Consider the following 55,859-nt stretch of genomic DNA (forward strand, 5'->3'; position numbering starts at 1 on the left):
ACCCGGTGAGCACCACCCGCCCTGGACCTGCCATTCTCGGCATGAATCCGCGGATTCTGTGTTCTTCACCCCGCCTCCCGGTCACCCGGTCGGCGTCTTGAGCACGAGATGGAACTCTACACACGAACCCCACCGAACACAAAATCAAGGGTGACACCCGGCGGCCACGCATGAAAAAGGGCCCCGTTCTCCGCAGAATCCTGCGGAGAACGGGGCCCTGTGCTCCTCCCGTGGGCGGTTTCTCCGCCGTCGTCGCCCGTCGTGTCCTCGGTCACTTCTGGCGAGCCGGTGGACACCGGTGGTCTGCGGCCGTGGTCAGGCCTCCCCCAGGTCCGCGCCCGCCATGTTCTTCTTGCCCCGGCGCACCAGCAGGTGCCGGCCGGCGAAGGCGTCGTCTCGGGTGAACACCTGGTCGGCATCCGTCACCCGCACGTTGTTCACCGACGCGCCGCCGTCGCGCACCGTCCGACGCGCCTCGGAGCGCGAGGCGACCAGCCCGGTGGAGACCAGCAGCTCGACCGCGGTCACGGTGCCCGGCTCCCCCTCCCACTGGGTCCGGTCGGCCTGCGGCAGCTCGGCCAGCACGGCGGTCAGCGTGTCCGGGTCCACCGTGGTGAGGTCGCCGCCTCCGAACACCGCCTGGGAGGCCTCGATGACCTTCGTCGTCGTCTCCTCTCCGTGGGCCAGCGCCGTGACCTCCCACGCCAGGCGCCTCTGGGCTTCCCGGCGGAACGGCTCGTCGGCCACCTTCTGCGCGTACTCCTCGATCTCCGCGCGGGTCAGGAACGTGAAGACCTTGAGTCGGTCGACGACGTCCGCGTCCGCCGTGTTGAGCCAGAACTGGTAGAAGGCGTACGGGGAGCACATCTCCGCGTCGAGCCAGACGGCGTTGCCCTCGGACTTGCCGAACTTGGTGCCGTCCGCGTTCGTGATCAGCGGCGTGCCCAGCGCATGGGCGTGGGTCCCCTCCACCTTGCGGATCAGCTCGGTGCCGGCGGTGAGGTTGCCCCACTGGTCGGAGCCGCCGGTCTGGAGGGTCACGCCGTGCCGGCGGTGCAGCTCGAGGAAGTCGTTGCCCTGCAGCACCTGGTAGGAGAACTCCGTGTAGGAGATGCCCTCATCAGAGTTCAGGCGCTTGGCCACGATCTCCTTCTTCACCATCGTGCCGACGCGGAAGTTCTTGCCGACGTCCCGCAGGAAGTCCAGCGCGCTCATGCCCGCGGTCCAGTCCAGGTTGTTGACCATGGTCGCCGCGTTCTCCCCCTCGAAGGAGAGGTACGGCTCGATCTGCGCGCGCAGCGACTCCACCCACGCCGCCACGGTCTCCTGCGAGTTCAGGACGCGCTCCGAGGTCTGCCGCGGGTCGCCGATGAGGCCGGTGGCGCCGCCCACGAGGGCATACGGGCGGTGGCCGGCGAGCTGCAGGCGGCGCAGTGTGAGCAGCTGGACCAGGTGTCCCAGGTGGAGAGACGGAGCGGTCGGGTCGAAGCCGCAGTAATACGAGACGGGCTCCCCGGCCAGCGCCTGTTCCAGCGCGGCCTCGTCCGTCGAGACGTGCACGAGCCCGCGCCAGCGCAGCTCCTGCCAGACGTTCTCGAAGCTCGGGTCGTTCGCCTGTGCGCGCAGTCGGGCCGCGCGCTCCTCGTTCTGGGGTGCCATAGCCCCCAGCCTAGCGACGCGCCCGCGCGCCTCCGCGACGCCGTGCACGTGCGACGTCGCCCGCGGGGCTCACTCCGGGACGTCCGCCAGCCCGGCCGGCAGCGCGGCCGCGTCCGTCCCGGCGACGACGGACAGCGACTGGGTGGCGCGGGTCATCGCCACGTACAGATCGCCCACCACGCCGCGCGCGTCGGCCACGATCCGCTCGGGCGAGACGAGCACGACGGTGTCGAACTCCAGCCCCTTGGTCTCCCACGGGGTGGCGACGACGATCTCGACGCCGGGCAGCGGCGCGGTGTCCACGGCCGCCTCCCCCCACCGCTCCCGGAGGGCCGTGAGCAGCTCCCCCGTCCGCTCGGCGGGGGCGATCACGGCGGTCAGGGCCTCGGGCACGCGGTCCCGCTCGACCTCGACCGCGTCGGGGGCCAGGGCCGCGACGTCCCCGCCCGGCTCCGTCACCAGGCGCGGGCGGTGGTCGCCCTCGCGCACGGCGCGCGGATGGGAGACCTCGAGCCCGGCCGCCCGTGCGACCTGCGCGGCCCAGCGCATCACGCGCGCGGGCGAGCGGTAGTTCACGGTCAGCTCTTCCAGGCGCCAGCGGTCCCCGAACTCCGGGGCGAGGACGGACGCCCACGAGCCGGCCGCGTCACGACGGGAGGACTGCGCGATGTCGCCCACGATGGTGAACGACTTCATCGGGCAGCGGCGCGCCAGCAGGCGCCACTGCATCGGAGAGAGCTCCTGGGCCTCGTCCACCACCACGTGCCCGTACGTCCAGGTGCGGTCGTGGGCCGCGGTCTCGGCGGTGGTCCGTCGCACCCCGCGTGCCTCATTGGCCGCGGCCAGCTGCTCGGCGTCCACGACGCCGTCGACGCCCAGGTCCGCGAGCGTCTGGTGCATGTTCTCCAGGGACGCCCTGGCGTTCTCGAGGTTGCGCTCGTGCTGGGCCGCGAACTCGCCGCCCCGGCCCGGGGTGTCGAGGCGTCCGAGCAGCTCGGCCGCCTCGTCCAGCAGGGGCACGTCGGCCTCGGTCCAGGGGGCGTCGGCCGGCCGCAGGAGCGTGCCGACCTCGGCGTCGGAGAGCCACGGGGCCGCCGCCCGGAGCAGGTCCTCCCGGGTGAGGAGGTCGCCGATGAGCTTCTCCGGCGTCAGCGGCATCCAGCAGAGGTTGAGCGCGATGCGCACGTCGCGCGAGGTGCGCACGTCCTCCAGCAGGAGGTCACGCTGCACCGGGGCGCCCGAGGACTTCTCCAGCTTCTTGCGCAGCTTCTCCGCGAGCTCGCGGACGAGGATCTTCACGAACGTCACCCGGGCCTCGTTGTGGGGCTTGCGGGTGGCCCGTGCCTTGTCCCGGGCGCGCCGGACCATGGCCGGCTTGAGCTTGACGGCCGTGCCGTCGATCATCAGGCGCCGCGGCTCGACGAGCAGGCGCTGGCGCTGCGCGACCGCGTGGGCGACGGCGTCCACCATGTCCAGCCGGCCCTTCACCGCCGCCGCGTCGAGGTCCCGCTCCGGGACGGCCCGCACGCCCGGCATCAGCGTCCCCAGCGAGGACATCACGACACCCGTCTCGCCCAGCGAGGGCAGCACCCGCTCGATGTACCGCATGAACGCGGTCGAGGGGCCGACGATCAGCACGCCCGAGCGGGCGAGGCGCTCCCGGTGGGTGTACAGCAGGTAGGCGGCGCGGTGCAGGGCGACGGCGGTCTTCCCCGTGCCGGGCCCGCCCTGCACCACGACCGCCCCGGGCAGGGGCGCGCGGATCACCTCGTCCTGCTCCGCCTGGATCGTGGCGACGATGTCCCCCATCCGTCCCGTGCGTCGGGCGGTGACGGCGGCCAGCAGCGCACCCTGGGCATCGGCGCGCACGCCGTCCTCGCCCAGCAGCGTCGGGTCCAGGATGTCGTCCTCGAGGTCGCGCACCTCGCGCCCCCGCAGCATCAGGTGACGACGACGGCGCACGCGGCCCCGGTGGGCCGCCGTCGCCTGGTAGAAGGCGCCGGCCTCGGCCGCGCGCCAGTCGACGAGGAGGCGCTCGTGGTCCTCGGTGGTGAGGCCGATGCGCCCGATGTACCGCTGCTCGTCGGCCCCACCCTCCCGCTCGGCGTCGAGGTCGAGCCGGCCGAAGACGAGGCGGTCGTCCACGGCGTAGAGCTGGGCGAGTCGGTCCTCGTAGAGGCTGGCGAAGGCGTCGCGCTCGGAGTGGTTCTGCAGCGACCCCTGCGGGCCGGTCCGGCGCACGGCCGCGAGCTGGCGCTCCTTCTCCTCACGCAGGGCGTCGAGGCGGGCGTACCGCTCGGCGACCCGACCCCGCTCGAGGTCGAGCTCGGACTGGCGGACGGACACGGTATCGGTCATCGGGGGCCCTCGCGGTGCGGTGAGAGGCGGACCACGCTGCGGCCCGCCCGGCGGAAAAGTGACCACCCATGCTACGCCGACCGCGGTGAACGGCGGGTGACGCGGCGGTGCCCTGCCGGGCACCGCCGCGTCCGGCCCGGCCGACGCCGACTCGACCGGGCGACCGCGTCAGCGGGCGTCGACGACGGAGCCCGGCGTGTCGGCCCAGCGGCGCAGCGGTTCCAGGGCGTCCTCGAGCGCCCCGATCTGCGCCGCGACGGCCGTCGGCGCGGTCCCGCCCTGGGCGTCGCGAGAGGCGAGCGAGCCCTCCGTGCTGAGCACCTCGCGGACCTGCGGGGTCAGCGCCGGCGAGATGGCCGCGTACTCATCGTCCGTGAGGTCCCACAGCTCCACGCCCCGGGCCTCGGCCGCCTTCACGGCCTCGCCGGACAGCTCGTGGGCCTCGCGGAACGGGACCCCCTGGCGGACGAGCCACTCGGCGACGTCGGTGGCCAGCGCGAAGCCCTGCGGGGCCAGCTCCGCCATGCGCTCCGTCTGGAACTCGAGGGTGGCGATCATCCCGGAGACGGCGGGCAGCAGCAGCTCGAGGGTGTCCGCGGCGTCGAAGACGGGCTCCTTGTCCTCCTGCAGGTCGCGGTTGTAGGCCAGCGGCATGCCCTTGAGCGTGGCCAGCAGCCCCGTGAGGTCGCCGATGAGGCGGCCGGACTTGCCGCGGGCCAGCTCGGCGACGTCCGGGTTCTTCTTCTGCGGCATGATCGAGGACCCTGTGGAGTACGCGTCGTGCAGCGTCACGAAGCCCGCCTCCTTGGTGGCCCAGAAGATGACCTCCTCCGAGATGCGGGACAGGTCGACGCCGACCATCGCGGCGACCCACGCGAACTCCGCGTACACGTCGCGGGCGGCGGTGCCGTCGATCGAGTTCCACACGGCCGACTCGAAGCCGAGCTCGGTGGCCACGGCGTTCGGGTCCAGACCCAGGGAGGAGCCTGCCAGGGCCCCGGAGCCGTACGGCGAGACGGCCGCGCGCGCGTCCCAGTCCACGAGCCGCTGCAGGTCCCGCGCGAACGCCCAGGCGTGCGCGAGCAGGTGGTGCGAGAGCAGGACGGGCTGCGCGTGCTGCAGGTGGGTGCGGCCCGGCATCGGCGCGTGCGGGTGCGCCCGCGCCTGATCGAGCAGCGCGTCCACCGTGGCGATCACGCCCCGCGCGATGATGCGGGCGTGGTCGCGCAGGAACATCCGGCCGAGGGTGGCGACCTGGTCGTTGCGGGATCGGCCGGCCCGCAGGCGGCCGCCGAGCTCGGGACCGGCCCGCTCGATGAGGCCGCGCTCGAGCGAGCCGTGCACGTCCTCATCGGACGCCGCCGGGGTGTAGGCACCGGAACGCACGTCCGCCTCGAGACGGTCGAGGGCCGCGATCATCCCGTCCAGGTCGTCCGCACTGAGCAGACCGGCGGTGTGCAGCACCCGGGCGTGGGCACGGGAACCCGCGATGTCATAGGGCGCCAGGCGCCAGTCGAAGTGCGTTGACTTGCTGAGCGCGGCGAGCGCCTCGGAAGGGCCGCCGGCGAAGCGGCCGCCCCACAGGGCGCCCTCGTTGGTCCCGTGGCGGGCATCGGTGTTCTCGGTCATCGAAGGTCTCCTCGAGGTCGGTGACAGGCCGACGGCGGCCGGCCCGGTCGCGGGCGGGCCGCCGTCGTGCACGGGGCGTGCGGGGTCAGTCGTTGGACAGGCGGGCGACGTCCTGGAGGTCGTCGCTGCCGCGCAGGCGCTGCTCGCGCTCGGAGGCCGTCTTCGCGGACAGGCCGAAGATGTCGATGAACCCGCGGGCCGAGGACTGGTCGAACGAGTCGCCCTCGTCGTACGTGGCGAGGTTGAAGTCGTACAGGCCGGTCTCGGACCGGCGACCCTGCACCGTGGCGCGGCCGCCGTGGAGCTCCAGGCGGATCTCACCGTTGACGTGCTCCTGGGTCGCGTCGATGAACGTGTCCAGGTTCCGCTTCAGCGGGGAGTACCACTGGCCGTCGTAGACCAGCTCGGTCCACCGCTGGTCCACATGCTTCTTGAAGCGCGCCTGTTCACGCTCCAGGGTGACGTTCTCGAGCTCACGGTGGGCCGCGATCAGCGCCATGGCCCCCGGTGCCTCGTAGATCTCGCGGGACTTGATGCCCACGAGGCGGTCCTCGACGATGTCGATCCGGCCCACGCCCTGGGCACCGGCCCGGCGGTTGAGCTCCTCGATGATCTCCAGCGGGCTCAGCGCGCGGCCGTCGAGGGCCGTGGGGACGCCGCGCTCGAAGGCGATCGTGACCACGTCCGGCGCCGGCGGGAAGGCGGGGTCGTCCGTGTAGTCGTAGACGTCCTTCGTGGGGCCGTTCCAGATGTCCTCGAGGAAGCCGGTCTCGACGGCGCGGCCCCACACGTTCTGGTCGATCGAGAACGGGTTCTTCTTGGTGGTGACGATCGGCAGGTCGTTGCGCTGGGCGTACTCGATGGCCTTCTCACGGGTCAGGGCGAGGTCGCGCACCGGGGCGATGCACTTCAGGTCGGGCCCGAGGGTCTGAATGGAGACCTCGAAGCGGACCTGGTCGTTGCCCTTGCCGGTGCAGCCGTGCGCCACCGTCGAGGCGCCGAACTGGCGGGCCGCCGCGACCAGGTGGCGGGAGATCACCGGGCGCGAGATCGCGGAGACCAGCGGGTAGGCGTCCATGTAGAGGGCGTTGGCCTTGAGCGTGGGCATGCAGTACTGCTCGGCGAACTCGTCACGCGCGTCGGCGACGTAGGCCTCGACGGCGCCGCAGTCCAGGGCGCGCTGGCGGATCGTCTCGAGGGACTCGCCCCCCTGGCCCACGTCGACCGCGACGGCGACGACCTCGGCGCCCGTGGCCTCGGCGATCCAGCCGATGGCCACCGAGGTGTCCAGGCCGCCCGAGTAGGCAAGGATGATGCGTTCCTTCACGTTTTCTCCTCTTTATATAGGGGGGGTCTCCCAGCGCGGCACGTGGCCGTCGGAGGCGTGCTCGGTGGCGATCCTACCCGGATCTTGAATAAATATGCAACTGACGGAATATCAGCTCCCGATGGCCCCTGTGCAGCCCCTCTGCGCCGACAGCGACGGCCACGGGCGACCATCGCTCCGCCCTCGAATCCCGGGTCGAACGCGACTCAGGTCACGGCCTCGGCCGTCGATCGTGACCTTCGCCCATGCCCCTGTGACGGAGGTTGTCCACACCGGCGGATCAGACACCATGACAGCAAATCCGACCAGTAGCGTGCATTTCATCCACGCGCCCACGACTCTAGGGATCGATTCGTCACCCGTTCTCAAATTTCAGACAGACGGGCAAGAATCCGTCGACCCATGATTTGACGCGAGGGGGGCTCCCGTCGTTGACTCTTCCGTAGCCGATTCGTGATCGAACCGTGATCTGACCGAGAGGTCGGGGACGGGGAGGCCACGACATCGAACCCCCTCCGACGGTCGCCCGCTGCTGGGTCGTCTCGAACCGACGGAGGGCATGACCCGACCAAGGAGAAGGACGACCCCGGTGCGCCTCGGCCGCCGATCAGCGAGGACTCGCCATGGACACCATGACTCTCTTCACCACTTCCGCCACCCGCTCCCGCCGTGCCACCGCCTCGATCGTCGCGGGCATGACCCTCGCCGGCGCCGCCGCCGTGGGCTTCTCCGCCCCGGCCCAGGCCGCCACCGTGGACACCTGGGACCGCCTCGCCGAGTGCGAGTCCAGCGGCACCTGGGACATCAACACCGGCAACGGCTTCTACGGCGGCGTGCAGTTCACCCTGTCCTCCTGGCAGGCCGTCGGCGGCGAGGGCTACCCGCATCAGGCCTCGAAGGCCGAGCAGATCAAGCGCGCCGAGATCCTCCAGGACCTGCAGGGCTGGGGCGCCTGGCCGCTGTGCTCGCAGAAGCTGGGCCTGACCCAGGCTGACGCGGACGCCGGCGACGTGGACGCCGCCCCGGTCGCCGTGGAGCGCACCGCCACCGTGCAGCGCCAGTCCGCCGCGGACGAGACTGCTGCCGACCAGGCTGCGGCTGAGCAGGCTGCTGCCGACCAGGCCGCGGCTGAGCAGGCTGCTGCCGACCAGGCCGCGGCCGAGCGCTGGGCCGCCAAGCAGGCTGCTGCCGACCAGGCCGCCGCCGAGCGCTGGGCCGCCAAGCAGGCTGCTGCCGAGCAGGCCGCCGCCGACAAGGCTGCCGCCCAGCGTGCCGCCGCCGCGGAGAAGGCTGCCGCTCAGAAGGCCGCTGCCGCTGAGAAGGCCGCCGCTCAGAAGGCTGCCGCCGCGGAGAAGGCCGCCGCTCAGAAGGCTGCCGCCGCGGAGCAGGCCGCTGCCGCGGAGCAGGCCGTCGTCGCCGAGGCCGAGACCATCGTCGTCAAGTCCGGTGACTCCCTCTGGAAGCTCGCCAACGAGTACGAGGTGGAGGGTGGCTGGACCGCCCTCTACGAGGCCAACAAGGGCGCCGTCTCCGACGCCGCCGTGATCTACGTCGGCCAGGAGCTCGTCCTGCCGCAGGCCTGAGACGCCTGACCGGTCCCCCGGACCGGTACCACACGAGGAAGGCCCCCGCCGTCGGCGGGGGCCTTCCTCGTGCCTGGTGCCCGTCACCCGCGCGGGCGGGGCCGGACGGGTCGGTTAGCCCGCCAGACCCAGCAGGTGGGCCGCGACGGCCGGGGCGGACGTGGTCCCCGTGGTGATGAGGAGGATGGTGTCGTCGCCGGCGATCGTGCCCATCACGTGCTCCACGCGCGCCTGGTCGATCACGCTGGCCAGGAACTGCGCCGCACCCGGGGGCGTGCGCAGGACCACGAGGTTCGCCGTGGGCTCGGCGGAGACGAGCAGCTCGCGGGCCATGCTCGCCAGCCGGTTCAGCTGCGCGTCCGAACCGCGGCCCGGCACGGCGCCGTCGTCGCCCTCCGCCGGCAGGGCGTAGACCATGCCGGCCGGCCCGCGCGTCCGCACCGCGCCGAGGTCCACCAGGTCCCGCGAGAGCGTGCCCTGGGTGACGGACAGCCCGCGATCGCCCAGGGCGTCCGAGAGTTCGGCCTGGGAGCGGATGCCCCGGGTGGCCAGGATTTCCCGGATCGCGGCCTGACGGGCGATCTTCGTCGTGGGGGCGGCCATCAGCGCGGCTCCTCGGCCAGGCCGGAGCGGTACAGCAGCCAGGCGATGAGCGCCTTCTGCGCGTGCAGGCGGTTCTCGGCCTCGTCGAACACCACGGACCGCGGCCCGTCGATCACCTCGGCCGTGACTTCGTAGCCCCGGTACGCGGGCAGGCAGTGCAGGAAGATCGCATCGTCGGCCGCCCGCGCCATCGCGGCGGCGTCCACCTGGTAGTCGCGGAACAGCGCCAGGCGGGCCTCCTTCTCCTCCTCCTGGCCCATGGACACCCACGTGTCGGTCACGACGACGTCCGCGCCCGCCAGGGCCTCCACCGCGTCCGTCGTGACGAGGACGGAACCGCCCGTCTCCGCCGCCCGCTGTCGGGCAGCGGCCACGACGTCCTCGGCAGGCAGGTGCCCCTCGGGTCCGGCGACCCGCACGTGCATGCCGGCCGTCGCGCAGCCGAGCAGGTACGAGTGGGCCATGTTGTTCGCCGCGTCCCCCAGATACGCCAGAGTGCGGCCCGCCGTGCCGTCGAGGTGCTCGCGCACCGTCAGCAGGTCGGCGAGGATCTGACAGGGGTGGTAGTCGTCGCTGAGCGCATTGACCACGGGCACCGAGGAATGGGCGGCCATCTCCTCGAGGCCGGCCTGGGCGAACGTGCGCCAGACGATGACGCCGACCATCCGCTCCAGCACGCGGGCCGTGTCGGCCACGGACTCCTTGTGGCCCAGCTGCGACTCCCCCGGGTTCACGATCAGCGGCGTCCCGCCGAGCTCGGCGATGCCGGCCGCGAACGAGACGCGGGTGCGCGTGGAGGTCTTGTCGAAGAACACGATGCCGGTCCGGGGCCCGGCCAGCGGGCGGTGCCGGAACCGGTCGGCCTTCATCTGCGCGGCGAGGTCGAGCACCTCGGCCTGCTCGGCCGGGGTGAGGTCCGTGTCCACCAGGAAGTGGCGGACGGCGGCAGCGGGGGTCATGGGCGGTCTCCTTCGGCGGGGGTCAGGGCGGCGGCCACGAGCCCGGGCAGGGCCGCGGCGAAGCGCTCGAGCTCGGCCACGGGCACGGTCAGCGGCGGGGCCAGGCGCAGGGTGGAGGGGCCGGTGGCGTTGAGGATCCAGCCCGCCTCGAGGCCGGCGGCGACGACGGCGGGGGCCAGCCCGCCGGCCGGGGCCGGTCCCGCGGGGTCGGCCAGGTCGACGCCGATCCACAGGCCGTGACCGCGGACCGCGGCCACCTCGGGCAGGTCCTCCAGCAGGGCGGCCACGGCCTCGCCCGCGGCGCGGACGTGGCCGAGCAGGCCCTCGTCCTCGACGGTCTGGAGCACGGCCAGGCCCGCGGCGGTGGCCAGGGGGTTGCCGCCGAACGTGGTGCCGTGCTGGCCGGCGGTGAGCAGCCCGGAGACGGCGGGGCCGACGCACACGAGCGCCCCGATCGGCACGCCGCCGCCCAGTCCCTTCGCCAGGGTGAAGGCGTCGGGCACCACCGGCTCGGCCGCCCCGGTGACGGCCGGGTTCTGGAAGCCGAACCACGTGCCGGTGCGTCCCACGCCGGACTGCACCTCGTCGAGGATCATCAGGGCGCCGGCCTCGCGGGTCGCGGCCCGCACCTCGGCCAGGTAGCCGGCCGGCCAGCCGTGCACGCCGGCCTCGCCCTGGACCGGCTCGAGGATGACGGCGGCGACGGTGGCGCCGTCGTCGTCCGGGGCCAGGGCCGCCCGCAGGGCCGCGGCGTCCCCGCCCGGCACGTGCTCCACGCCGCCGGGCAGCGGCTCGAAGGGCGCCCGGTAGGCCTCCTTGTGCGTGAGCGCGAGGGCGCCCATCGTGCGGCCGTGGAAGGCCCGCTCGAGCGCGATCACCCGCGTCCGGCGGCCGGACGGGTCGTCCGCACCGTGGCGGCGGGCGAGCTTGAACGCGGCCTCGTTGGCCTCCGTGCCGGAGTTCGCGAAGAACACGGTGGAGCCCGCGGGCGCGCCGGCCAGCTCCAGCAGGCGCTCGGCCAGGCGGATCTGCGGCTCGGAGGTGAAGAGGTTGGACACGTGGCCGAGCGTGGCGACCTGCTCGGACACCGCCCGCACCAGCGCCGGGTGGCCGTGGCCGAGCGCGTTCACGGCGATGCCGGCCAGCAGGTCCGTGTAGCGCCGGCCGTCGGCGTCCCACACGTGGACCCCCTCGCCGCGCACGAGCACGCGGGTGGGGCGGCCGAAGACTCCGGTCAGGGCGGCGTGGTAGCGCTCCAGCAGCGCGGACTGGTCGGTGCTCATGCGTCCTCCTCGGGGGTGGTCGGGGCGGTGGGCTCGGCGTCGGGCACCACCTGGGTGCCGACGCCCGCAGAGGTGAAGACCTCGAGCAGCATCGAGTGGGGGCGGCGGCCGTCCACGACGTGGGCGCGCTGCACGCCGGCGTCCACGGCCGCCAGGCACGCGGCCATCTTCGGGATCATCCCGGAGGCCAGGGAGGGCAGCAGCGCGCGCAGCTGGGCGGCGGTGAGCGAGCTGATGAGGGAGTCGCGGTCCGGCCAGTCGGCGTAGAGGCCTTCGACGTCGGTGAGCAGCACGAGCTTCGCGGCGCCGAGGGCGGCGGCCAGGGCCGCGGCGGCGGTGTCCGCATTGACGTTGAGGACCTGCCCGGTGGGCTCGCCGTCGTCGTTGATCTCGGGGGCGACCGACGAGACCACGGGGATCCGCCCGGACTCGATCACGTCGAGGATCGCGGTCGGGTCGACTCCGGTGACCTCTCCCACGAGGCCGAGGTCCACCTCCTGGCCGTCGACGACGGCGCCCGTGCGGCGGGCGCGCAGCAGCCCCGCGTCCTCGCCGGAGAAGCCGACGGCGTACGGGCCGTGGGAGTTCACGAGGCCGACCAGCTCGCGGCCCACCTGTCCCGTGAGCACCATGCGGACCACGTCCATGGCCTCCTCGGTGGTCACGCGCAGGCCGCCGCGGAACTCCGAGGCGATGCCGAGGCGGTCGAGCATCGCGTTGATCTGCGGGCCGCCGCCGTGCACCACCACGGGGTGGACCCCCACGTGGTGCAGGAACACGATGTCCTCGGCGAACGCCCGGCGCAGCTCCTCCGACACCATGGCGTTGCCGCCGTACTTGACGACCATGACGGTGCCGGCGAACCGCCGGATCCAGGGCAGGGCCTCGACGAGGACCTCCGCCTTGGACTCGGCGCGGTCGAGCCGGTCCGCGGTGGACAGGACGGGCGCGGCCGCCGTGGCCGGATCGGTGTGCGGGCTCATGCTGGGGGTCCTCACGTGGAGTAGGCGGAGTTCTCGTGGACGTAGTCGTGCGTCAGGTCGTTGGTCCAGACCGTGGCCTCGGCGTCGCCGGCGTGCAGGTCGACCTCGACGAGCACCTCGCGGGCCGAGAGGTCCACGCGGGAGCGGTCCTCTCCCACGCCGGAGGCGCGGCACACCTGGACGCCGTTGAAGCGCACGTCGAGGGCGTACGGGTCGAAGGCGGCGACCGACTCCGGGACCGTGCCGACGGCGGCGATCACGCGTCCCCAGTTCGGGTCCTGGCCGAAGATCGCGGTCTTGAACAGGTTGGAGCGGCCGACGGCGCGCGCGACGGCCTCGGCCGCCTCCTCGGTCTCGGCGTGGACCACGCGCACGGCGATGTCGTGCCGGGCGCCCTCGGCGTCGGCGACGAGCTGGCGGGACAGGTCCGCGCAGACCTCGTGGAGGGCCGCGGCGAACGCCTCGGGCTCGGGCGCGGTCCCGGACGCGCCCGAGGCCAGCAGGATCACGGTGTCGTTGGTGGACATGCACCCGTCCGAGTCGACCCGGTTGAAGGTGGCGCGCACGGCCTCGCGCAGGGCCGCGTCGAGGGCGGGTGCGGGGACGTCGGCGTCCGTGGTGATGACGCTGAGCATCGTGGCCATGCCGGGTGCCAGCATGCCCGCCCCTTTGGCCATGCCGCCCACGGTGAAGCCCGCGCCGCGGGCCACGGCGGTCTTGGCCACGGTGTCCGTGGTCTTGATCGCGACGGCGGCGTCCTCGCCGCCGTCCGGACTCAGGGCGGCGACCGCCTCGGCCACGCCCGCGGTGAGCGTGTCCATCGGCAGGCGCTCGCCGATGAGGCCGGTCGAGCAGACGAGCACGTCGTCGGCGGAGGTCCCGAGGGCCGCGGCCGCGTGCTCGGCGGTGCGACGGGCGTCCTCGAGGCCCTCGGCGCCGGTGGCCGCGTTGGCCCCGCCGGAGTTCAGGACGACCGCGGTCGCGCGACCGTCCCGCACGGCGCGGCGGGTCCAGACCACGGGGGCGGCCGCCACCCGGTTCTCGGTGAGGACGGCGGCGGCCGCGTCGCGCGGGCCCTCGTTGACGACGACGGCGACGTCGGGCGTGCCCGAGGCCTTCAGCCCCGCGGTGACGCCGGCCGCCCGGAACCCCTGTGCTGCGGTGACGCTCACGGCGCGACCCCCTGCTGCTCGAGCCCCGCCTGCTCCGGCAGGCCCAGGGCGATGTTCATGGACTGCACGGCGCCGCCGGCCGTGCCCTTGGTGAGGTTGTCGAGCGCCGCGCAGACGATCACGCGGCCGGCCCGCTCGTCCACGGCGAGCTGCAGCTGCACGTGGTTGGAGCCGAGGACCGCCTTCGTGGTGGGCCACTGTCCCTCGGGGAGCAGGTGCACGAAGCGTTCGCCGCCGTAGGCCGCGGCCCACGCCGCGCGTACGTCCGCGGCGGCGACGCCGGGACGCAGGCGCGCCGTGGCTGTCGCGAGGATGCCGCGCGACATCGGCGCGAGCGTGGGCGTGAAGGAGACGCGGACCGGCTCGCCGGCCGCCTGGGCCAGGCCCTGCTCGATCTCCGGGGTGTGCCGGTGCCCGCCGCCGACGCCGTACGGGCTCATCCCGCCCATGACCTCGGCGCCGAGCAGGTGCGGCTTCAGCGCCTTGCCCGCCCCGGAGGTGCCCGAGGCGGCGACGATCACCACGTCCTGCGGCTCGAGCAGCCCCGCGGCGAAGCCGGGCGCGAGGGCGAGGATCGAGGTGGTCGGGTAGCACCCGGGGACGGCGATGCGGCGGGTGCCGGCGAGTCGCTCGCGCTGACCGGGCAGCTCGGGCAGGCCGTAGGGCCAGGTCCCGGCGTGCGCGGTGCCGTAGAAGGCCTCCCAGTCCGCGGCGGACTCGAGGCGGTGGTCGGCGCCCGCGTCGATCACCAGGGTGTCCGGGGAGCGCTCGGCGATCTCGGCCGCGAGCGCCCCGGAGGCCCCGTGGGGCAGCGCGAGGATCACGACGTCGTGACCGGCGAGGACGTCCGCGGTGGTCTCGGCGAGGACGCGGTCCGCCAGGGCGTGCAGGTGCGGCTGGAGGGCGCCGAGGCGCTCCCCCGCGTTCGAGTGGGCCGTGATGGCTCCGACGGTGACGGACGGGTGGCCGGCGAGCAGGCGCAGGGCCTCTCCCCCGGCGTAGCCGCTGGCTCCGGAGACGGCGACGGTGTGGGTCATGGCCCCATCCTAGCGTAGATATGCGTTGCACGGAATATCTATGCGGTGCCTCGGGTCCCCCGGGACGGGCCGGATGTCCGGGCCCGCTCCTAGAGTGGGGCCATGACCACTGCGAACACCCCCGCCGTCCCCCGCACCCACCACGCCGTCGTCGTGTCCGCCACGGGCGGCCCCGAGGTCCTGCAGTGGACCGAGACGGAGGTGCCCTCTCCCGCACCGGGGCACGTGCTGGTGCGGACCGCCGCGGCGGGCCTGAACTTCATCGAGACGTACCAGCGCTCCGGGACCTACGCGATGGACCTGCCCTTCACCCCCGGCACGGAGGGCTCCGGCGAGGTCGTCGCGCTCGGCGAGGGCGTGGACGCCGCGCTCCTGGGGGCCCGTGTCGCCACCGCGACGGCCACCGGTGCGTACGCCGAGCACTTCACCGCCCCCGCGGATCGTCTCCTCGCCGTCCCGGAGGGCATCGACCTGGCCGAGGCCGCCGCCCTTCCGCTGCAGGGCATGACGGCCCACTACCTCTGCCGGTCCACCTTCCCGGTGGAGGAGGGCCACACGGTGGTCGTGACGGCCGGTGCCGGCGGCGTGGGGCTCCTGCTCACCCAGCTCGCGACGGCCCGCGGCGCCCGCGTGGTCACCACGGCGTCCACGGAGGAGAAGCGGGAGCTGTCCCGGGGCGCGGGCGCCGTCGCCGCGGTGGACTATCCGGACCTCGCCGCCACGGTGGCGGAGCTGACGGACGGCGAGGGCGCGCACGTCGTGTACGACGGCGTGGGGAAGGACACCTTCGACACCTCGCTCGAGGTGCTGCGCGTGCGCGGCACACTCGTGCTCTTCGGCGGGGCCTCCGGGCAGGTGCCCCCCTTCGACCTGCAGCGGCTCAACGCGGCCGGCTCGCTGTACGTCACCCGGCCCTCGCTGGTGCACTACACGCGCACGGGCGAGGAGACCCGCTGGCGTGGTGGAGAGGTGTTCGGGGCGTGGGCCTCCGGCGAGCTCGACGTACGGATCGGCGAGCGCTTCCCGCTGGCGGACGCGGCCGCCGCGCACGCCGCCCTCGAGTCCCGGTCGACGACGGGCAAGGTGCTGCTCACCCTGTCCTGAGCCGGACCCGCCCGGTGCCTTCCAGGCGCCCCGCGCGGCCGCGGGCGGGGCATAGAATGTCCCGCTGCGGCCTGGTCCGCGTCCGACCCTCGGTTTGCCGCTCACACCCCCGGAGGCCCCTGTGTCCCTTTCGTCCGCCGCGCCCACCCCGCCCTCCGTCCCCCTCGACCCCGCGGGCGCGCCGCATCGGCCGCAGCTGCCCGGCTCCGAGCGCACCCCGCCCGCCCGGACGCTCGTGGAGCTCTTCGACGCCACGGCGCGCGAGCACCCGGACGCGACCGCCCTGGACGACGGCGTCGAGCCGCTGACGTACGCGGAGCTGCGGGAGCGCGTCGACGAGACCGCCCGCCACCTGTGGGCCGCCGGCGTGCGGGCGGGAGACCGGGTCGGCGTGCGGATCGCCTCGGGCACGGCCGCGCTGTACGTCTCGATCCTCGGCGTGCTCGCCGCCGGCGCGGCCTACGTCCCCGTGGACGCGGACGATCCGGAGGAGCGCGCCCGCCTCGTGTTCGGCGAGGCGAAGGTGGCCGGCGTCCTCACCGACGAGCGGGTCTACGCCCCGCACCCCGAGCACACCGCGGACCCGGCCGCGGAGGCCCGCGCCCCCGGGCTCGAGGACGACGCGTGGATCATCTTCACCTCTGGCTCGACGGGCACCCCCAAGGGCGTGGCGGTGAGCCACCGCTCGGCCGCGGCCTTCGTGGACGCCGAGGCGCGGATCTTCCTGGCGGACGATCCGCTCGCCCCGGGCGACCGCGTGCTGGCGGGACTGTCCGTCGCGTTCGACGCCTCGTGCGAGGAGATGTGGCTCGCCTGGCGTCACGGTGCGTGCCTGGTCCCGGCCCCCCGCTCGCTCGTGCGCTCCGGCATGGACCTCGGCCCGTGGCTCGCCGAGCGGCGCATCACCGCCGTGTCCACCGTGCCGACCCTCGCCGCGATGTGGCCCACCGAGGCCATGGACAACGTCCGGCTGCTGATCTTCGGCGGCGAGGCCTGCCCGCCCGAGCTCGCCGCGCGCCTGGCGGAGGACGGCCGCGAGGTCTGGAACACCTACGGCCCCACGGAGGCCACCGTCGTCGCGTGCGCGGCCCCGCTCACGGGTCTCGGCCCGGTCCGCATCGGCCTGCCCCTGGACGGCTGGGACCTGGCCGTCGTCGACCCGCAGACCACGCTGCCCGTGGCCGAGGGCGAGACGGGCGAGCTGATCATCGGCGGCGTCGGCCTGGCCCGCTACCTCGACCCGGCCAAGGACGCCGAGAAGTACGCCCCCATGCCCTCCCTCGGCTGGGAGCGTGCCTACCGCTCCGGTGACCTCGTGGTCTTCGAGCCGGAGGGCCTGCTGTTCGTCGGCCGCGCCGACGACCAGGTGAAGCTCGGCGGCCGCCGCATCGAGCTCGGCGAGGTGGACGCGGCGCTCCAGGCCCTGCCCGGCGTCCACGGCGGCGCCGCGGCCGTGCAGACCACCCCGGCGGGCCACCAGATCCTCGTCGGCTACCTCGTCCCCGCGGACCCCGAGGCCGAGCTCGACCTGCACATGGCCCGCGAGCACCTCGCGGCGGAGCTGCCGGCCGCACTCGTGCCCCGGCTGGCCGTCGTGGACTCCCTGCCCACGAAGACCTCCGGCAAGGTGGACCGCCACGCGCTGCCGTGGCCCCTGCCCGGCGCCGAGGTGGACGAGGACGCGCCCCAGCCGAACGAGGACACCGCCGACGGCTGGGTGCTGCGCCAGTGGGCGGACGTGCTCGGCGCGCCCCCCAAGGACGCCGACACCGACTTCTTCGAGGCCGGCGGCGGCTCGCTCGCCGCTGCCCAGCTCGTGGCCCGCCTGCGCCTGCGCCACCCGGCCGTGACCGTCCAGGACGTCTACCGCAACCCCACCGCCGGGGCCCTCGTGGCCGCCGTCGTGGGCGACGACGGCCCCCGCGGCATCGAGGTGCACGACCGGCACGTCGACCGCACCCGCCACCGCACCCAGTGGGTCCAGACCCTCGTGGGACTGCCCGTGTTCGTCCTGCCCGCCCTGCGCCTGGGCGTGTGGACCGGCCTGGCCCTGAACCTGCTGACGCTCTCCGGGCTCGCGCCCGGGCTGCCCACCGTGCCGTGGTGGGTGCTGATCGTGGCCGGTCTGCTGGTGGTGACCGTGCCCGGCCGCATGCTGCTCACCGCCGCGACGGCCCGGCTGCTGCTGCGCGGCGTGAGCCCCGGGTCCTACCCGCGCGGTGGCCGCGTCCACCTGCGCCTGTGGCTCGCCCAGCAGATCAGCGACCTCGTGGACCCCTACTCGCTGGCCGGCGCCACGTGGGTGCCCGCCTACGCGCGACTGCTGGGCAACCGGATCGGCAAGGACGTGGACATGCACACCGTGCCACCGGTCACCGGCATGCTCACGGTCGAGGAGGGCGCCGCGATCGAGCCTGAGGTGGACCTGTCCGGCTACTGGGTCGACGGCGACGTCGTCCGGCTCGGCGAGGTGCGCATCGGCGCGGACGCCGTCGTGGGCGCCCGCTCCACGCTCCTGCCGGGCGCCCAGGTCGGCGCCGGGGCGCACGTCGAGGCCGGGTCCACCGTCGCCGGGCGGGTGCGCGGCGGCCAGCGCCACGCCGGCTCCCCCGCCGTCAAGGTGGGCAAGGTGAAGTCCCGCGGCCCCGCCGAGGCGCCGCGGGAGACCCCGGGCTGGCGCCTGATGGCGACCGTCCTCTCGACCCTCATCTCCCTCCTTCCGCTCGTCTCCGCCGCCGCGGCGGCCGCGGTGGCCGCGTGGTCGCTGACCTGGTGGCCGCCGGCCCCGGAGGCGGGGCCGCTGGCCGCCGTCGGGACCACCGCGGCGCGCCTGCTGGCCGCAAGCCCCCTGGTGGCCGGCGTCTGGTTCCTGACCCAGATGCTGCTCGTGCTCGTCACCGTGCGCCTGCTCGCGCTCGGCATCACGGAGGGGCACCACCCCGTGCGCTCCCGGGTCGGCTGGCAGGTGTGGGCCACCGAGCGCGTCCTCGACGCCGCCCGCGACCAGCTGTTCCCGATCTACGCCTCCCGCTTCACGCCGACGTGGCTGCGCCTGCTGGGCGCCGAGGTGGGCCGCGGCGTCGAGGCCTCCACCGTGGTGCTCCTGCCCTGCATGACCCGCGTGGGCGACGGCGCGTTCCTCGCCGACGACACGATGGTCTCCTCCTACTCCCTCGACGGCGGGTGGATGCACGTGGCCCCCGCGAAGGTCGGCAAGCGCTCGTTCGTGGGCAACTCCGGCATGGTGCCCGGCGGCCGCACCCTGCGCCGCGACTCGCTCGTGGCGGTGCTGTCCACCACCCCGGCCAAGACCAAGGCGGGCACGTCCTGGATGGGCTCCCCGCCCGTGCGCCTGCGCCGCAACGAGGTCACCGCAGACGCCGCCCTCACCTACGACCCGCCGGCCCGACTCAAGGCCGCCCGCACCGCCTGGGAGCTGCTGCGCGCGATCCCGGTGTGGCTGCACGTGGCCCTGTCCCTCGCCGTCGGCGCGACGCTGGCCGCCCTCATCGCGGTCGGCACGTGGGCGCTGGCCTTCGTCCTGGGCGGCGTCGTCCTGCTCGCGGCCGGCGCGGTCGCGGCGAGCCTGACCGTGCTCGCCAAGCGGGTCTTCGTCGGCCGGATCCGCGCGGGCGAGCACCCGCTGTGGTCCTCGTTCATCTGGCGCAACGAGGTCGCGGACACCTTCACCGAGTTCCTCGCCGCCCCGTGGTTCAGCCGGGCCGCGGCCGGCACCCCCGCCCTGGTCTGGTTCCTGCGCGCGATGGGCGCCCGCATCGGCCACGGCGCCTGGGTCGAGTCCTACTGGCTGCCCGAGGCCGACCTCGTGGAGCTCGGCGACGGCGCCACCGTGAACCGCGGCTGCGTCGTCCAGACCCACCTGTTCCACGACCGCGTGATGTCCCTGGACGCCGTCGTCCTGGAGGACGGCGCCACCCTCGGCCCCCACTCCGTGGTGCTGCCCGCCGCCCGCCTGGGCCGCGGCACCACCGTCGGTGCCGGGTCCCTCGTGATGCGCGGCGAGGAGCTGCCCGCCGGCACGTGGTGGCTCGGCAACCCGGTCTCCCCGTGGCGTCGTCCCGACGGCGACCCCGCCGCCGCGGCCACCCCCTCCCGAGAGGAAGCATGAGCACCGATCCCTACGTCCCGGGCGTCGGCACCGACGCCGCCACCGTCGAGCACATCGCACTGGACCTCGACGTGCGCCTGGCCGCGAACCGGGTCTCCGGCACCGCCGTCCTGCGCGTGCGCCTGACGAAGCAGAGCCGCCGCATCGAGCTGGACCTGCACCGGCTGCGCGTGTCCCGGGTGGCCGCCGTCGTCGACGGCCGCGCCGTCGCCTCCTCGTTCACCCAGCCGGGCCGCGCCCCGAGCCGCCTCGTCGTCGACCTGGACGAGAGCCGGCCGGAGGGCACGCTCGTGGAGCTGACCGTGGTCTACGCGGGCACGCCCACGCTGCGGCGCAGCCCGTGGGGCACGATCGGCTGGGAGGAGCTCACGGACGGCGTGCTCGTGGCCGGGCAGCCCCACGGCGCCTCCACGTGGCTGCCGTGCGTGGACTCCCCCACCTCCCGCTCGACGGCGGAGATCACCCTCACCTGCGACGCGGGCTACCTGCCCGTCGCCAACGGCGTGGGCGCGCCCGTGCGCACGCGCGGCTCGCGGGTCACGTGGCGGTGGCGGCTCGACCAGCGCGTGCCCGCCTACCTGCTCAGCGTGCAGATCGGCCGCTACCGGCTCGTGGACGCCGCCCCTCCCGCCGAGGGCCTGCCGCCGCTGCGCCTCGTGGTCTCCCCGCGGACCGAGCAGCGGGCCCTCCGGGCCCTTGCCCCCCAGCCGGCCATGATGGCCACGTTCATCGACGCCTACGGGCCATACCCATTCGAGGACTACACCGCGGTCGTGGCCGACGAGGAGCTCGAGATCCCGCTCGAGGCCGCGAGCATGTCGCTGTTCGGCACCAACCACCTGGACGGCTCGTGGGAGTCCGAGCGGCTGATCGCCCACGAGATGTCCCACCAGTGGTTCGGCAACGCCGTGACCCTGGGCCGCTGGTCCGACCTGTGGCTGCACGAGGGCTTCGCCTGCTGGTCCGAGTGGCTGTGGGCCGAGGCCTCGGGGCGGTCCAGCATCACCTCGATGGCGCGGCGGGCCTGGCAGAAGCTGGCCGCGCACCCGGTGGAGCAGGCGCTGGCCGAGCCCGGGCCGGAGGAGATGTTCGAGGACTGGGTGTACAAGCGCGGCGCGCTCACCGTGGAGGCGCTGCGGCACCTGCTGGGCACGGACCTCTTCGGCTCCATGCTGCGCGCCTGGGTGCGGGAGCACCGGTTCGGCACCGTCGACTCCCTGGGGCTGCGCACGCACGTGCACGCGTGGGCCCCGCACGCCGGGGTGAGCCGAGCGCAGGTGGACGAGCTCTTCGACGCGTGGACGCTGCGGCCCGAGCTGCCGCCGTTCCCGGGCTGAGGCGCCCGCGCGGTCGACTCAGCGGCCCCGCAGCGCCAGCGCCCCGAGGAGACCGCCCGGCAGCCGGTCGGTGAGGTCCACCAGCACGACGTCGGCCGGCACGGTCAGTGCGTCGACGGCGGCGGGGTCGCCCGTGAAGCCGGTGCCGGCGGCCTTCACGAGCGCCTCCTTCCGCGTCCACAGCCGGGCCCGCGCGGCGGGCCTCTCGGGGGCGGGAAGCTCCCGCACCCGGGCGCGCTCCGCCGTCGAGAAGCCCACCCCGCCCAGGCCGTCCTCGTCCGCGAAGGCCGCGGCGTCCGCCCGCTCGACGTCCACCCCGAGGCCGAGCCCGTCGGCGGGCCGTGCCGGCGCCCACCACGCCCCGATCCGAGCCCGGTCCTCAGTGCCGGGCATCCGGACGCGCGTGAACGAGACGAGGGCGACCCGGCCGGGGGGCAGGCCGGTCAGCGCGGGGACGCCGTGCGCGGCCGAGCCGCAGCGCGGGCAGGCGTGCCGGAGCCCGAGCGGCCCCACCGGCACGCCCCAGGCCGCCGTCAGGGCGGTGCGCACCTGACCGAGCAGCGCGGAGACGGCGTCCGCCGCCCCCGCCGAGGCGGGGACGGCCGAGGTCAGGCCCCACGGGCCGGTCGCGACGGACACGGTCAGCGCTGGACCGCCCCGTGCCGCTGCGCCGCGAGCGCGGTGGCCGCGGCGCGGGCCTCGGAGACCTCCTCCGCGGTGAGCGTGCGGTCAGGGGCGCGGAAGCGCAGGGAGAACGCGAGGGACTTCCGCCCCTCCGGCACGCCCGCGCCCCGGTAGACGTCGAACAGCTCGACGGCCTCGAGCAGCTCCCCGGCGCCCTCGGCGAGGGTCGCGCGCACGTCCCCGGCCACGACGGCCTCGTCCACCACGAGCGCCACGTCCTGCGTGCTCACGGGGAACGTGGACAGCGGTGCGGCGACCACGATCTCGGGGGCCGCGGCGCACAGCGCGTCCAGGTCCAGCTCCCACACGCTCGTGCGGGCGGGCAGGTCCTCGGCCTCGAGCCACTGCGGGTGCAGCTCGCCGGCGACGCCCACCACCCGGTCCCCGTGCTCGGTCACGACGACGAGCTCGGCCACCCGGCCCGGGTGGAACGCGTGGTGCCGGCCCTGCCGGACGGTCAGCTCGACGCCGAGGACGTCGGCCACGTCGAGGGCCCCGGCGATCGCGTCCTGCCAGTCCACCGGGCGGGGGTCGTGGTCCGGCCCGGGCGCCGAGTCGTGCCCGGCGTACAGACCGGCCACGTGCCACGGCTGAGCGGGGATGCCGGCCTCGAGGTCGGCGAGGACCTCGGCGGAGGGGTGGACCGCGCGCGGGGGGATCGTCGCCGAGCCCAGCTGCGCGCCGGGCAGGAAGACCAGCCCCATCTCGTACAGCGCCAGATCGCGGAAGCCGCGTCCGAGGTTGCGGCGCGCGGTCTCGACGAGGCCCGGCAGCAGCGACAGGCGCAGGTACCGGTACTGGGAGGCGATCGGATTGGCCAGGGCCACCATCGCCAGGGCCTGGCCCTGCGCGTCCGAGTCCGCCCCGAAACGCCGGTTCTGCTCCTCGGAGACGAACGGGTAGGCCAGCACCTCGGTGAGTCCCGCGGCCGCGAGCGCGGCCGACACGCGGCGACGCTGGGCCTGGCGGCGGGTGAAGCCGCGGCCCGGCGGGGCCACGGGCACCACGGAGGGGATCGCGTCGTAGCCGCGCAGGCGCGCGACCTCCTCGGCGAGGTCCTCGGGGATGCGCAGGTCCGTGCGCCACGACGGGGCGGTCACGGTCAGCCGCGGGGCGACGTCGGCGGCGGCCTCGGCGACGGCCACCTCGGCGCCCAGGGCGCGCAGCGTCTCCACGACCTCGTCGGTCGTGTACGCCACGCCCACCAGGGCGGAGGGGAAGTCGGCGGCCATCTCGACGACGGCCGGCTGCGGCCGCGTCCCGACGTCGGTGACCCCGGGCTCGGCGGTGCCGCCGGCGAGCTCGACGAGCAGCTGCACGGCCCGCTCGGCCGCCTCGTCGGCGATCTCCCAGTCGACGCCGCGCTCGTTGCGCTTCGACGCCTCCGAGGGCAGGCGGTGCCGGCGCCGCGTACGGGCGATCGACACGGGGTCGAAGTTCGCGGACTCGACCACGATCGTGGTGGTGGCGTCCGTGACCTCGGTGGCGGCCCCGCCCATGACGCCCGCCAGGCCGATGGGGCCGGAGTCGTCCGTGATGAGCAGGTCCTCGGGGTCGAGCTCGCGCTCCTTGCCGTCGAGGGTGGTCAGGGTCTCTCCGGCCCGCGCGCGGCGCACCACGATCTCGCCGGAGAGCGTGTCCGCGTCGTAGAAGTGCAGGGGCTGGCCCAGCTCCCACATGACGTAGTTGGAGATGTCCACCGGCAGGGAGATGGTGCGGATGCCGGCCAGGCGCAGGCGCGCGGCCAGCCACGGCGGGGTCGGGCGGGTCGCGTCCACGCCGGAGACCGTGCGGGCCACGAACCGGGTGGCCCCGGGCTCGCCGTGGATCGGCGCGTCGTCGTCGATGCGGACGGCCGGGCCGGCGTCGTCGGCCGCGGGCGGGTGGACGGCGGCGGCCGGGTCCGTGAAGGGCACGCCGGTGGCGTGCGCGTACTCGCGCGCGACGCCGCGCATCGAGAACGCGTAGCCGCGGTCGGGCGTCACGTTGATCTCGGCGGCCTCGCCGTGCAGGTCCAGGACGTCCCGGGCGTCGGTGCCCGGCTCGGGGTCGAGCCCGAGGTCGCCGAGCACGATGATCCCGTCCGTGCCGTCGTCGCCCATGCCCAGCTCCGTGCTGGAGGCGATCATGCCGGCCGAGACGTGGCCGTAGGTCTTGCGGGGGCTGATGCGGAAGTCGCCGGGCAGCACCGCGCCGGGCAGGGCCACGACGACCTTGTCCCCGACCTCGAAGTTGTGGGCGCCGCACACGATGCCCTGCACGCCGGAGGGCTCGATCCCCTCGCCGGTGAGCGGCTGTGCGGCGCCCTCGGGCACCACGCGCACGGAGCACCAGTTGATGGTCTTGCCGTTCTTCTGCGGCTCGGGCTCCTTGGAGAGCACCTGCCCGACGACGATCGGGCCCTGCAGCTCGGCAGCCGGACGGTGGACGTCCTCCTCCTCGAGGCCGACGCGGACGAGGTCGGCCATCACGTCCTCGGCACGGTGCTCCGCGGGCACGGGGACGAACTCCCGCAGCCAGTCCAGGGGGATGCGCATGGATCAGACCTCCATTCCGAAGTGCTGGGAGAAGCGGACGTCGCCCTCGATCATGTCGTGCATGTCCGGGACCTCGTTGCGGAACATGAGCGTGCGCTCCACGCCCATGCCGAACGCGAACCCGGAGTACTCCTCCGGGTCCAGGCCCGCGGCGCGCAGCACGTTCGGGTGCACCATGCCGCAGCCGCCCCACTCGATCCAGCGGGGCCCGCCCTTGGCGCCGGGGTGCCAGATGTCCAGCTCGGCGCTGGGCTCGGTGAACGGGAAGAAGTTCGGGCGCAGGCGGATGGCCGCCTCCGCCCCGAACATCTGGCGGGCGAAGTACTCGAGGGTGCCGCGCAGGTGGGCCATGGTCAGGCCCTTGTCCACGGCCAGGCCCTCGAACTGGTGGAACACCGGGGTGTGCGTGGCGTCCAGCTCGTCCGTGCGGAACGTGCGGCCCGGGCACAGCACGTAGGTGGGGGCTCCCCGCTCGAGCAGGGAGCGCATCTGCACCGGAGAGGTGTGGGTGCGCAGCAGCAGGTGGGCCTCGGCCGGGTCCACGAAGAAGGTGTCCTGCATCTCGCGGGCCGGATGATCCGGCGCGAAGTTGAGGGAGTCGAAGTTGAACCACTCGGACTCGAGCTCGGGGCCTTCCGCGATCTCCCAGCCCATGCCGACGAAGATCTCCGAGACACGGTCCATCGTCAGCGAGAGCGGGTGACGGGCGCCGACGCGGCGGCGACGGACCGCGGTGGTCACGTCCACCGTCTCCTCGCGCAGGATCCGCGCGGCCTGCTCCGCCTCGAGCACCTCGGTGCGGGCGGCCAGGGCCTTGCCCAGGCGGCCGCGTGCGGCGCCCATGAGCTTGCCGGCCTCCGCCTTGCGCTCCTTGGGCAGAGCGCCGATCGCCTTGTTCGCGAGAGTCAAGGGGGCCCGGTCGCCGGTGTGGGCCAGGCGGGCGGCCTTGAGTTCATCGAGGTCGGCCGCGGCCTCATATGCGGCGAGCGCGGCCTGCACAGCGGCCTCCACCGCCTCCGCGTCCACGGGGGAGATCTCCGCCACGGGCGCGGTGGGCTCCGCGCCGGTCTCGGGGCTGGGTGTCATCAGGGCAACGACCTTCGCATGGGGGACGGTGGGACGCCCGTCAGTCTAGTGTCCGCCCCGGGCCCGCTCGGCCTAGGCTGAGGCGCATGACCGCCCCGGACTCCCTCGACGGCACCGACCCGCTGCTGCGGGGCGTGGGCCTGGACGCGCAGACCCGCTGCGCCCATTACGCCACGGCGCGGGACGTCGTCGCCCTGCGCTTCGCCTGCTGCCCCGCGTACTGGTCCTGCCACCGCTGCCACGCGGAGCTCGCCGACCACCCGGCCGTGCCGGTGCCTGCCGGCGAGTTCGACCGGCCGCATGTGCTGTGCGGGGTGTGCCGCACCGAGCTGAGCGTGACCGCCTACCTCGCCCTCGAGGCCACCGCTGATCCTGCGTGCCCGGCCTGCGGGGCGCCGTTCAACCCGGGCTGCGCCGCCCATGCCCCGCTCTACTTCGACGTCCCCGCGTCCGGGTCCCCCGCCGGGGACGCCGATCCTGCGGCACAGCCATGACCGCGGCCCCCTCCCGGCCGTCGCCTCCGGCGCACGTGCGGGCGCGCGGGCTGTGGAACCTGCTGAACCTGGCGACGCCGCTGGGGCTGGTGGGCGCCGTCGTCGCCGGCTGCGCGCTGCGGCCCGGACCGCACGGGCTGATCGAGGCCCACGGCTGGACGCACCGGTTCCCGGGCGGGGCCGCGTTCACGGTCGGCGACGTCGTGTTCACCCGCCCCGGCCTGCGCATGACGCCCGCGCTGTGGCGGCACGAGGCCGGCCATGCGGACCAGTACGCCCTCCTGCTGGGTCTGCCCTTCCTGCCGGCGTACGCGCTGGCGGCGGCGTGGTCGATGTGGCGGACCGGGGATCCGGCCTCGCGCAACGTCTTCGAACGACGCGCGAGCCTGGCCCTGGGCGGCTACATCGAGCGGCCCGTGGTCCGCGGCCTGCGGCGCCGCCGCTGACGGGCACGGGCGATCGCGACGACACGGACCCGGGGTCCGGGGAGGTCAGTGCAGGGTGCCGCCGGGGACGTCGAGGTCGGGGCCGCCGGCCAGCGCCGTCAGGGCGGCCTCGGCCACCGCGCGCGCCAGGTCGGCCGCGGGCAGGGCCGGGGTGTCCGGCGTCGGGCGGTGCTCGGTGTCCCACGGCACGTGGATGAAGCCGGCGGCCCGGGTGGTGCCGGGGCCGTCGAGGAGCGAGTACATGACGTGGTTGCACACGAACGCGCCCGCGGACAGGGACGGCTCCGCGGCGACGCCGGCCTCCCGGATCGCGGCGACGGCACGCTTGGCGGGCAGGGTGGCGAACAGGGCCGCGGGACCGTCGGCGCGCACGGGCCGGTCCACGGGCTGCTCCCCCGCGTTGTCCGGGATCCGGGCGTCCTGCAGGTTCACGGCCACCCGTTCGACCCGGACCGTCGCCGTGCCGCCAGCCAGCCCGACGGCGATCGCCACCTCCGGCCGGACCCGGTCGAGGGCCGCGGTCAGGGCCGGCCCGGCCGCGCCGAACGCGCACGGCAGCTCGACCGCCTCGGCCGTCACACCCCGGTCCGCCAGGATGCCCACGGCGTCCCGCGCGGCGGCGATCGACGGGTTGTGGACATCGCCGCCGAAGGGCTCGAAGCCCGTGAGCAGGACGCGGGCGGCCGGGGCGGGTGCACGGGAGGTCATGGCGACCACGGTAGGCGCGTCTCGGCGCCCGCGCCACGCCCGGACTCGAACACGCTTGCGGGTCGATTCGAACATGTGTTCTACTTCTGGCCATGCGATGGGAAGCGCAGACCCTGCGGTCCGAGGGCGGAGCCCAGCGGGCGACGGCCGGCACACCGGCCGGCTCCGCCGCCCTGCTGCCGCTCTCGGACCTGCAGCGGAGTGTCACCACCCCGGAGTTCGCGGGCGTCACCTTCCATGAGGTGCTCGCCAAGACCGCACTGAACTCGGTGCCGTCCGCCTCGGCCATGCCGTTCCGCTGGACCGTGAACCCGTACCGCGGCTGCACCCACGCCTGCCGGTACTGCTACGCCCGCAGCACCCACACCTTCCTCGAGCTCGACGCCGGGGCCGACTTCGACCGGCAGATCGTCGTGAAGGTCAACGTCGCCGAGGTGCTGCGCGCCGAACTCGCCCGCCCCACGTGGGGCCGCGAGGCGGTGGCGTTGGGGACGAACACGGACCCGTATCAGCGGGCCGAGGGCCGCTACGCGCTGATGCCCGGGATCATCCGGGCCCTGGCCGATTCCGGCACCCCGTTCTCCGTGCTGACCAAGGGGACCCTGCTCGCGCGGGATGTGCCCCTGCTGCAGGCGGCCTCGCGCCAGGTGCCGGTGCAGGTCTCGCTGTCCCTGGCGATGCTCGACCCCGCCATCGCCGCCGCGGTCGAGCCGGGCACGCCGTCGCCGACCGCACGCCTGCGCCTGATCGAGCGGCTCGCCGCCGCGGGTGCGGACGTCACCGTCATGGCCATGCCCCTGCTGCCGTGGCTCACGGACGGGGACCGCGAGATCGACGCCCTCATGCGCGCGCTGGCGGACGCCGGAGCCGCGCGCGTCATGCCGGGCGCCCTGCACCTGCGGCCGGGCGCGAAGGAGTGGTACCTGGACTGGATCCGCCGCGAGCACCCGGATCTGCTGGCCGGCTACGAGCAGATGTACGCCCGGTCCGCCTACGCGCCCGAGTCGTACCGCCGCATGCTCACCCGGATGGCCGGGGAGGCCGCCGCACGGCACGGCCTGGCCCGCGGCGGCGCCCACGGCATCCGGCGCGAGGACGATCCCCCGGCCCGGCGCCGGCCGGCGTCCCGGCCCTCCGCTCCGGCGGCGCAGCCCGCGCTGTTCTGACCGGTCCGCGGGGCGCGGCCGGCCGCGTGTCGACTCAGCGCCCCGCGGAGAACGCCGTGGCGGCGCCACGGAGCACCTCGGCCACGATCGGCCGGTCCGCCGGGATCCAGTCCAGGTGCCGCACGCCCGGCCCGGCGAGCGGCAGCCACGCCAGCAGGTCGTGGTCCTGGAGGGCTCGGGGCGTCGCCCCCTCCTCCGCCAGGACGCCCCAGAACACCCGCATCCGGGCGCCGTTGGCCAGCTCCCACCCGTCCGGCTCCGGCGCCGCCACCTCGGGGCCGAGCCGCACGGCGACCCCGAGCTCCTCCCGGCACTCCCGCAGCAGCGCCTCCTGGACGCCCTCCCCCGGCTCGACCTTGCCCCCGGGGAACTCCCAGAGCCCCCGCAGCGGGGCAGGCGCGCTGCGACGGGCCGCCAGCAGGCGGGTCGGCGCGGCCACATCGTCGAGCAGCGCGAGCCCCACGACCTGCCGCGGTCGCGCACCGTCCCGGGGCGACGTCGTCGGGCGGGCGGCGGGCGCGGGGCGAGCAGGTGTGGCGGAGGTCATGAGCCCAGGCTAGCGAGGCCCCCGCCCCCGCAGACCGGAGTCCGTAGGCTGGGTCGGTGCCCATCCCCACTCCCGCCGCCGACGGCGCCCACGACCGTTCCCCCCGCGCCCCGCGTCCGACGCGCCCGGACCCGTCCATCCCACCGACCGCGCCGACGGGCCCCGGCGCGCTGCTGGGCGGCCGCCGCGTGCGTCTGCTGCCGGCCATCCTCGCGCTGGCCCTGGGCAGCTTCGCGATCGGCACCACGGAGTTCGCGATGATGGGCCTGCTGCCGCAGGCGGTGGCCGACCTCGGCATCGGTCTCGAGGCCGGCGGCGTGCTCATCTCCATGTACGCGCTGGGCGTCGTGATCGGCGCTCCCCTGCTGGCCGCGTCCTTCGCCCGCGTCGACCGGCGGGTCACGAGCATCGTGCTGATGCTGCTGTTCGTCGTGGGGCACGTGGCCGCGTTCCTCGCCCCGGACATGGGGAGCATGATGGCGGCCCGGTTCGTGTCGGGCCTGCCCCACGGCGCCTACTTCTCCGCGGCCGCCCTGGCCGCGGCGGACCTCGCCGGGCCCGCCCGCCGCGGCCAGGCCGTGGCCTGGGTGATGGCCGGGCTGTCCGTGGCCAACGTGCTGGGCGTGCCGGGCGCGACGGCGCTCGGGCAGGCCGTCGGCTGGCGCTGGATGTTCGTCATCGTGGCGGTCTGCGCGGCCCTGTGCGTCGGGGCGACCGCGTGGCTCGTCCCGTCCGTGCCGGCCCCCGCGGGCGCCTCGGTCGGCCGCGAGCTGCGCGGTCTGGCCTCCGGCCGCCTGTGGGCGACGGTGGCCGTGGGCGTGATCGGCTTCGCCGGCATGTTCGCGCTCTACACCTACATCGCGCCGCTGCTCACGGAGGTCGCGGGCCTCGAGGAACGGTGGGTCCCCGCCGTGCTGGCCCTCTACGGCGTCGGCATGGTGATCGGCACGCTCGTCAGCGGCGCCCTCACGGACCGCGACCCGGTGGGCACCCTGCGCCTGAGCTTCGGGCTCAGCGCGGTCTCGCTGGCCGCCGTCGCGCTGACGGCCTCGTGGGCTCCGGTGATGATCGTGTTCCTCTTCTGCGTGGCCGTCAGCGGCTCCGGGATCGCCCCGTCCCTGCAGGTGCTGCTCGTGGACTCCGCGCCCACCGCACCCCAGCTGGCCGGTTCGCTCAACCACTCCGCGCTGAACATGGCCAACGCGATGGGCGCGTGGGTCGGGGCCGCCGCGATCGGGGCCGGTGCGTCGCTGCGGACCCCGCCGCTGGTCGGCGCGGGCATCGCCCTGGCGGGCCTGGTGCTGGCGTTCCTGCTCGTGCGCCGCGACGTCGCGGCGCGGCCCGGCGTCCAGGCTGACGACGGCGGCTCGCCCCGCTGATCGGCCCGCTCCCGGCCGGGGCGATCCTCGTGCGGCCGGGAAATCCCGAAAAAGCCGGGGCGCCAGAGGTGGCCCCGGACGAAAACCCCTTGCTACGTTCGTTCTCGTACGTCAGATTCGCAACCTGAAAGGAATCACTATCATGGGCTTCATTGGCTGGATCGTTCTCGGCCTCATCGCCGGTGCCATCGCTCGCGCCATCCTCCCCGGACGTCAGGGCGGCGGCTGGCTCGGCGCCCTCCTCACCGGCATTGTCGGTGCTCTCCTCGGCGGCTGGATTGCCTCCCTGGTGTTCAACATCAACGTGAACGAGAAGTTCTTCAGTCTGGGCACCTGGATCTTCGCGATCATCGGTGGTGTCATCGTCGCGGCCGTGTGGCAGGCCATCACCCGCCGCACCGGCACCCGCGCCTGAGCGAGCTGAGCGGCCCGGTTTCGACCCGGGAACGCGCAGAAGGGGCGGGGATCCACTCGGATCCCCGCCCCATCTGCGTCTCCGGACGGCTGGCGCCGCCTCGTGCGCCCCGTCAGCCGGCGCGCCGTGCCCCCGCCATCGCGGACGAGTACAGGCACACCGTGGCGGCGGTCCCCACGTTCAGGGACTCCGCGGCCCCATACAGCGGCACCGCCACCCGGCGGTCCGCCAGCGCGAGCTCGCCGCCGTCCAGGCCCTGGGCCTCGTTGCCGAACAGCCACGCGGTCGGCGCGGCGACCACGCCGGGGGCGAGGGCGTCGAGCCGATCCGAGCCGTAGCCGTCGGCGGCCCACACCTGCAGGCCTGCGGCCCGGGCGGCGGCCGCGGCCGCCTCTACGGGGACGGCGGTGACCACGGGCAGGTGGAACAGCGACCCTGCGGTGGACCGGACCACCTTGGGGTTGAACGGGTCGACGGAGCCCGGCGTGAGGACCACCGCGTCCGCCCCGGCCGCGTCCGCGGCCCGGATGACGGTGCCGGCGTTCCCCGGGTCCTGCACGCGGCACAGCACGGCGGCCAGGCGCGCCTCCTCGAGGACCGTTTCGACGGCCTGCGGCGGCGGCATCCGCGCCACGGCAACGATGTCCTGCCCCGTCACGGCGTCGGCCATGGCGGTGAGCACCTCGTCGCTGGCCTCGCGCACCAGGACGCGCTCACCACCCGGCGTCGGGCGGTCCCGGACGCGCGCCACGAGCTCGGCGAGCGCGGGATCCCGGTCCACGAGACCGACGGACACGTACACCTGGGTCAGCACCCGCCCCGCCCGCCACTGCCCCGCGGCAGCCGCCGGCCCCTCCCCCAGGTGGGCACGCAACGCCTCGCGGCAGGCCTGCGGCCCCTCGACGAGGAACGTGTCCGTCCGGCGTCGGGCGGAGCGGCCCGCCAGGGCTGCCACCGCGCGCACGCGCTCGGCACGGGGATGGGTCATCGGCTCGGCGTGCGGTGTCATGGGGTCTTTCTGGTCGGGGCTCGGCTGCGGGTGTGCAGACGCCGACGGGGCGGGCCTCGGTGGAGGACCCGCCCCGTCGGCGGTGGTGTTCACGCCTGGGGCGTGGTGATGGGGCCCTCAGGGCCCCTGAGCCGGCTCAGCGGGAGGCGGCGGGGGCGTTCACGTCTGCGGGCAGCGCCTCGCGGGCGGTCTTCACCAGCACGGCGAAGGTCGCGGCGTCGGAGACGGCGATCTCGGCCAGCATGCGGCGGTCCACCTCGACGCCGGCCAGCTTGAGGCCCTGCATGAAGCGGTTGTAGGTCATGCCGTTGGCGCGGGCGGCCGCGTTGATGCGGGTGATCCACAGGCGACGGAAGTCACCCTTGCGCTTGTGGCGATGCTGGTAGTTGTAGGTGAACGAGTGGAGCATCTGCTCCTTCGCCTTGCGGTACAGGCGAGACCGCTGGCCGCGGTAGCCGGAGGCGCGCTCCAGCATGGTCCGACGCTTCTTGTGGGCGTTCACTGCCCGCTTCACACGTGCCACGTGCGTACTCCAATCTGTGTGGTCCCCGGGGCGCGCACTGGCGCGTCACGGTCGAGGAGGAAGGGGTTCCGGCGAGGCCGGGGGGGTGTCAGATGCCGAGCATCCGCTTGATCTGCTTGATGCTGCCCTTGGAGACGAGCTGGTCGCCCTTGAGACGGCGGGTCAGGCGCGAGGACTTGTGCTCCAGGTAGTGGCGGCGGTTCGCCTGCTGGCGCATGATCTTGCCGGAGCCGGTCACGCGGAAGCGCTTCTTGGCACCGCTGTGGGTCTTCATCTTCGGCATGGCTGCCGTTCTCCTTCACTCATCGCTGCCGTGCGCGGCGCGCACGGCAGTGCTGGTCACCCCGGTCCGTCCGGACCGGGCTGGTCTGTGGCGACCCCGGGGGGTCAGGCCCGAGGACCGGACTTGGGGGCACCGCCGCGGGGGGCGGCGGGCTTGGGCGGGGCCGGCATCGGCTTGGCCGCCGGCTTCGGAGCCGACGACGGCGCGGCCGGCTTGGCGGCGGACCGCGGCTTCGGCGTGGCAGCCGGCGCAGCCGAGGACTGCGGCTTCGGCGTCGCGGCCGGCTTCGGGGCCGATGCGGGCGTGGCGCTGGAGGCCGGCTTCGCAGCCGGGGCGGCCGCGGCCGGGCGGGGAGCCGCCGGGGCCGGGGTCTTCGGCGCCTGCGTCGTCTCGGCCGGGGCCGCGGAGGCGTTCTCCTGCGTCCGGGCGGCCATGGCCTTCAGCTGCTCGGGGAACGCATCCCCGACCGAATTCCGCACCGGGGCGGAGTCGGACGCCGCCTTCTGCGCGGCGCGCTCCTTGGCCTCGCGGGCGGCCTGGTCGCGACGCGAACCGCCGCCCTGACGCTCGCGGTGGCTCTCGGCCGAGTTCTTGCGCTGGTCCGCCCGCGCATCGGCCTTGGTGCGCAGCGGGCCGACCACCATCACCATGTTGCGGCCGTCCTGGCGCGGCTGCGATTCGACGGTGCCCAGCTCGGCGACGTCCTCGGCGAACTGCTGCAGCAGCTTGATGCCGAGTTCGGGACGCTGCTGCTCACGGCCGCGGAACTGGATGATGGCCTTGACCTTGTCGCCCTGGCTCAGGAACTTCTTGGCGTGGCCGGTCTTGGTCTCGTAGTCGTGCTTGTCGATCTTCAGGCGGAAGCGGACCTCCTTGAGGACCGTGTTCACCTGGTTCTTGCGCGACTCACGGGCCTTCACCGCGGCCTCGTACTTGTACTTGCCGAAATCCATCAGCTTGCACACCGGAGGCTTGGCCGTGGGGGCCACCTCCACGAGATCCAGGTCCGCCTCGGCGGCGAGCCGGAGGGCGTCCTCGACGCGGACGATGCCGACCTGTTCGCCGTTCGGGCCGACCAGGCGGACTTCCGGAACGCGGATACGCTCGTTGATGCGGGGATCGCTGATGGTGGTACTCCTCTGTGTGAGACGACGGGTGACCCCGCGCCCACCGGAGGGGCCCTCGGAAACGAGGAAGGCCTCCCCTGCGCGGACGCAGACGGAGGCCTCGACACGATCCCGTCGGACGGGACCCTCGGTGCGGGCTGCGCGCCACGACGCGGCGGTCCCGACCGGCGACCCGGCAACTCGGCCCGGGGCGAACCGGACATCCTGCTGACGCGGGTGGGAGAGAGGCCTCCACTTTGCTGCTCCTGGCCCGTGCATGCCCGCCCCGGGGTCACCGGATGACGAGGTCTTGCGCGGACCACGAGTGGTCTATGGGAAGCTTACCACCATGACAGACGAACGTCAGGCCCAGGACGCCACCCCCATGGACGCCCCCGCCGAGATCCGCGACATCCACGAGGTCCCCGCCGTCGAGGTCATCACGACCACCGCCGTGCACCTGATGACCGCCGCCGCCGTCAAGTGCGGCCTGGCCGACTCCCCCGACGCCCGCGAGCTCATCGATCTCGACGAGGCCCGCAAGCTCATCACGGCCCTCGCCGGGCTGGTCACGGCCGCGGCCCCCGAGATCGGCAGCCAGCACGCCGGCCCGCTGCGCGACGGCCTGCGCTCGCTGCAGCTGGCGTTCCGTGAGGCCTCCCCGTTCCCGGACGCCCCGGGCAAGGGCCCCGGCGAGAAGTTCACCGGCCCGGTGAACTGACCACGCCCCCCGATGACGACGACGGCGCGCCCCCGACCGGGGGCGCGCCGTCGTCGTCGGAGCCGGGCTCAGGCGTCCGTCGAGGCCTCCGGGGCGGGGGTGAGATGCCGGGTGACCGGCGTCGTGAAGAGGGTGAGCAGCGCGACGCCGGAGACCGCGAGCAGCGGCCCACCCAGAGCGGCGGCGTCCACGCTGAAGAGCCATGACGACAGGAGCACACCGAAGAGCTGGATCGCGACGGCGGCGCCGCGGCTCCACGCCCGACCGCGCAGCAGGGCGACGGCGGTCGCAAGGATCCACAGGGTGAGCAGCGCGTAGATGACGACCAGCATCACGCGGGCGCCGGCCGGGAGCACCCCGTCCGCCGCATGCACCACCGCGTCCACGGCGAGCCAGAGGAGCGCGCCCGCCTCGAGCACGAGCGCCGCGGCGACCACGAGGACGGCCACCGGCAGGCCCCGGCCGGGGCGGGGCGGGACCGTCGTCGCGTCGGCGCCCGACGACTCGGACGGGGCGACGGGGTCGGGGCGGCGGGACTGTGCCATGGGGCCTCTCCTGCGGGACGGCTGCGGGGACGGACGTGTCCCCCACCGTACGCCGGGCGGTGCGCGGGCCAGGTCCGCGGCGACGCGCCGCCCCGGGCATGGGTGTGACCAAGGACTCACTGGGAGGTGCGGTGATGCACCTCATTCACCTCTTGTTCACTCGTGAGGGCCGTGCGAGGATGGCACGCGAAAGATTTCCGGGGGCCGCGTTCGTACGAAAGCGGTCCCCGTTGCAATGACCAGGGTCGCCCTCCGTATCGGTCGTGCCGCGCGTCGTCCGCGCAGGCCCCCGCGCCCGCCGCCGGCGGAGGCCGTGACCACCGGCGCCCGCGGGCTCCGGCTCTTCCGACAGAAAGTGAGCGGACCGATGGATTGGCGCAGTAAAGCAGCGTGCCTGGACAAGGACCCGGAGCTGTTCTTCCCCGTGGGCAACACCGGCCCCGCCCTCCTGCAGATCGAGGAGGCCAAGGCGGTGTGCCGTTCGTGTGAGGTCGTGGACACGTGCCTGAAGTGGGCCATGGAGTCCGGCCAGGACTCGGGCGTCTGGGGCGGCATGAGCGAGGACGAGCGGCGCGCCATGAAGCGCCGCGCGGCGCGCGCCCGCCGCGCCTCCTGACCCACCCGGACCACCGGCCCCGTCGACCTCGTCGACGGGGCCGTCGTCATGCCCGGCCGGGCTCACGTCAGGGGCAGTCGCAGCACGACGCGCGTGCCGCCGTCGTCGGACCGCTCCCAGCGCAGGGTGCCGCGCAGGTCCCCCTCCACGAGCGAGTGCACGATGCGCAGGCCGAGCCCCGATCCCTCGCCCGCGCGGGGAGACTCCCCCGGCACCCATCCGTCGGGGGCGGCGGGGCCGCCGTCCGTCACGGACACGACCAGCACCGTTCCCGCGGGGGTCGACTCGCGGTCGGCGTGCAGGCCCACGCAGCCACCGCCCGGCGCCGTGCCGTGCTCGACGGCGTTGGCCGCCAGCTCATTGAGCACCAGCGCCAGCGGCGTGGTCACGTGGGAGGGCAGTTCACCGAACTCGCCCGTGACCGCGACCTGCAGCGGCCGCCCGTCCCCGGCCACCTCGACGGCCAGGCGGAACTGCCGCTGCAGCAGACCGTCCACGGGGACCTGGTCCTCGATCTCCTCGCTCAGCGTCTGGTGGACGAGGGCGATCGTGTCCACCCGCTGCATCGCCTGACGCAGCGCACGCTCCGCCTCGGGCGAGGACGTGCGCCGCGCCTGCATGCGCAGCAGCGATCCCACGGTCTGCAGGTTGTTCTTGACGCGGTGGTGGATCTCGCGGATGGTCGCGTCCTTGGTGAGCAGACGCTGCTCCTGGCGGCGCAGCTCGGTCACGTCGCGCAGCAGCAGCAGCGCCCCCTGCCAGCCGTCCGGACCGAGCAGGGGGACGGAGCGCACCGTGAGGGACGCCCCGCCGGACTGCACCTCCCGCCGTCCGGCACGCAGGCCGGTGAGCACGGCCCACGTCCCCTCGTCGGTGGGAACGCGGGCGGCGTCGGTGCTGGCCAGGACGTCGGTGAGCCGGTGCCCCTCGAGGGTCGAGGCGATGCCCAGCCGGCGCAGGGCGGAGACCGCGTTGGGACTGGTGAACTCGGCGACCGAGTCCGGCCCGAGCACGACGAGGCCGTCCCCCACCCGCGGCGTGCCGCCCGCCCAGAGGCCGGAGGGCTCCTCGGGCGCCGGCCAGCGGCCGTGCTGCATCATGTCCAGCAGGGTGCTGGCCGTCCGGCTGTAGTTCTCCTCGATCACCGAGCGCGCCGGCCGGCCGTTCGGGTCCGCGTGCGCGGAGACGACCGCGATGACCCTCCCGGCGCGGACCACCGGCCACAGACGCACCTGCAGCGTGCCGCCCGGGGCCTCGACGGGGCCGGCCCCCTCGGCCCGCTCCCCGCCATGCCACGTCTGCCCGACGACGGCCCGCAGGTCCGCGCGGGCGCGCGAGCCCACGATGTCGCGGTGGAAGAGGGTGGGAGCGGTGAAGGGCCGGACCTGGGCGAGCGCGACGAACCCTCCGGCCTCGTCGCGGCGGGGCACGGGGCACCAGAGCACGAGGTCCGCGAGCGCCAGGTCTGCCACGAGCTGCCAGTCCCCCACGAGCCGCTGCAGCCAGGCGCGGTCCTCGTCTCCGATGTCCGGGTGCGACGTCAGGGGGTCCTGCGCGAGCGAACTGACCATGGGATCAGGGTACGGCGACGTGCCGGGCGGCCCGGGTCCGTGGCGTCGCGGGCGTCGTCGGAGGACGCGGCGGCGATGGTCTGCGAGGGCCGTGCGCGGTGCCGTCCGCGGCGGGCGGGGCGGGCAGGGACGCCGGCCAGCGTGGCGAGGGCGCGACGCAGCGGGCTGTTCGGAGCGGCCTCGGCGAGCACCTGGCCGGCGAGCAGCGCGGGGTCCGCGGCGGCCGGGTCCCACGGCAGGAACGCCTCCAGCGGCGTGGCGGGCGAGGCGTAGCGGTTCCAGACGGCCTCGACCTGGCCTCGCGGGGCGACGCCGGCGGCCGCGGGCCGGAGCCGGTTGACCACGACGCGCAGCCGTGCCGCCGGGGCCGCCTCCGCCAGGTCCTCGACCCCGCGGACCAGGCGGGGCAGTGCGACGGCGTCCGGCCCGCCGACCGCGATGACCTCGTCGGCCGCGGCGAGCGCCGCCAGGGTCGCACCGTTGCGCTGTGGGGCGGGCACGTCGAAGGACAACTCCTCGTCCTGCTCGAGACCGAACCCGACGTCGACGACCACGCGGTCCCAGTGTTCCCTGGCGGCCGCGATCAGCGCGGAGACGGCGGCGGGGCGCAGCTCGGGCCACCGGTCCACGCGGGTGAGTCCCGTCAGAACCGTCAGGTCCGCGCCGGCGACGCGGACGCGGACGCCCGCGGCCGCCAGGTCGGCGGCGCCCAGCCGGCCGTGGTCGGCCCGCCGCACGGCCCGCGCCACGCCGGCCGACTCCTCCGTCAGCCCCAGGTGCACACCGACGGCGGGGCCGTACGTGTCCAGGTCGATCAACAGCGTGTTCCGGCCGGCCACGGCGTGCTCGGCGGCGAGGTTCACGGCGACGGTGGTGCGTCCCGGAGCGCCGGTGGGGCCCCACACCACGGTCACCAGGGACTCCCGCGCGGGTCCGGCCGGTTCGCCCTCCTCCGGAGAGGGTGCGGGGTCGGCTCCCTCGTCCGCCGTGGCGGGGCCGCCGTCGGGCGTGGCCGCGGCGGGGGCGGCACCCGGCCCGGCGTCGTCGGGCTCGTCGGCGTCGCGCCAGGGGTCCGTGAGGCCGGGCACCTCGTCCGCGCCGAGCGTCTCCAGGGTGATCGGCAGGTCGTCGAGGTCCTCGGCGTGATCCCGGGCGTGGTCGGCGTCCTCCCCGTGCGAGGTCTCCGGCCGGCGGCCCTCCGCGGCGGCGCTCGCGGACTCCACGACGACGGCCGCGATCTGCTCGGGGTCGGCGTCGGCGCGCACGCAGGGCACCCCCATGCTGCGGAGGCGACGGCGCTCGGTGCGAACCTCGCTGAGCGCCGCCACGCCCACGGGTCGGGGCAGCCGGGCCGTCTCCTCCAGGAAGGCGGCGGTGAGGGACTCGGTGTCCCCGGCTACGAGGACCGCGTCCACGAGACCGGAGCGGGCGATCGCGAGCAGCTCGGCGAGGTCCTCGGCCCGGCGGAGGACCGTGATGTCCGTCTGGTGCCGCTCGAGCGGGCCGATGTGGTCCAGGCCCGGCTGGACGGTGGTGGCCAGGGCGATGCGCACGGTCAGCGCACCCCGTGGGCCGGCACGAGGGTGACCCGCGCGTCCTTGACCTTCGCGTCCACGATGCGCGGCAGGGTCTCCTCCGGTGCCAGCAGCTGTACCCGGGTGGTGCCCGAGCCGCCGAAGCCGTTCTGCTCCGCCGTGACCTCGGAGATCTCGAGCGCCTCGGCCAGCCGGGCCGGGTCCGCATGGCCGCGGCCTCCCTCCGCGGGCATGGCCACCCAGACGTCCACGCGGTCTCCCACGCCCACGCCGGACGGCAGCGGCTCGTCCAGGGCCACCCCGACGGGACGACGGCCGTCCGGGTCCGCGTCCACCAGTGCCGCCGCCGGCAGCAGCTCGCCGGCCCGGACCGTCCCGGAGACCATCCGCCCCTCGGGCGCCGGAGCATCGGCGCTGAGGTACCGCTCGCCGGCCTCGCTGAGGTTCACCTCCACGGGCCGCAGGTCCCCGGCCGCGATGGGTGTGCCCGGGGGCAGGTCCTCCGCAGCCGTCCAGTACGCGGCGGTCCGCTGGGAGGAGGCGACCAGCGCCACGACGCCGGCGATCGAGGCGAGGACGAGCATGAGACCGACGAGGAGCCGGGGATCCCGCCAGCGGGGCCGGCGCAGACGGCCGCCCTCGGCGGACGCGGACATGGTCGTGGACACCGGATGTTCCCCCCTTCGGACCGGCCTCTCGGGCCGCCGCGGCCCCGGCACCCCGTCGGTGTCGGCCCCTCCGCGCTGCGCCCAGAGTAACCACAGGGGCCGTGGATCGCCGGATCCGCCGCGTACGCTGTGGAAAAGTGTCGCCTCCGGGTGTTCCCGGGGTTGAATGGGTCGACGTCGTGGGCCGCCCGCGACCGTCCTGGACGCCTCGACCGAAGGAGCACCGTGCAGCGCTTTCTCACCCTGACCGACGTGGCGGAGACCCTGAACATCTCCGGTCAGGCCGCCCGTGCCCTGGTCCGCTCGGGTGAGCTGCAGGCCATCCAGGTCGGGGGCCGCGGTCAGTGGCGCATCGAGGTGTCCTGGCTCGAGGACTACGTGGAGCGTCAGAAGGAAGTGACGCGCGCCCGCGTCCGGGAGTGGACCGAGGCGGACGCGCAGGCCCGCTGAGCCCACACGGTCTGCTCAGGCGGGGCGCAGCGCGGTCCGGACCGTCCCCAGCGCCCCGAACGGGATGACGAGCCGCCCGCGGACGGCGGCGGCCCGCCGGGCCTCGTCCCGCGGGTGGCGGGCGATGTCGAGGTGGTCGCCGCCGACCCGGTCCACGGTGCCCTCTGCCAGTGCCGCGCCGAGGCGCCCCGTCACCGCCACCGGCTGGCGCGTCCGCGCGATGCCGCGCAGCACCGTCCCCCAGCCGGCCGCGGCGAGCTCGGGCGCGACCGCGGCCCGGGTCAGGTCGGCCTCCACGGCCGCCACGCAGTCCACCGCGACGATCGCCGACCCCGAGCCGTCGACGTGCACGCCGACCCAGCCCTGGCCCACCGTGTGCACCACGCCGTCCACGACCTCGCCCCAGGCCAGGTGCAGCCGGACCTGCCGCCCTCGAGCTCCGCGCAGGCGGTCGGCCAGGGACAGCGCCATCCACTCCGCTCGGGTCAGCTCCGCGGCCTCGGCCACCGTCTCCTGCCAGCCGAGGTCGGCCCAGTGCGCCTCCAGGTCGTCGAAGAGTCCGTTCCACCGCATGCGCTCAGCATAGGAGGCTCAGCGCCGGACATCGGTCGTCATCAAACATCATCAAACATCACTCTTGACACCTATCGGCCCGTGCAGTTCACTGTGATCATCATCACCGGCCTGATCGCGGGATCCCGGCCGGACGGACGCACAGGAGGGGAATCCATGGAGCGCTCGACATCACCGGCCGGCCCGGCCCCGACCCGTCCGGTCGACGCGGCGGACGCCGTCGGCCTCACCGTCCTGCTTCTGGCCGGTCCCGGTCTGCTCGCCTGTGCCGCGGCGCTGCTGCAGACGGGCACCAGCGCGCCCGGGGCGGAACTGACCCGCGTGCTGGGCCTCGGTGCCGGTCTCGCCGGGCTCGGACTGCTCGCATGGTGGGCGGTGGGCCTGATCGGGCTGGCGCTCGTCGCGCTGGGGCGCCGCGCGGGTCGGCCGGCCTGGGCCCGCCTGGGCCGGAGCCTCACTCCCGCCCTGCTCGGACGCGTGGCAGGCGCCGTCGTCGGTGCCCAGCTGCTCGCGGCACCGGCCGCGTGGGCGGACGCGGCTCATCCCGTGCCGGACGCCTCCTGGACCGTGGCTGCGGTGCCTGCGCACGCCACCGGCGTCGAGGCCCCTGCGCCGGACGCCGCGTGGACGCCCCGGCCCCCGGCGCCGGCCCCACCGGGCGCCGGCACCGGCCGTGCGGATCCGGACCACCCGACCGTCACCGTCCGGCGCGGCGACTGCCTGTGGCACCTCGCCGCCGCCGAGCTCGGCCCGGACGCGACCCCCCGAGAGATCGACGCCCGCTGGCGCCGCTGGTACGAGGCCAACCGACGGGTGATCGGCGACGACCCGCACCTGCTGCTGCCCGGCACCGTGCTGACCTCCCCCGTGTTCACCCCGCACGCCGGCGTGGACGGACCACGGCCATGACATCCACGACCCTGCACTCCCCCGCTTCGCCTCGTCCTCAGGAGACCGCCATGACCACCCTCGCCACCCGCCCCCGCGCCGCTTCCGACCGGCGCACCGCCGACACCCTCCTCCACGGGCCCGCCCACAGCCCCGCAGTCCTGCCCCGCGGTGAGGAGATCGCCCGGCGGGCCCGCACCGAACAGGGGCGCGAGGAGCTGCGCCGCGTCCGCTCGCTCGCCGCCGTGATCGCCGTCGCCTGCGTCGAGGTCGAGACGGGCCGCCGTGCCCTGCGGGACCTCTCCGCCTGGCTCTCGCCCGAGGTCCTGGACAAGTTGACCCGTCGCATGGAGCTGCTGGGCGCCGTCGCGCCGACCGGGCCCGGTCGACGGCCCTCCGCGGCCGTCCCGCCCCGGACGCCCGCGTCCGCACCCCGCCCGGTGGGTGCCCGCGTGTGCGAGGTCGCGCCCGGCCGGGTGGAGGCCAGCGCGACGGTGCTGTGGGAGGGCCGGGCCCGGGCCTTCGCGCTCCGACTCGAGCGGCGGCTCAGCCGGTGGAAGGTGACGTCGGTCGAGATCGGCTGAGCCGGATCGTCCCGTCGGACCGACGATCGAGGGCCCGGAGACCTGGAGGTCTGCGGGCCCTCGTCCTGCGTCGTGGCGGGATGCCGGTCAGCCGCGGCGGCCGCGGCGCTCCGCCTGACGGCGGGAGCGGCGGTTCGTGCCCGCCGCGACCGTGGCGCCGGAGTCCGTGCCGCTGCGGGTGACCGCGCTCTGCCCGTCCTCGGACGGACCGGTGAAACGCAGCTGCGCCGGCTGCTGCGGGGCGTCGATGCCCTCCACGGAGATCTGCGGGGCCATCGTCACGGCGCGGGCGTCCTGGACGCCGGGCAGCGACGTCGGCGCGGGGGCCGCACTGATCTGCGCCTGGAACAGCGTGCGCACGGCGTCCTCGCGGATGGCGGCGAGCATGTTCTGGAACATCGTGTAGCCCTCGCGCTGGTACTCCACGAGGGGCTCGCGCTGGGCCATCGCGCGCAGCCCGATGCCCTCCTTGAGGTAGTCCATCTCGTAGAGATGCTCCTGCCAGCGGCGCCCGATGGTGGCGAGCACCACGCGACGCTCCGCCTCCCGCAGCGCCTCGGACCCCACCTGCGCCTCCCGGTCCTCGTACGCCAGGAGCGCATCGGAGACGAGTTCGCGCTTGAGGACCTCGGCCTTGAGCCGGCCCCGGCCGCCGACCTCGTCGAGGACGTCCTCCTGCGAGATGCCCACGGGGTAGAGCTCTGCCAGGTCCCGCCACAGCTGGTCGAGGTCCCAGTCGGTGGCGTGGCCCTCCTCGGTGGCCGCGTCCACGATGTTCCCGACGGCGTCCTCCACGAAGCGGCGCACCCGGTCCTGCAGGTCCTCCCCCTCGAGGATGGAACGGCGGTCCGTGTAGATGGCCTCGCGCTGGCGGTTCATCACGTCGTCGTACTTGAGCACGTTCTTGCGCTGCTCGGCGTTGCGCCCCTCGACCTGCGCCTGCGCGTTCTGGATCGCCTTCGAGACGAAGCCGAACTCGAGCGCCATGTCGTCCGGGATCGACGGGCTGTTCATGATCCGCTGGGCCACGCCCGGGTTGAAGTTGCGCATGAGCTCGTCCGTGAGGGAGAGGTAGAACCGGGACTCGCCCGGGTCGCCCTGACGGCCGGAACGACCGCGCAGCTGGTTGTCGATGCGGCGCGAGTCGTGGCGCTCGGTGCCCACCACGTACAGGCCGCCGGCCTCGATGACCGCGCGGTGCGCGTCCTCCACGGCGGCCTCGGCCTCCGCCAGCACCTCGGGCCAGCGGGCCTCGTACGCCTCCGGGTCCTCGGCGGCGTCGAGGCCCAGTTCCTGCATGCGGGCCACCGCCGTGAACTCGGCGTTGCCGCCGAGCATGATGTCGGTGCCGCGGCCGGCCATGTTGGTGGCCACGGTGACGGCGCCCGGGCGGCCCGCCTGCGCCACGATGGCGGCCTCGCGGGCGTGGTTCTTCGCGTTCAGGACCTCGTGGCGGATGCCGCGCTTGGCCAGCAGCGTGGAGAGGTACTCGGACTTCTCCACGGAGGTGGTGCCCACCAGGACCGGCTGGCCCTTCGCGTGCCGCTCGGCGATGTCGTCGACGACGGCGTCGAACTTGACCTTCTCGTTCTTGTACACCACGTCGTTGCGGTCCACACGCTGTGGCTCCCGGTTCGGCGGGATCACGACGACGCCGAGGCCGTAGGTCGACGTGAACTCGGCGGCCTCCGTCTCGGCGGTGCCCGTCATGCCGGCGAGCTTCTCGTAGCCGCGGAAGTAGTTCTGCAGGGTCACCGTGGCCAGCGTCTGGTTCTCGGGCTTGACCTCCACGCCCTCCTTGGCCTCGATGGCCTGGTGGAGCCCCTCGTTGTAGCGGCGTCCCTTGAGCACGCGGCCCGTGTGCTCGTCGACGATCTGCACCTCGCCGTCGAGGACCACGTAGTCCTTGTCCCGCTTGAACAGCTCCTTGGCCTTGACCGCGTTGTTCAGGAACTGGATGAGCGTGGTGTTCTGCGTCTCGTACAGGTTCGTGATGCCGAGGTGGTCCTCGACCTTCTCGATGCCGGGGCCGAGGATGCCGACGGTGCGCTTCTTGTGGTCCACCTCGTAGTCCGTGTTCGCCTCGAGGCGGCGCACCAGCCGGGCGAACTCGCCGTACCACCGGTTGGCCTCGCCCTGGGCGGGGCCGGAGATGATCAGCGGGGTGCGGGCCTCGTCGATGAGGATCGAGTCCACCTCGTCGACGATCGCGTAGTGGTGCTCACGCTGCACGAGCTCGTCGAGGGACCAGGCCATGTTGTCGCGGAGGAAGTCGAAGCCGAACTCGTTGTTCGTGCCGTAGGTGATGTCCGCGGCGTACTGCTCGCGCCGTACGGCCGGGGTCTGGCCCGCCACGATGACGCCCGTCTGCATGCCGAGGAAGCGGAACACGCGGCCCATGAGGTCGGCCTGGTAGGAGGCGAGGAAGTCGTTGACCGTCACCACGTGCACGCCCCTGCCGGACAGCGCGTTGAGGTAGGCCGGAGCGGTGGCCACGAGGGTCTTGCCCTCGCCGGTCTTCATCTCCGCGATGTTGCCCTGGTGCAGCGCGATGCCGCCGAGCAGCTGGACGTCGTAGTGCCGCTGGCCGAGCGTGCGTCCCGCGGCCTCGCGGACCGCGGCGAAGGCCTCCGGCAGGAGCAGGTCCAACGACTCGCCGTCCGCATGCCGGGCCCGGAGCGTGTCCGTCTCGGCACGCAGCTCCGCGTCGCTGAGCGCCCGGAAGTCGTCCTCGAGGAGGTTCACGGCGTCCACCGTGGCCTGCATGCGCTTGAGGACGCGGTTGTCCGAGATCTTCAGGACGCGGTCGATGATCGAAGGCACTGGTTCTCTGCTCCCTTGCGGTGTGGCCGGGGCGGGACGGGATGCCCCTCGCGCGCGGCCGTGGCGCGGTCTCCGGGACAGTGTACGGGCCGAGTCCGGACGGGCCGCGGCGCCCGTCCCGGAGGGGAGGGGCGTCGCGGCGTCAGCAGGTCGTGGTCGACGTCGGCGGGGCGGTCAGTCCTCCCGCGTCTGGTATGCCTGCTCCCCCTCGGAGGCGGAGACGTGATCCTGAGGGAGGGACTCGTCCAGGCGGATCACGCCGTAGCTCCAGCCTCGGCGGCGGTAGACGACGGAGGGCACGCCGGTCTCGGCGTTCTGGAAGAGGTAGAAGTCGTGGCCGACCAGCTCCATCGCGTCCACGGCGTCGTCCACGCTCATGGGGGTCGCGGGGAACGCCTTCTGCCGGATGCGCACCGGGGTGCCCGCCTCGGGGGCGTCCTGCGCGGAGGCGTCCTCCGCGGCCAGCGCGGCGCCCGACGGCGGCAGCGGTGGCACGAAGCCGACCTCGCCCGCGCCGCGGGAGGCGCCGAGCTTGCCGCGGCGACGGTCCTTGCGCCGGTCGCGCAGGCGCCGCAGGCGCTCGGTCAGTCGGGCGGCGGCTTTGTCGAAGGCTGCCAGCTCGTCGTCCGCGGCGGCCTCAGCCCGCACGACGTCCCGCGGGCCGCGGACCGTCAGTTCCACGCGGACCGCCTCGTCTGAGTGCTTGTGGTGGGATTCCTTCGTCACGCGGACCTCGAGCGTGTCGGCGCCCTCGGCGAGCCGCTGGAGGCGCTCGGTGCGCTCGACGACGTGGTCGCGGAAGCTCTCCGAGAGGCTGATGTTGCGGGCGATGTAGCTGACATCCATGGTCATGGCGTCCTCCTGGTCCGACTCTCACGGGTCCGGCCTCGGGAGGGGAGGTGCGCCTCGGTGTCGCGTCCGCAGGGGGGCGTCGGGTCCGAGGGGGCGACCTCCTTCCAGCCGTCGGCAGGACGGGAACCGTAGGGGCGATTCCGTGCCGTTCACCCTACCCGGGGGCCTGGCCGGGGGCCAGGCTCGGCGGGGTCCCGCGGCGGGGCCACCGCCGCGAGCACGACGGCCCCGACGGGGTGCCCGCCGGCGCGGCGCACCGCCTCCGCGAGCGCGGCGAGGGTGGCGCCGGTGGTGAGGACGTCGTCCACGAGCAGGACGGGCGCGCCGGCCGGCAGCCGTGCGGCGAGGACGCGCCAGTCCCGGGCCCGCCGGCGGCGCTGGCCCGCCCCGGTGCCCGCATGGGACGGGCCGCCGCCCCGGAGTGTGCTCGCGCGGGGCAGCAGCCGAGCGCGGACGGCGTCGGAGACCAGCCACGGCGCCGGCAGCGCCCGGGTGAGCTCGGCGAGCGGGTCGTAGCCGCGCCGTCGGAATCCGACCGCGCCGCCCGGGACCGGAACGAGCAGGGCGTGCGGTGCCCCGGGCAGGTCCGGCTCGAGGCGCGCCGCGGCGACGGTCCGGCAGAGGGCCTCGCCCAGCACGCCGCGCAGGTGCAGCGCGTGATGGTCCTTGAACGCGAGCACGGCGGCCGCCAGCGGGTCTGCGTAGCGGCCGGCCGCCATCACCGGCAGGGGAGCGCCGCCGGGGCCCACGGGCAGGGCCGGGGCGTCCTGTTCCGCCCGGAAGGGCCGGGACAGGGCGGCGGTCAGTCCCTCCGCGCAGGCCGGGCAGAGCCGGTGGCCCGGCGCCGCGCACACCGCGCACTCGGCGGGCAGGACCAGGTCGGCCAGGGCCCGACCGAGGGCGCCGAACGCCGGGGACGGGGAGGACGGCGGGGAATGCATGGCGATGAGTCCACCGCACGCCACCGCCGTCCGGGCGCCGGGGCGGGCCACTGTGCGGGACGGGGCGGCTGTGCAGGAATGGACGATGGGCGCCCGGCGCCGGCCCGGCTCAGTCCGGGAACGAGAGGTCGCGTACCCCGCGGTCGAGCTCCTGCGCCCGCCACGAGGAGCCCACCAGCAGGAACACGAACTCCTCCGTCTCCGCGTAATAGGCGCCGTCGTCGCCGGCGGAGATCCCCCGCAGGCCGCCCAGTGGGTTGAGCTCCCGGACGGTGCCATCGACCGAGACGATCCGCGGCACCACGCGCTCGTCGGGCTTCGCGGCGTACGCCGAGACGAGCAGGTTCGTGTCGCCGGCCCACTCCACCGAGTCCTCCGACCCGGAGGAGGGCAGCAGGATCGGCTCGGTCAGGGCGTTCGGCACCCCGTCCGAACCGCGCACGACGCCGGACACGCGCAGGGTGGTCCGCTGGCCGTCGTCGACGAGCATCGCGGCCCGGGCCCCGCTCCGGGCCAACCGCAGGTCGACGATCCGCTCGCCGGGGCGCAGCCAGGTGGCCGTCACGATGCGCTCCTGCCCGCCGGGCTGGGCCGAGACGGCGCGGATCCGCGAGGTCGTGCCCCGGTCGGCCGCCCACACCCAGCCCAGGAGGTCCAGCGACGGGACGGTGAGCCCGGTGCCGCGCAGCACCTCCCGCAGGGAGCCGTCCGTGCCGGCGACGTGGACCGCCGTCCGGTCACGGGTGACGAACGCGAAGCGGCTGCGGTCGCCGGACATGGTCGGGCGGACCGGATCGAGCGCGGTGACGTCCGGGGCGCCGCCCACCGGCGTGACGCTGGTCCCCTGCACGTACACGAGTCCGCCCGTCGCCGTGTCGATGCCCACCTGGACTGAGCCGACGGCGGGGTCGGTCTGGACCGGGGCGGGGCCGTCGTCTCCCGACGTGGACAGCTGGGCGCCGGCGACGGTCACCTCGACCTCCTTGACCGATTGGAGGCCCGTCAGGGTCAGCTCCAGCTGCTCCCGCATGCGGTGCCGCCGGTCGGCGTCGGCCCCCTCGGCGGCCGCCTGGGTGAGGTCGACGTGGGCCACGCCGTCGTCGTCGACGGGCACCGTGGGTGCGGCCAGGTCGGTGCCGGTGCGCAGCGGGAAGGCCGTGTCCACCGCCCCGGCCAGATACGGTGCCGGCCCGCGCAGCAGCGCTCGCGTCACCGCGGTCACGGTGGTGCCCCGATTGACGAACCACCGCACGTCCGGCACGACGTAGCGCTTCGCGGTGTCGTAGAAGGCGAGCTCGTGCGGGGCGAACAGCTGTCCGAACTGCGCCTGGGAGAGCAGCGTGCCGTTCTCCGTGGACGTGATCCGCATGCCCTGCGGCCGTTCCTGCACCGTGACCGCCCAGGCCTGCGTGGTCCCCGGCGGCGCGATGGTCCGCAGGCCGTACTCGTCGATCTCCGAGTCGACCTCGACCTGGATCTGGTAGTCCCCGGCGCCGTCGCCCCGGGTGATGCGCGGCTCCGCCGAGTACACGAGGGTGCGCTGCCCGGGCGTCCACTGGGTGGCCGCGGGCCCGTCGAGGAACTGGCGCGCCACCGCGTAGTCGTCCTGCGGGCTCGTGCCCGCGAGCAGGAAGCCCCGGATGGCCTCCTCCGCCGTGTCCGACTCGGCCGGTCCCGGCGGATGGAACTGCGGCGCGTCGGCGTCTGCGGTGGCCCCGTCGACCGGGTCGGCGCTGCGCACCTCGGAGCTCTGGGGGATCTGGGTGCAGCCGCTGAGGGCGAGCATCAGGGCGACGATCACGCCGACGACGGCGACCCGCGGCGGGCGGGGCGGCTGCGGATCCACGGTGGTCATCGGGCCTCCTCGGCCGGGTCGTCGCCGGTCGGGTCCCCGGGGGCCGACCCGTGGGCGGGATCCTCCGCAGGGACCACGCGCACCGGCCGGGTCGGTGCGGTCAGGGCCTGCTCGGTCTGGCGCGCGGACGGCGGGGCGGCCGCGGCCGCCGCGGCGACGTCCGCGACCGTGCCGACGGCGTCGGCGTCCGCCTCCTGCGGGACGGGCCGGGACAGGTCATCGGCGTACCGGCGGTCCGCCGTGCTGTAGCGGGGCGGAATGGGCAGCACGGAGCGGCCGATCGGCTCGGGGGCCTCGGCGCCCTGCGTGGCCGGGCGCGGCGCCCGCGGCAGGGTCACCATGAAGGTGGACCCCTCCCCCAGCTCGCCCCACGCCTCGAGCCGACCGCCGTGCAGCCGGGTGTCCTCGGTGGCGATCGCCAGACCCAGTCCGGACCCGCCGGTGGTGCGCTTGCGTGAGGGGTCGGCGCGCCAGAACCGGTCGAACACGCGCTGCACCTGCTCGGGGCTCATGCCGATGCCGTGGTCCACGACGGCGAACGTGACGGCCCCCTCGTCGGCCGCCACGAGCACGTCCACCGGCCGGCCCTCGGCGTGCTCGATCGCGTTGTTCACCAGGTTGCGCAGGATCCGTTCGATCCGCCGCGGGTCGACCCAGGCGACGTGGCCGTCGGCGCGGTCCCGGTCCATGGGCACCATGTACACGGGCACGCCGATCTGATCGGCCAGCGGCTGAGAGGTGAGCACGACGTCGCGGGCCAGCTCGAGCATGTCCGTGGCCTCGAGGGCCGGGGTGGCGGCGCCGGCGTCGAACCGGGTGATCTCCAGCAGGTCCGCGAGCATGGCCTGGAAGCGGTCCACCTGGTGGTAGAGCAGCTCGGTCGAGCGTCGGCTGACCGGGTCGAAGTCCTCGCGTGAGCCGTGCAGCACGTCGGCCGCCATCCGCACGGTCGTCAGCGGCGTGCGCAGCTCATGGGAGACGTCCGAGACGAACCGCTGCTGCATCTGGGACAGCTGGGCGAGCTGGCCGATCTGGTCCTGGATGCTGTCCGCCATCCGGTTGAAGGACATGCCCAGGCGGGCCATCTCGTCCTCACCGTCGACCGGCATCCGCACGGCCAGGTTGCCGCTCGAGAGGGACTCGGCCGCCCGGGCCGCCTGCTGCACGGGCAGGGTCACACGCCGCGAGACCCACCACGAGACCAGCACGTTGATCACCAGGAAGCCGACGCCGAACACCAGCAGCACCCTGAGCACCGAGTCGAGCGAGCTCTGGACGTCCGCGAGGTCGTAGACGAGGTAGAGCCCGTAGTTGGCACCCGGGGGCAGCACCATCTGGGCGCCGAACACGAGGCCGGGCCGGGTGCCACCGCCGGGGTTCGGCAGCGCCACGCTCGCGTCGTACACGCCCGGCCCGGAGGCGACCGCGTCCTGCAGCTCCTGGGGGATCACTGCGGGATCGAGCCCGGCGGAGGAGATCGTCCCCACGTACGCGGACTCGGAGTCCGGCAGCGGGGCGAGGTGGTAGCGGCGGCGGATCGTCGTGCCGGAGTCGCCTTCGAGGGCGCGCAGGGTCTGGGTCACCAGCACGTCCGTGCTCTGCGCGTCCGTGGCGGTGGTCTGCGCGAACGTCTCGCGCACCTGGCTCAGGCCACGGCGTGCCTCGGACTGGACCTGCTCGTAGCGGGCCTCGAAGAGGGCCTGGGTGATCTGCTGCGTGAGGAACGCGGCGACCACGAGGCCCGCGAGGATCGAGAGCAGGGCCGCGAGCACCGCCGTGCGCAGCCGCAGGGACCGACGCCACCGGCGGCGCAGCGCACGCCACGCGGGGCCGGGGCCCCACGACCGTGGGCGGGCGGCGGCGGGCTCGACCGGCTCGGCACCGGACTCGGCCGCCGGGGCCGCGCTCAGACCCGGGCCGGACACCGTCATGCCCTCAGCCCTGGCCGGCCTTGTACCCGACGCCGCGGACGGTCAGCACGACGCACGGGTTCTCGGGATCCGGCTCGACCTTCGAGCGCAGGCGCTGGACGTGGACGTTCACGAGCCGGGTGTCGGCCTGGTGCCGGTACCCCCAGACCTCCTCCAGCAGCATCTCGCGGGTGAAGACGTGGCGCGGCCGCCGGGCGAGGGCCACGAGGAGGTCGAACTCCAGCGGGGTGAGGGCGATGCCGACGCCGCCGCGGGTGACCTCGTGGCCCGCCACGTCGATCTCGAGGTCCCCGATGTGCAGGACCTCCGCCGGCTTGGCCTCCCCCTCACGCAGGCGGGCCCGGACGCGGGCCACGAGCTCGGCCGGCTTGAACGGCTTGGGCACGTAGTCGTCCGCACCCGACTCGAGGCCGCGCACCACGTCCGCCGTGTCCGACTTGGCCGTGAGCATCACGATCGGCACGTCCGACTCGGCTCGGATGAGCCTGCAGACCTCGATGCCGTCGATGCCGGGGAGCATGAGGTCCAGCAGCACGAGATCGGGGCGCTCGCGGTGGAACGCGGGCAGTGCGGAGGTGCCGTCCGCGGCGAACGCCGGCTCGAAGCCGTCATTGCGCAGGACGATGCCGATCATCTCGGCCAGCGCCTCGTCGTCGTCCACCACCAGGATCTTGGCCTTGCCCATCCTGACCTCCTCGTCAGCGCTCCCCCCGGCGCCGCGAGCGGGACCGGCCCCGGGCACAGGAAATTTTCAGGATCAGCCCGATGATACCCGCCGGGCGGGCCCGTCCACGGCGGACGACGCCGGAGGTCGCCCCGGTCCGTCGGGGCGCCGGCTCAGCCGCGCAGTTCGGCGAGCCGTGCGGCCAGCTCCTCCGCGTCCCGCCGCAGAGTGCGGAGCACGGCGGGGTCGTGCGACCCCGCCGCCGTGAGGCCGACGTCGCCCACCCGTCCGGGGTCCACCCCCAGCCGTTCCCACGTGCGGACGACGTCGACCGGGCGCACGCCCGGCTCGGGGGCCAGGGTCAGCCCGCGCCCGACGTCGGCCCAGCCGGCCGCGGCCTCCCACGCCTCGCGGGTGCCGGGCGTGCCGTCCGTGCCGTCGTCGAGGGCGCCCACGCCCACCACGAGCGAGACCGGGGCCCGGGCAGGCGCGTCCGCGGCTGCGTCGGGCCTGGGCAGGGACTCTCCCGTCAGCGCCGCCAGCGCGGCGGGCCCGGGCAGCTCGGCCCCCGGGGAGGCGGTGCGGCGGCCCGGCGCAAGCCACACCCGGGCGACGTCGGGCAGGGCGGTGAGCCCGTCGAGAGCGGCGCGCCACAGGCCGCGGGCCTCCTCGCGCGGCAGCGACCGGACGGTGCGGTACCCGCTCGCGGTGGGCAGGGTCCCGGCGAGGACGGCCGCCGCCCACGGCTCGTCGACGACGACGCCGAGGCGGGCCGCCCCGGTGGCCCTCCGGAGGCGGGGCAGGGCGTCCTGCAGTCCCTCGAGATAGGACTCGGCGACGTCGCGGCGGGCGCCGTGGTCGCCGAGGACGCGCTCTCCCCCGGGCAGCCAGAGGCCGGCGAGCAGGCTGAGCGGGCCGCGCACCCGCACGGCCAGACGTTCGACGACGGCGCCCTCGGCCCCCGCGGTGTCCGCCCAGCGGTGCGCGTCCTCGCGCCAGAGGGAGACGGCCCGGCGTCGGTCTCGGCCGGAGCCGGCGGCCCCGGGCGGGCTGACCCGCCAGCCGTGCGGCTGCAGGTCGACGGCCAGCTCCTGCAGGAGGGCGGCCGAGCGGCCGGTGGCGTCGGCGCCGGGTCCGCGATCGGGCAGCTCGGGGAGCACCGGCCAGTGGTCCGCGCCGAGCTCGCCGAGCGTGACGCGCTGCGCCTCGGCGACGTCGGTGCCGCGCCACGGCGTGCCGCCGAGGGCGACGGGGCCGGTGGCGCCGTCGTCGTGGGCGGCCTCAGTCATCCGCGTCCCCGGAGCCCGCCCCCGGCTCCGCCTCGGCGTCCGACCGGCCCTCGGCCGCCAGCGCGCGGTGGTGGCGGATGACCTCGGCGATGATGAAGTTCAGGAACTTCTCGGCGAACGCGGGCTCGAGGTCCGCCTCGAGCGCGAGCCGGTGCAGCCGCGCGATCTGGGCGGCCTCACGCCCGGGGTCCGAGGGCGGCAGGTCGTGCCGGGCCTTCAGCGCGCCGACCCGCTGCGTGAACTTGAACCGCTCGGCCAGCAGGTAGACGAGCGAGGCGTCGATGTTGTCGATGCTGCCGCGGATCGCGAAGAGCTCGTCGAGGACCGCCGGGTCCGCGGTGCCGGGCAGCGAGCTGGCGTGGGGGTCGTAGTCCGGGCTCATGGCCGAAGCCTACGCATCCGCGGGGGCCGACAGCCGGGCATTGCGGGCGGTGTCGATGGTGGCCTGGCCGAGCACGCGGGTGCCCCGGTACAGGACGGCCGTCTGACCGGGAGCCACGCCGCGCAGGGGGCGCCCCGGCTCGATCTCCCACCCCGGATGCCCCGCCGCGTCGGCGCGCTGGCGGGCGCGGGCCTCGACGATCTCGCCGTGGGCCCGGAACTGCAGCGCGCAGTCGAACCAGGCGCCCGTGCGGGCTTCGGGCACCGGGGCGCCGGCCCACGACGGGCGGATGCCGGTGATGCGGTCGACGTCGAGCAGCTCGCGGCCGCCGACGACCACCGTGTTCTCCTTCGGCCGCACCTCGAGCACGAACCGGGGCTTGCCGTCGGGCGCGGGACGGCCGATGGCCAGGCCCTTGCGCTGGCCGACCGTGAACGCCTGGGCGCCCGCGTGGGTGCCGAGCTCCCGCCCCTCCGGGTCCACGATGGGGCCGGGGGCCAGGTCGATGCGCTCGGCCAGCCAGCCGCGGGTGTCGCCGTCGGGGATGAAGCAGATGTCGTGGGAGTCCGGCTTCGCCGCCACGGACAGGCCGCGCTCGGCCGCCTCGGCGCGCACGAGCTCCTTGGACGGCGTGTCCGCGAGCGGGAAGAGGCAGTGGGCGAGCTGATCCGCGGTCAGCACGCCGAGCACGTAGGACTGGTCCTTCGCGTCGTCCGCGGCGCGGTGCAGCTCCAGCGAGCCGTCCGGACCGGGCCGCACGGCGGCGTAGTGGCCGGTGCAGACGGCGTCGAAGCCCAGCTCGAGGGCGCGCTCGAGCAGCGCCGCGAACTTGATGCGCTCGTTGCAGCGCATGCACGGGTTGGGCGTGCGGCCGGCCTCGTACTCGGCCACGAAGTCGTCCACGACGTCCTCCGCGAACCGCTCGGAGAAGTCCCACGTGTAGAAGGGGATGCCGAGCCGCTCGCACGCGCGCCACGCGTCCGAGGCGTCCTCGATGGTGCAGCAGCCACGCGAGCCGGTGCGCAGGGTGCCGGGCATGCGGGACAGGGCCAGGTGGACGCCGACGACGTCGTGCCCGGCGTCCACGGCACGCGCCGCGGCGACGGCGGAGTCGACTCCCCCGGACATGGCGGCCAGGACCTTCACGGGCGGACTCCTCTCTCGACGACGGACGGGCGCTCCAGTCTAGACGCCCGGCCCCAGCAGCGTCCGCAGCGCGTCGATGAGCGCGGCCGTCTCGGCCAGCGTCGTCGTCCGGCCGAGGGTGAACCGCTGGGTGGCCCGCGCGTCGGCCTCCGTCCGCCCCGGCAGGGCCGCGACCACGTGCGACGGCTCGGCCACCCCGGCGGTGCACGCCGACCCGGACGAGGTGTCCAGTCCGGCCATGTCGAAGGAGAACAGCAGCGCGTCCGCCGTCCGGCCCGGCACGGTGATGTGGACGTTGCCGGGCAGTCGGCGCGTCCCCGGCGGCAGCGGCTCCCCCGTCGCCGGGTCGAGGTCCCGCGGCCCGGTCAGGCGCACCCCGTCCAGGGCGTCGACGGCGGCGATCACCTCGTCCCGCAGCCCGCCCAGGCGGGCGGCCTCGGCGGGCTGCTCCGCGACGGCCTCCGCCACGGCGGCCGCCAGCGCGGCGGCCAGCGCCACCGACACCGTGCCCGAGCGCAGGCGGCGTTCCTGACCGCCGCCGTGCACCACGGCCTCCAGGGTGACGTCCCGGCGCACGAACAGGGCGCCGACACCCACGGGGGCACCGACCTTGTGCCCCGAGACGGCCAGGGTCGCGGCCCCGGACGCGGCGAAGTCCACGGGCACCGCCCCGAGGGCCTGGACGGCGTCGGTGTGCAACGGGATCCCGTGGTCGGCCGCGAGCCGGGCGGCCTCCGCGACGGGCTGGACCGTGCCGATCTCGTTGTTGGCCCACATCAGCGTGGCCAGGGCGGTCCGCTCGGGCGCGGCCGCCAGCGCGGCCCCCCATGCGGCGAGGTCGACCCGCCCGTCGTCGTCGACCGGGACGAGCACCGGCTCGGCACCCTCGTGCGCAGCGAGCCAGTCCACCACGTCGAGGACCGCGTGGTGCTCGATGCCGGTCAGCACGATCCGGGTGCGCTCCGGCGCGACCGCGCGGCGGGCCCGGTACAGCCCCTGGACGGCGAGGTTGTCCGCCTCGGTGCCCCCGGACGTGAGGATCACCTCGGGGGGGTGCGCCCCGAGCGCCGCGGCGATGCGCTCCCGCGCCTCCTCGAGGTGCAGCTTGGCCCGGCGGCCGGAGGCGTGGAGGGAGGCCGGGTTGCCCGGCAGCGCGGCCGCCTCGGCCAGGGCCGCGAGCGCGGTGGGGCGCACCGTCGTGGTGGCGGCGTGGTCCAGGTGCACGCGGTCCGGGGTGGTCACCCGGCCAGTCTAGGAGCCGCGCCGGATGTGCCCGGATCAGTCCCGGGCGAGGAACCGCTCGACGTCGCGGGTCGGGCCCACCAGGAGGATCGTGTCCTCGGGCTCGAGGACGTAGTGACTCGGCGGGTAGAGCCACGTGCCGCGGCTGCGGACCGCGACCACGCGCATGCCCCGCTCCCCCGCGAGCCCGGTGGCTCGCAGGTCCCTGCCCAGCAGGCGCGACGGCGGCGTGGCCCGGACCATGGCCAGGCCCGGCTCGACCTCGACGAAGTCCTGGAAGGACGTGCTGACCAGGTGCGCCACGCGGCGGCCCATGTCCCGCTCCGGGTGGACCACGTGCTCCACGCCGAGCTGACGCAGGATCTCGCCGTGGCGGTCGTCATTGGCCTTGGCCCAGAGCTGGTGCGTCCCGAACCGCCGCATCAGCGAGACGGTGAGGATCGAGTCCGCGAGGTCGCCGCCGATGGCGACGACGACGTGGTCCATCTCGTGGACCGAGAGCTGGCGCATCGCCTCCTCGTCCGTGCTGTCCGCGCGGACGACGTGGGTCAGCCGGCCGTTGAGCGCCTGGACGGCCTCGGCATCGGCGTCGACCCCCAGCACGTGGCAGTCGGACTCCATGAGCTCGCGGGCGACCCCTGAGCCGAACCGGCCGAGCCCGAGGACGGCCACGGTGGGGCGGTCGCCCCGGCGGGGGGCGAACAGGGAACGGGTGAGATCAGCCAATGAGGGGTCTCTCCTTCGGGTACTCGAAGTGGCGGGTGCGGTCGGTCAGGGCCAGGCTGCCGGCGACGGTGGCGGGGCCGATGCGGCCGACGAACATGAGGAGCATCAGGATGCCCTGCGCGGCCGGCGGCAGCTGGGCGGTGATGCCGGTGGACAGGCCCACCGTGCTGAACGCGGACACGCACTCGAACAGGATCTGGTCGGTCGTGAACGAGGACAGGCCCATGAGCGCCATCGTGGCGACGGCGATCGCGGTCGCGGAGAGCATGATCACGGTGATCGCCTCGCGGTGCGTGGTCCGGGAGAGCCGG

Annotated in this window: 50 protein-coding genes (1 of these 50 running past the window's edge); 14 read left to right on the forward strand and 36 right to left on the reverse strand. The window is 74.8% G+C overall.

Translation table 11 applies throughout. The annotated features are described in order from the left end of the window. Positions 1 to 315 precede the first annotated feature (315 nt). The 4 genes from tyrS to O3T09_RS09805 all read right to left on the reverse strand — a co-directional run bounded on the left by tyrS (position 316) and on the right by O3T09_RS09805 (position 6,973). The gene (gene tyrS, locus O3T09_RS09790; protein WP_070708495.1) at positions 316 to 1,659 is read right to left on the reverse strand and encodes a tyrosine--tRNA ligase; all 1,344 of its coding nucleotides are present in this window, start codon (positions 1,657 to 1,659) and stop codon (positions 316 to 318) included. A gap of 69 nt (positions 1,660 to 1,728) precedes the next feature. After that, entirely contained in the window at positions 1,729 to 4,017 is a 2,289-nt protein-coding gene (locus O3T09_RS09795) for a HelD family protein (RefSeq protein WP_269295517.1), read from the reverse strand. A 168-nt stretch (positions 4,018 to 4,185) separates the two neighbouring features. Then, positions 4,186 to 5,646 (reverse strand): argininosuccinate lyase, encoded by a 1,461-nt coding sequence (gene argH / locus O3T09_RS09800; RefSeq protein ID WP_063190210.1) that lies wholly within the window; start codon positions 5,644 to 5,646, stop codon positions 4,186 to 4,188. Between the two features lie 85 nt (positions 5,647 to 5,731). Then, positions 5,732 to 6,973 carry an argininosuccinate synthase gene (locus tag O3T09_RS09805; RefSeq protein ID WP_063190209.1) on the reverse strand — a complete coding sequence of 414 codons (1,242 nt, stop codon included), beginning with the start codon at positions 6,971 to 6,973 and terminating at the stop codon, positions 5,732 to 5,734. A 623-nt stretch (positions 6,974 to 7,596) separates the two neighbouring features. Between O3T09_RS09805 and rpf the strand changes: the two genes are divergently transcribed. Beyond that, positions 7,597 to 8,556: a resuscitation-promoting factor Rpf gene (gene rpf, locus O3T09_RS09810; RefSeq protein WP_078025584.1), complete on the forward strand. Its 960-nt coding sequence runs from the start codon at positions 7,597 to 7,599 to the stop codon at positions 8,554 to 8,556. Positions 8,557 to 8,670: 114 nt separating this feature from the next. On the opposite strand, the gene argR is transcribed toward rpf, so the two are convergent. The 6 genes from argR to argC are packed head-to-tail and all read right to left on the reverse strand — an operon-like array spanning position 8,671 to position 14,593. Further along, positions 8,671 to 9,159, reverse strand: a complete 489-nt coding sequence (gene argR / locus O3T09_RS09815; protein ID WP_049147960.1) for an arginine repressor — start codon at positions 9,157 to 9,159, stop codon at positions 8,671 to 8,673. Continuing rightward, positions 9,159 to 10,118: an ornithine carbamoyltransferase gene (gene argF / locus O3T09_RS09820; RefSeq protein WP_049147959.1), complete on the reverse strand. Its 960-nt coding sequence runs from the start codon at positions 10,116 to 10,118 to the stop codon at positions 9,159 to 9,161. Before argF ends, argR begins: the two co-directional genes overlap by 1 nt. Beyond that, a complete protein-coding gene (locus O3T09_RS09825; RefSeq protein ID WP_049147958.1) occupies positions 10,115 to 11,401 on the reverse strand; it encodes an acetylornithine transaminase in 1,287 nt (428 codons plus the stop codon). The genes argF and O3T09_RS09825 overlap by 4 nt, the downstream gene beginning before the upstream one ends. After that, positions 11,398 to 12,384 carry an acetylglutamate kinase gene (gene argB, locus O3T09_RS09830; protein WP_179288539.1) on the reverse strand — a complete coding sequence of 329 codons (987 nt, stop codon included), beginning with the start codon at positions 12,382 to 12,384 and terminating at the stop codon, positions 11,398 to 11,400. Before argB ends, O3T09_RS09825 begins: the two co-directional genes overlap by 4 nt. 11 nt (positions 12,385 to 12,395) lie before the next feature. Continuing rightward, positions 12,396 to 13,556 carry a bifunctional glutamate N-acetyltransferase/amino-acid acetyltransferase ArgJ gene (gene argJ / locus O3T09_RS09835; RefSeq protein WP_135019467.1) on the reverse strand — a complete coding sequence of 387 codons (1,161 nt, stop codon included), beginning with the start codon at positions 13,554 to 13,556 and terminating at the stop codon, positions 12,396 to 12,398. Continuing rightward, a complete protein-coding gene (gene argC, locus O3T09_RS09840; protein WP_036315659.1) occupies positions 13,553 to 14,593 on the reverse strand; it encodes an N-acetyl-gamma-glutamyl-phosphate reductase in 1,041 nt (346 codons plus the stop codon). Before argC ends, argJ begins: the two co-directional genes overlap by 4 nt. A 102-nt stretch (positions 14,594 to 14,695) precedes the next feature. Here argC and O3T09_RS09845 point away from each other — a divergent pair, with 102 nt between their 5' ends. The 3 genes from O3T09_RS09845 to O3T09_RS09855 all read left to right on the forward strand — a co-directional run bounded on the left by O3T09_RS09845 (position 14,696) and on the right by O3T09_RS09855 (position 21,163). After that, on the forward strand, positions 14,696 to 15,697 hold the full coding sequence (locus O3T09_RS09845; protein WP_036315656.1) for a quinone oxidoreductase family protein: 1,002 nt from the start codon (positions 14,696 to 14,698) through the stop codon (positions 15,695 to 15,697). Between the two features lie 121 nt (positions 15,698 to 15,818). Continuing rightward, positions 15,819 to 19,826, forward strand: a complete 4,008-nt coding sequence (locus O3T09_RS09850) for a Pls/PosA family non-ribosomal peptide synthetase (protein WP_041104187.1) — start codon at positions 15,819 to 15,821, stop codon at positions 19,824 to 19,826. Next, positions 19,823 to 21,163 carry a M1 family metallopeptidase gene (locus O3T09_RS09855; protein WP_136940068.1) on the forward strand — a complete coding sequence of 447 codons (1,341 nt, stop codon included), beginning with the start codon at positions 19,823 to 19,825 and terminating at the stop codon, positions 21,161 to 21,163. Before O3T09_RS09850 ends, O3T09_RS09855 begins: the two co-directional genes overlap by 4 nt. An 18-nt stretch (positions 21,164 to 21,181) precedes the next feature. Here the strand turns inward: O3T09_RS09855 and O3T09_RS09860 are convergent, their stop codons facing one another. The 3 genes from O3T09_RS09860 to pheS are packed head-to-tail and all read right to left on the reverse strand — an operon-like array spanning position 21,182 to position 25,470. Then, on the reverse strand, positions 21,182 to 21,802 hold the full coding sequence (locus O3T09_RS09860; protein WP_036337488.1) for a 4'-phosphopantetheinyl transferase family protein: 621 nt from the start codon (positions 21,800 to 21,802) through the stop codon (positions 21,182 to 21,184). 2 nt (positions 21,803 to 21,804) lie between these two features. Next, entirely contained in the window at positions 21,805 to 24,384 is a 2,580-nt protein-coding gene (pheT, locus tag O3T09_RS09865) for a phenylalanine--tRNA ligase subunit beta (RefSeq protein WP_078025580.1), read from the reverse strand. Positions 24,385 to 24,387: 3 nt separating this feature from the next. Beyond that, positions 24,388 to 25,470 carry a phenylalanine--tRNA ligase subunit alpha gene (gene pheS / locus O3T09_RS09870; protein WP_049147954.1) on the reverse strand — a complete coding sequence of 361 codons (1,083 nt, stop codon included), beginning with the start codon at positions 25,468 to 25,470 and terminating at the stop codon, positions 24,388 to 24,390. An 86-nt stretch (positions 25,471 to 25,556) separates the two neighbouring features. Here pheS and O3T09_RS09875 point away from each other — a divergent pair, with 86 nt between their 5' ends. Next, complete coding sequence (locus tag O3T09_RS09875; RefSeq protein ID WP_049147953.1) at positions 25,557 to 25,964, forward strand: CHY zinc finger protein; 408 nt, start codon at positions 25,557 to 25,559, stop codon at positions 25,962 to 25,964. Next, complete coding sequence (locus O3T09_RS09880; protein WP_049147952.1) at positions 25,961 to 26,410, forward strand: hypothetical protein; 450 nt, start codon at positions 25,961 to 25,963, stop codon at positions 26,408 to 26,410. Before O3T09_RS09875 ends, O3T09_RS09880 begins: the two co-directional genes overlap by 4 nt. A gap of 45 nt (positions 26,411 to 26,455) precedes the next feature. Here the strand turns inward: O3T09_RS09880 and O3T09_RS09885 are convergent, their stop codons facing one another. Then, on the reverse strand, positions 26,456 to 27,118 hold the full coding sequence (locus O3T09_RS09885) for a pyroglutamyl-peptidase I family protein (RefSeq protein ID WP_313955368.1): 663 nt from the start codon (positions 27,116 to 27,118) through the stop codon (positions 26,456 to 26,458). 92 nt (positions 27,119 to 27,210) lie between these two features. Here O3T09_RS09885 and O3T09_RS09890 point away from each other — a divergent pair, with 92 nt between their 5' ends. Further along, on the forward strand, positions 27,211 to 28,284 hold the full coding sequence (locus tag O3T09_RS09890) for an Rv2578c family radical SAM protein (protein ID WP_098092380.1): 1,074 nt from the start codon (positions 27,211 to 27,213) through the stop codon (positions 28,282 to 28,284). A gap of 34 nt (positions 28,285 to 28,318) precedes the next feature. Here O3T09_RS09890 and O3T09_RS09895 read toward each other — a convergent pair whose 3' ends face one another. Then, positions 28,319 to 28,831 (reverse strand): (deoxy)nucleoside triphosphate pyrophosphohydrolase, encoded by a 513-nt coding sequence (locus tag O3T09_RS09895; protein WP_098092377.1) that lies wholly within the window; start codon positions 28,829 to 28,831, stop codon positions 28,319 to 28,321. A gap of 56 nt (positions 28,832 to 28,887) precedes the next feature. On the opposite strand from O3T09_RS09895, the gene O3T09_RS09900 reads away from it, so the two are divergent. Together O3T09_RS09900 and O3T09_RS09905 are read left to right on the forward strand one after the other, a co-directional pair. Beyond that, a complete protein-coding gene (locus tag O3T09_RS09900) occupies positions 28,888 to 30,210 on the forward strand; it encodes an MFS transporter (RefSeq protein ID WP_144818735.1) in 1,323 nt (440 codons plus the stop codon). Between the two features lie 142 nt (positions 30,211 to 30,352). Further along, on the forward strand, positions 30,353 to 30,625 hold the full coding sequence (locus O3T09_RS09905) for a GlsB/YeaQ/YmgE family stress response membrane protein (RefSeq protein WP_020624693.1): 273 nt from the start codon (positions 30,353 to 30,355) through the stop codon (positions 30,623 to 30,625). A gap of 112 nt (positions 30,626 to 30,737) precedes the next feature. Here the strand turns inward: O3T09_RS09905 and O3T09_RS09910 are convergent, their stop codons facing one another. The 4 genes from O3T09_RS09910 to infC form a co-directional block, all read right to left on the reverse strand. Next, entirely contained in the window at positions 30,738 to 31,634 is an 897-nt protein-coding gene (locus O3T09_RS09910; RefSeq protein ID WP_144818733.1) for a TrmH family RNA methyltransferase, read from the reverse strand. A gap of 136 nt (positions 31,635 to 31,770) precedes the next feature. Beyond that, a complete protein-coding gene (rplT, locus tag O3T09_RS09915) occupies positions 31,771 to 32,157 on the reverse strand; it encodes a 50S ribosomal protein L20 (RefSeq protein WP_002853696.1) in 387 nt (128 codons plus the stop codon). 88 nt (positions 32,158 to 32,245) lie between these two features. After that, the gene (rpmI, locus tag O3T09_RS09920) at positions 32,246 to 32,440 is read right to left on the reverse strand and encodes a 50S ribosomal protein L35 (protein ID WP_002853699.1); all 195 of its coding nucleotides are present in this window, start codon (positions 32,438 to 32,440) and stop codon (positions 32,246 to 32,248) included. Positions 32,441 to 32,544: 104 nt separating this feature from the next. Beyond that, positions 32,545 to 33,567 carry a translation initiation factor IF-3 gene (gene infC / locus O3T09_RS09925; protein ID WP_144818756.1) on the reverse strand — a complete coding sequence of 341 codons (1,023 nt, stop codon included), beginning with the start codon at positions 33,565 to 33,567 and terminating at the stop codon, positions 32,545 to 32,547. 328 nt (positions 33,568 to 33,895) lie between these two features. Here infC and O3T09_RS09930 point away from each other — a divergent pair, with 328 nt between their 5' ends. Beyond that, entirely contained in the window at positions 33,896 to 34,267 is a 372-nt protein-coding gene (locus O3T09_RS09930) for a DUF1844 domain-containing protein (protein WP_036313345.1), read from the forward strand. A gap of 68 nt (positions 34,268 to 34,335) precedes the next feature. Here O3T09_RS09930 and O3T09_RS09935 read toward each other — a convergent pair whose 3' ends face one another. Continuing rightward, positions 34,336 to 34,812: a hypothetical protein gene (locus O3T09_RS09935; RefSeq protein WP_041105247.1), complete on the reverse strand. Its 477-nt coding sequence runs from the start codon at positions 34,810 to 34,812 to the stop codon at positions 34,336 to 34,338. A gap of 367 nt (positions 34,813 to 35,179) precedes the next feature. Here O3T09_RS09935 and O3T09_RS09940 point away from each other — a divergent pair, with 367 nt between their 5' ends. Beyond that, positions 35,180 to 35,428, forward strand: a complete 249-nt coding sequence (locus O3T09_RS09940; RefSeq protein WP_002854852.1) for a WhiB family transcriptional regulator — start codon at positions 35,180 to 35,182, stop codon at positions 35,426 to 35,428. Between the two features lie 62 nt (positions 35,429 to 35,490). Here the strand turns inward: O3T09_RS09940 and O3T09_RS09945 are convergent, their stop codons facing one another. The 3 genes from O3T09_RS09945 to O3T09_RS09955 are packed head-to-tail and all read right to left on the reverse strand — an operon-like array spanning position 35,491 to position 39,202. Further along, the gene (locus O3T09_RS09945; protein WP_144818729.1) at positions 35,491 to 36,999 is read right to left on the reverse strand and encodes a sensor histidine kinase; all 1,509 of its coding nucleotides are present in this window, start codon (positions 36,997 to 36,999) and stop codon (positions 35,491 to 35,493) included. Then, the gene (locus O3T09_RS09950) at positions 36,969 to 38,552 is read right to left on the reverse strand and encodes an ATPase (protein ID WP_144818727.1); all 1,584 of its coding nucleotides are present in this window, start codon (positions 38,550 to 38,552) and stop codon (positions 36,969 to 36,971) included. Before O3T09_RS09950 ends, O3T09_RS09945 begins: the two co-directional genes overlap by 31 nt. A 2-nt stretch (positions 38,553 to 38,554) precedes the next feature. Next, positions 38,555 to 39,202, reverse strand: a complete 648-nt coding sequence (locus O3T09_RS09955; protein WP_113914377.1) for an SAF domain-containing protein — start codon at positions 39,200 to 39,202, stop codon at positions 38,555 to 38,557. A gap of 225 nt (positions 39,203 to 39,427) precedes the next feature. On the opposite strand from O3T09_RS09955, the gene O3T09_RS09960 reads away from it, so the two are divergent. After that, a complete protein-coding gene (locus O3T09_RS09960; protein WP_049147317.1) occupies positions 39,428 to 39,652 on the forward strand; it encodes a helix-turn-helix domain-containing protein in 225 nt (74 codons plus the stop codon). 15 nt (positions 39,653 to 39,667) lie between these two features. On the opposite strand, the gene O3T09_RS09965 is transcribed toward O3T09_RS09960, so the two are convergent. Next, positions 39,668 to 40,225 carry a hypothetical protein gene (locus O3T09_RS09965; protein WP_049147319.1) on the reverse strand — a complete coding sequence of 186 codons (558 nt, stop codon included), beginning with the start codon at positions 40,223 to 40,225 and terminating at the stop codon, positions 39,668 to 39,670. 156 nt (positions 40,226 to 40,381) lie between these two features. Here O3T09_RS09965 and O3T09_RS09970 point away from each other — a divergent pair, with 156 nt between their 5' ends. Further along, positions 40,382 to 41,134 carry a LysM peptidoglycan-binding domain-containing protein gene (locus O3T09_RS09970; protein WP_044659782.1) on the forward strand — a complete coding sequence of 251 codons (753 nt, stop codon included), beginning with the start codon at positions 40,382 to 40,384 and terminating at the stop codon, positions 41,132 to 41,134. A 50-nt stretch (positions 41,135 to 41,184) separates the two neighbouring features. After that, on the forward strand, positions 41,185 to 41,697 hold the full coding sequence (locus O3T09_RS09975; RefSeq protein ID WP_049147321.1) for an Rv3235 family protein: 513 nt from the start codon (positions 41,185 to 41,187) through the stop codon (positions 41,695 to 41,697). A gap of 87 nt (positions 41,698 to 41,784) precedes the next feature. Here O3T09_RS09975 and secA read toward each other — a convergent pair whose 3' ends face one another. From secA to O3T09_RS10035, 12 genes are all read right to left on the reverse strand, one after another. Then, positions 41,785 to 44,520: a preprotein translocase subunit SecA gene (gene secA / locus O3T09_RS09980; RefSeq protein ID WP_049147323.1), complete on the reverse strand. Its 2,736-nt coding sequence runs from the start codon at positions 44,518 to 44,520 to the stop codon at positions 41,785 to 41,787. 174 nt (positions 44,521 to 44,694) lie between these two features. Beyond that, positions 44,695 to 45,372 (reverse strand): ribosome hibernation-promoting factor, HPF/YfiA family, encoded by a 678-nt coding sequence (hpf, locus tag O3T09_RS09985; RefSeq protein ID WP_036316002.1) that lies wholly within the window; start codon positions 45,370 to 45,372, stop codon positions 44,695 to 44,697. A gap of 149 nt (positions 45,373 to 45,521) precedes the next feature. Beyond that, complete coding sequence (locus O3T09_RS09990) at positions 45,522 to 46,313, reverse strand: ComF family protein (RefSeq protein WP_049147327.1); 792 nt, start codon at positions 46,311 to 46,313, stop codon at positions 45,522 to 45,524. A 109-nt stretch (positions 46,314 to 46,422) separates the two neighbouring features. Further along, positions 46,423 to 48,168, reverse strand: a complete 1,746-nt coding sequence (locus tag O3T09_RS09995; RefSeq protein ID WP_049147329.1) for an LpqB family beta-propeller domain-containing protein — start codon at positions 48,166 to 48,168, stop codon at positions 46,423 to 46,425. Beyond that, positions 48,165 to 50,099 (reverse strand): MtrAB system histidine kinase MtrB, encoded by a 1,935-nt coding sequence (mtrB, locus tag O3T09_RS10000; protein WP_049147332.1) that lies wholly within the window; start codon positions 50,097 to 50,099, stop codon positions 48,165 to 48,167. Before mtrB ends, O3T09_RS09995 begins: the two co-directional genes overlap by 4 nt. A 4-nt stretch (positions 50,100 to 50,103) precedes the next feature. Continuing rightward, complete coding sequence (mtrA, locus tag O3T09_RS10005) at positions 50,104 to 50,784, reverse strand: MtrAB system response regulator MtrA (RefSeq protein ID WP_049147334.1); 681 nt, start codon at positions 50,782 to 50,784, stop codon at positions 50,104 to 50,106. Positions 50,785 to 50,936: 152 nt separating this feature from the next. Continuing rightward, positions 50,937 to 52,052 (reverse strand): hypothetical protein, encoded by a 1,116-nt coding sequence (locus tag O3T09_RS10010; protein WP_049147336.1) that lies wholly within the window; start codon positions 52,050 to 52,052, stop codon positions 50,937 to 50,939. Next, positions 52,045 to 52,434, reverse strand: coding sequence for a chorismate mutase (locus O3T09_RS10015; protein ID WP_049147338.1), 390 nt, complete (start codon positions 52,432 to 52,434; stop codon positions 52,045 to 52,047). The genes O3T09_RS10010 and O3T09_RS10015 overlap by 8 nt, the downstream gene beginning before the upstream one ends. A 9-nt stretch (positions 52,435 to 52,443) precedes the next feature. Next, the gene (gene mnmA, locus O3T09_RS10020; RefSeq protein ID WP_049147340.1) at positions 52,444 to 53,580 is read right to left on the reverse strand and encodes a tRNA 2-thiouridine(34) synthase MnmA; all 1,137 of its coding nucleotides are present in this window, start codon (positions 53,578 to 53,580) and stop codon (positions 52,444 to 52,446) included. A gap of 39 nt (positions 53,581 to 53,619) precedes the next feature. Continuing rightward, the gene (locus tag O3T09_RS10025) at positions 53,620 to 54,822 is read right to left on the reverse strand and encodes a cysteine desulfurase family protein (RefSeq protein WP_049147342.1); all 1,203 of its coding nucleotides are present in this window, start codon (positions 54,820 to 54,822) and stop codon (positions 53,620 to 53,622) included. A 36-nt stretch (positions 54,823 to 54,858) separates the two neighbouring features. Continuing rightward, complete coding sequence (locus O3T09_RS10030; RefSeq protein WP_036315984.1) at positions 54,859 to 55,548, reverse strand: potassium channel family protein; 690 nt, start codon at positions 55,546 to 55,548, stop codon at positions 54,859 to 54,861. Next, positions 55,541 to 55,859: the end of a TrkH family potassium uptake protein gene (locus O3T09_RS10035; RefSeq protein ID WP_162833775.1), read on the reverse strand. 1,040 nt of this gene lie beyond the right edge of the window; the window shows 319 of its 1,359 coding nt (coding positions 1,041–1,359); its start codon lies off the right edge, out of view — the gene reads right to left on this strand; the stop codon is at positions 55,541 to 55,543. Before O3T09_RS10035 ends, O3T09_RS10030 begins: the two co-directional genes overlap by 8 nt.

The organism is Micrococcus sp. H39-S4 (assembly GCF_027158145.1).
GTDB lineage: Bacteria > Actinomycetota > Actinomycetes > Actinomycetales > Micrococcaceae > Micrococcus > Micrococcus luteus.

What these genes read in the sequence shown, in the direction of transcription:
- tyrS (WP_070708495.1), bottom strand. Translation starts at nt 1,659, where the DNA reads ATGGCACCCCAGAACGAGGAGCGCGCGGCCCGACTGCGCGCACAGGCG.
- O3T09_RS09795 (WP_269295517.1), bottom strand. Translation starts at nt 4,017, where the DNA reads ATGACCGATACCGTGTCCGTCCGCCAGTCCGAGCTCGACCTCGAGCGG.
- argH (WP_063190210.1), bottom strand. Translation starts at nt 5,646, where the DNA reads ATGACCGAGAACACCGATGCCCGCCACGGGACCAACGAGGGCGCCCTG.
- rpf (WP_078025584.1), top strand. Translation starts at nt 7,597, where the DNA reads ATGGACACCATGACTCTCTTCACCACTTCCGCCACCCGCTCCCGCCGT.
- argR (WP_049147960.1), bottom strand. Translation starts at nt 9,159, where the DNA reads ATGGCCGCCCCCACGACGAAGATCGCCCGTCAGGCCGCGATCCGGGAA.
- argF (WP_049147959.1), bottom strand. Translation starts at nt 10,118, where the DNA reads ATGACCCCCGCTGCCGCCGTCCGCCACTTCCTGGTGGACACGGACCTC.
- O3T09_RS09825 (WP_049147958.1), bottom strand. Translation starts at nt 11,401, where the DNA reads ATGAGCACCGACCAGTCCGCGCTGCTGGAGCGCTACCACGCCGCCCTG.
- argB (WP_179288539.1), bottom strand. Translation starts at nt 12,384, where the DNA reads ATGAGCCCGCACACCGATCCGGCCACGGCGGCCGCGCCCGTCCTGTCC.
- argC (WP_036315659.1), bottom strand. Translation starts at nt 14,593, where the DNA reads ATGACCCACACCGTCGCCGTCTCCGGAGCCAGCGGCTACGCCGGGGGA.
- O3T09_RS09845 (WP_036315656.1), top strand. Translation starts at nt 14,696, where the DNA reads ATGACCACTGCGAACACCCCCGCCGTCCCCCGCACCCACCACGCCGTC.
- O3T09_RS09855 (WP_136940068.1), top strand. Translation starts at nt 19,823, where the DNA reads ATGAGCACCGATCCCTACGTCCCGGGCGTCGGCACCGACGCCGCCACC.
- pheT (WP_078025580.1), bottom strand. Translation starts at nt 24,384, where the DNA reads ATGCGCATCCCCCTGGACTGGCTGCGGGAGTTCGTCCCCGTGCCCGCG.
- pheS (WP_049147954.1), bottom strand. Translation starts at nt 25,470, where the DNA reads ATGACACCCAGCCCCGAGACCGGCGCGGAGCCCACCGCGCCCGTGGCG.
- O3T09_RS09875 (WP_049147953.1), top strand. Translation starts at nt 25,557, where the DNA reads ATGACCGCCCCGGACTCCCTCGACGGCACCGACCCGCTGCTGCGGGGC.
- O3T09_RS09880 (WP_049147952.1), top strand. Translation starts at nt 25,961, where the DNA reads ATGACCGCGGCCCCCTCCCGGCCGTCGCCTCCGGCGCACGTGCGGGCG.
- O3T09_RS09885 (WP_313955368.1), bottom strand. Translation starts at nt 27,118, where the DNA reads ATGACCTCCCGTGCACCCGCCCCGGCCGCCCGCGTCCTGCTCACGGGC.
- O3T09_RS09890 (WP_098092380.1), top strand. Translation starts at nt 27,211, where the DNA reads ATGCGATGGGAAGCGCAGACCCTGCGGTCCGAGGGCGGAGCCCAGCGG.
- O3T09_RS09895 (WP_098092377.1), bottom strand. Translation starts at nt 28,831, where the DNA reads ATGACCTCCGCCACACCTGCTCGCCCCGCGCCCGCCGCCCGCCCGACG.
- O3T09_RS09905 (WP_020624693.1), top strand. Translation starts at nt 30,353, where the DNA reads ATGGGCTTCATTGGCTGGATCGTTCTCGGCCTCATCGCCGGTGCCATC.
- O3T09_RS09910 (WP_144818733.1), bottom strand. Translation starts at nt 31,634, where the DNA reads ATGACACCGCACGCCGAGCCGATGACCCATCCCCGTGCCGAGCGCGTG.
- rpmI (WP_002853699.1), bottom strand. Translation starts at nt 32,440, where the DNA reads ATGCCGAAGATGAAGACCCACAGCGGTGCCAAGAAGCGCTTCCGCGTG.
- O3T09_RS09930 (WP_036313345.1), top strand. Translation starts at nt 33,896, where the DNA reads ATGACAGACGAACGTCAGGCCCAGGACGCCACCCCCATGGACGCCCCC.
- O3T09_RS09935 (WP_041105247.1), bottom strand. Translation starts at nt 34,812, where the DNA reads ATGGCACAGTCCCGCCGCCCCGACCCCGTCGCCCCGTCCGAGTCGTCG.
- O3T09_RS09940 (WP_002854852.1), top strand. Translation starts at nt 35,180, where the DNA reads ATGGATTGGCGCAGTAAAGCAGCGTGCCTGGACAAGGACCCGGAGCTG.
- O3T09_RS09945 (WP_144818729.1), bottom strand. Translation starts at nt 36,999, where the DNA reads ATGGTCAGTTCGCTCGCGCAGGACCCCCTGACGTCGCACCCGGACATC.
- O3T09_RS09965 (WP_049147319.1), bottom strand. Translation starts at nt 40,225, where the DNA reads ATGCGGTGGAACGGACTCTTCGACGACCTGGAGGCGCACTGGGCCGAC.
- O3T09_RS09970 (WP_044659782.1), top strand. Translation starts at nt 40,382, where the DNA reads ATGGAGCGCTCGACATCACCGGCCGGCCCGGCCCCGACCCGTCCGGTC.
- O3T09_RS09975 (WP_049147321.1), top strand. Translation starts at nt 41,185, where the DNA reads ATGACCACCCTCGCCACCCGCCCCCGCGCCGCTTCCGACCGGCGCACC.
- hpf (WP_036316002.1), bottom strand. Translation starts at nt 45,372, where the DNA reads ATGACCATGGATGTCAGCTACATCGCCCGCAACATCAGCCTCTCGGAG.
- O3T09_RS09990 (WP_049147327.1), bottom strand. Translation starts at nt 46,313, where the DNA reads ATGCATTCCCCGCCGTCCTCCCCGTCCCCGGCGTTCGGCGCCCTCGGT.
- O3T09_RS09995 (WP_049147329.1), bottom strand. Translation starts at nt 48,168, where the DNA reads ATGACCACCGTGGATCCGCAGCCGCCCCGCCCGCCGCGGGTCGCCGTC.
- mtrB (WP_049147332.1), bottom strand. Translation starts at nt 50,099, where the DNA reads ATGACGGTGTCCGGCCCGGGTCTGAGCGCGGCCCCGGCGGCCGAGTCC.
- mtrA (WP_049147334.1), bottom strand. Translation starts at nt 50,784, where the DNA reads ATGGGCAAGGCCAAGATCCTGGTGGTGGACGACGACGAGGCGCTGGCC.
- O3T09_RS10010 (WP_049147336.1), bottom strand. Translation starts at nt 52,052, where the DNA reads ATGACTGAGGCCGCCCACGACGACGGCGCCACCGGCCCCGTCGCCCTC.
- O3T09_RS10015 (WP_049147338.1), bottom strand. Translation starts at nt 52,434, where the DNA reads ATGAGCCCGGACTACGACCCCCACGCCAGCTCGCTGCCCGGCACCGCG.